The sequence below is a fragment of the Rhizobium sp. 10N427 genome (assembly GCF_056394605.1).
In genome coordinates this window covers 334,379-391,568 of record NZ_JBFTID010000006.1, presented here as the reverse complement: position 1 = coordinate 391,568, position 57,190 = coordinate 334,379, and the positions used below count along the sequence as shown (strand labels likewise).

The 57,190-nt window shown below is 57.2% G+C and carries 56 protein-coding genes and 1 pseudogene (2 of these 57 cut by a window edge); 34 read left to right on the top strand and 23 right to left on the bottom strand.

Translation table 11 applies throughout. The features are described from left to right. Nucleotides 1-349, bottom strand: partial view of an acetate and sugar kinases/Hsc70/actin family protein gene (locus AC1DIJ_RS16230; protein ID WP_112389162.1) — the 5' end (the start) only. The gene continues 1,058 nt to the left of window position 1, outside the view; 349 of the gene's 1,407 nt are visible here — the first part of the coding sequence; it begins with the start codon at nt 347-349; its stop codon lies off the left edge, out of view. Continuing rightward, the gene (locus AC1DIJ_RS16225) at nt 349-1,125 is read right to left on the bottom strand and encodes a DeoR/GlpR family DNA-binding transcription regulator (RefSeq protein ID WP_112389163.1); all 777 of its coding nucleotides are present in this window, start codon (nt 1,123-1,125) and stop codon (nt 349-351) included. The genes AC1DIJ_RS16230 and AC1DIJ_RS16225 overlap by 1 nt, the downstream gene beginning before the upstream one ends. 192 nt (nt 1,126-1,317) lie before the next feature. Here AC1DIJ_RS16225 and AC1DIJ_RS16220 point away from each other — a divergent pair, with 192 nt between their 5' ends. From AC1DIJ_RS16220 to AC1DIJ_RS16210, 3 genes are read left to right on the top strand one after another with little or no spacing between them, the layout of a single operon-like run. After that, a complete protein-coding gene (locus tag AC1DIJ_RS16220; protein WP_112389164.1) occupies nt 1,318-2,400 on the top strand; it encodes a class II aldolase in 1,083 nt (360 codons plus the stop codon). Next, nucleotides 2,397-3,677: a xylulokinase gene (locus tag AC1DIJ_RS16215; RefSeq protein ID WP_112389165.1), complete on the top strand. Its 1,281-nt coding sequence runs from the start codon at nt 2,397-2,399 to the stop codon at nt 3,675-3,677. Before AC1DIJ_RS16220 ends, AC1DIJ_RS16215 begins: the two co-directional genes overlap by 4 nt. Beyond that, nucleotides 3,670-4,518 carry a TIGR01459 family HAD-type hydrolase gene (locus AC1DIJ_RS16210; protein ID WP_112389166.1) on the top strand — a complete coding sequence of 283 codons (849 nt, stop codon included), beginning with the start codon at nt 3,670-3,672 and terminating at the stop codon, nt 4,516-4,518. The genes AC1DIJ_RS16215 and AC1DIJ_RS16210 overlap by 8 nt, the downstream gene beginning before the upstream one ends. Before the next feature lie 52 nt (nt 4,519-4,570). On the opposite strand, the gene AC1DIJ_RS16205 is transcribed toward AC1DIJ_RS16210, so the two are convergent. Next, nucleotides 4,571-5,797: an adenylate/guanylate cyclase domain-containing protein gene (locus tag AC1DIJ_RS16205; RefSeq protein WP_112389167.1), complete on the bottom strand. Its 1,227-nt coding sequence runs from the start codon at nt 5,795-5,797 to the stop codon at nt 4,571-4,573. 599 nt (nt 5,798-6,396) lie between these two features. Here AC1DIJ_RS16205 and ku (AC1DIJ_RS16200) point away from each other — a divergent pair. From ku (AC1DIJ_RS16200) to AC1DIJ_RS16190, 3 genes are read left to right on the top strand one after another with little or no spacing between them, the layout of a single operon-like run. Then, nucleotides 6,397-7,305, top strand: coding sequence for a non-homologous end joining protein Ku (ku, locus tag AC1DIJ_RS16200; protein WP_477831466.1), 909 nt, complete (start codon nt 6,397-6,399; stop codon nt 7,303-7,305). A gap of 10 nt (nt 7,306-7,315) precedes the next feature. Next, nucleotides 7,316-8,128, top strand: coding sequence for a non-homologous end joining protein Ku (gene ku / locus AC1DIJ_RS16195; protein WP_112389169.1), 813 nt, complete (start codon nt 7,316-7,318; stop codon nt 8,126-8,128). Between the two features lie 3 nt (nt 8,129-8,131). Then, on the top strand, nt 8,132-8,473 hold the full coding sequence (locus tag AC1DIJ_RS16190; RefSeq protein ID WP_112389170.1) for a DUF982 domain-containing protein: 342 nt from the start codon (nt 8,132-8,134) through the stop codon (nt 8,471-8,473). 404 nt (nt 8,474-8,877) lie between these two features. Here AC1DIJ_RS16190 and AC1DIJ_RS16185 read toward each other — a convergent pair whose 3' ends face one another. Both AC1DIJ_RS16185 and AC1DIJ_RS16180 read right to left on the bottom strand, forming a co-directional pair. After that, the gene (locus tag AC1DIJ_RS16185) at nt 8,878-9,090 is read right to left on the bottom strand and encodes a hypothetical protein (RefSeq protein WP_477831472.1); all 213 of its coding nucleotides are present in this window, start codon (nt 9,088-9,090) and stop codon (nt 8,878-8,880) included. A gap of 39 nt (nt 9,091-9,129) precedes the next feature. Beyond that, the gene (locus AC1DIJ_RS16180; protein WP_112389171.1) at nt 9,130-9,390 is read right to left on the bottom strand and encodes a DUF982 domain-containing protein; all 261 of its coding nucleotides are present in this window, start codon (nt 9,388-9,390) and stop codon (nt 9,130-9,132) included. A gap of 225 nt (nt 9,391-9,615) precedes the next feature. Here AC1DIJ_RS16180 and AC1DIJ_RS16175 point away from each other — a divergent pair, with 225 nt between their 5' ends. Continuing rightward, nucleotides 9,616-9,852 (top strand): hypothetical protein, encoded by a 237-nt coding sequence (locus AC1DIJ_RS16175; RefSeq protein WP_477831465.1) that lies wholly within the window; start codon nt 9,616-9,618, stop codon nt 9,850-9,852. Between the two features lie 878 nt (nt 9,853-10,730). After that, the gene (locus AC1DIJ_RS16170) at nt 10,731-11,102 is read left to right on the top strand and encodes a response regulator (RefSeq protein ID WP_112389174.1); all 372 of its coding nucleotides are present in this window, start codon (nt 10,731-10,733) and stop codon (nt 11,100-11,102) included. A gap of 1,736 nt (nt 11,103-12,838) precedes the next feature. Here the strand turns inward: AC1DIJ_RS16170 and mctP are convergent. From mctP to mctS, 4 genes are all read right to left on the bottom strand, one after another. Next, nucleotides 12,839-14,317, bottom strand: coding sequence for a monocarboxylate uptake permease MctP (gene mctP / locus AC1DIJ_RS16165; protein WP_112389177.1), 1,479 nt, complete (start codon nt 14,315-14,317; stop codon nt 12,839-12,841). Further along, nucleotides 14,307-14,507, bottom strand: a complete 201-nt coding sequence (locus AC1DIJ_RS16160; RefSeq protein WP_112389178.1) for a DUF3311 domain-containing protein — start codon at nt 14,505-14,507, stop codon at nt 14,307-14,309. The genes mctP and AC1DIJ_RS16160 overlap by 11 nt, the downstream gene beginning before the upstream one ends. A 192-nt stretch (nt 14,508-14,699) precedes the next feature. Next, on the bottom strand, nt 14,700-15,350 hold the full coding sequence (mctR, locus tag AC1DIJ_RS16155) for a two-component system response regulator MctR (protein WP_112517493.1): 651 nt from the start codon (nt 15,348-15,350) through the stop codon (nt 14,700-14,702). Next, on the bottom strand, nt 15,347-16,726 hold the full coding sequence (gene mctS / locus AC1DIJ_RS16150) for a two-component system sensor histidine kinase MctS (protein WP_112389180.1): 1,380 nt from the start codon (nt 16,724-16,726) through the stop codon (nt 15,347-15,349). Before mctS ends, mctR begins: the two co-directional genes overlap by 4 nt. 197 nt (nt 16,727-16,923) lie before the next feature. Between mctS and AC1DIJ_RS16145 the strand changes: the two genes are divergently transcribed. Continuing rightward, on the top strand, nt 16,924-17,289 hold the full coding sequence (locus AC1DIJ_RS16145) for a hypothetical protein (RefSeq protein ID WP_162702853.1): 366 nt from the start codon (nt 16,924-16,926) through the stop codon (nt 17,287-17,289). Nucleotides 17,290-17,858: 569 nt separating this feature from the next. Here the strand turns inward: AC1DIJ_RS16145 and AC1DIJ_RS16140 are convergent. The 3 genes from AC1DIJ_RS16140 to AC1DIJ_RS16130 form a co-directional block, all read right to left on the bottom strand. Then, nucleotides 17,859-18,308, bottom strand: a complete 450-nt coding sequence (locus AC1DIJ_RS16140; protein WP_162706020.1) for a helix-turn-helix domain-containing protein — start codon at nt 18,306-18,308, stop codon at nt 17,859-17,861. Between the two features lie 94 nt (nt 18,309-18,402). Beyond that, nucleotides 18,403-18,774, bottom strand: coding sequence for a hypothetical protein (locus AC1DIJ_RS16135; RefSeq protein WP_112389183.1), 372 nt, complete (start codon nt 18,772-18,774; stop codon nt 18,403-18,405). A 25-nt stretch (nt 18,775-18,799) separates the two neighbouring features. Continuing rightward, nucleotides 18,800-19,150 (bottom strand): cupin domain-containing protein, encoded by a 351-nt coding sequence (locus AC1DIJ_RS16130; RefSeq protein WP_112389514.1) that lies wholly within the window; start codon nt 19,148-19,150, stop codon nt 18,800-18,802. A 151-nt stretch (nt 19,151-19,301) separates the two neighbouring features. Between AC1DIJ_RS16130 and queC the strand changes: the two genes are divergently transcribed. The 9 genes from queC to amyA all read left to right on the top strand — a co-directional run bounded on the left by queC (nt 19,302) and on the right by amyA (nt 26,883). Then, a complete protein-coding gene (gene queC / locus AC1DIJ_RS16125; protein WP_112389184.1) occupies nt 19,302-20,012 on the top strand; it encodes a 7-cyano-7-deazaguanine synthase QueC in 711 nt (236 codons plus the stop codon). Then, nucleotides 20,012-20,368, top strand: coding sequence for a 6-carboxytetrahydropterin synthase QueD (gene queD, locus AC1DIJ_RS16120; protein WP_112389185.1), 357 nt, complete (start codon nt 20,012-20,014; stop codon nt 20,366-20,368). Before queC ends, queD begins: the two co-directional genes overlap by 1 nt. Next, complete coding sequence (queE, locus tag AC1DIJ_RS16115; RefSeq protein WP_112389186.1) at nt 20,365-21,090, top strand: 7-carboxy-7-deazaguanine synthase QueE; 726 nt, start codon at nt 20,365-20,367, stop codon at nt 21,088-21,090. The genes queD and queE overlap by 4 nt, the downstream gene beginning before the upstream one ends. Next, nucleotides 21,066-21,689: an SOS response-associated peptidase family protein gene (locus tag AC1DIJ_RS16110; RefSeq protein WP_477831464.1), complete on the top strand. Its 624-nt coding sequence runs from the start codon at nt 21,066-21,068 to the stop codon at nt 21,687-21,689. The genes queE and AC1DIJ_RS16110 overlap by 25 nt, the downstream gene beginning before the upstream one ends. Before the next feature lie 104 nt (nt 21,690-21,793). Further along, a complete protein-coding gene (locus tag AC1DIJ_RS16105) occupies nt 21,794-21,985 on the top strand; it encodes a CsbD family protein (protein WP_477831463.1) in 192 nt (63 codons plus the stop codon). 129 nt (nt 21,986-22,114) lie between these two features. Then, entirely contained in the window at nt 22,115-22,297 is a 183-nt protein-coding gene (locus AC1DIJ_RS16100) for a hypothetical protein (protein ID WP_112389188.1), read from the top strand. Nucleotides 22,298-23,500: 1,203 nt separating this feature from the next. Further along, nucleotides 23,501-24,538: a non-homologous end-joining DNA ligase gene (gene ligD, locus AC1DIJ_RS16095; RefSeq protein WP_112389191.1), complete on the top strand. Its 1,038-nt coding sequence runs from the start codon at nt 23,501-23,503 to the stop codon at nt 24,536-24,538. A gap of 181 nt (nt 24,539-24,719) precedes the next feature. Further along, entirely contained in the window at nt 24,720-24,869 is a 150-nt protein-coding gene (locus AC1DIJ_RS16090; protein WP_162706021.1) for a hypothetical protein, read from the top strand. A gap of 526 nt (nt 24,870-25,395) precedes the next feature. Then, nucleotides 25,396-26,883, top strand: coding sequence for an alpha-amylase (gene amyA, locus AC1DIJ_RS16085; protein WP_112389193.1), 1,488 nt, complete (start codon nt 25,396-25,398; stop codon nt 26,881-26,883). Nucleotides 26,884-27,198: 315 nt separating this feature from the next. On the opposite strand, the gene AC1DIJ_RS16080 is transcribed toward amyA, so the two are convergent. The 3 genes from AC1DIJ_RS16080 to AC1DIJ_RS16070 form a co-directional block, all read right to left on the bottom strand. After that, complete coding sequence (locus AC1DIJ_RS16080; RefSeq protein WP_112389194.1) at nt 27,199-27,465, bottom strand: hypothetical protein; 267 nt, start codon at nt 27,463-27,465, stop codon at nt 27,199-27,201. A 79-nt stretch (nt 27,466-27,544) separates the two neighbouring features. Beyond that, on the bottom strand, nt 27,545-27,742 hold the full coding sequence (locus tag AC1DIJ_RS16075) for a hypothetical protein (protein ID WP_112389195.1): 198 nt from the start codon (nt 27,740-27,742) through the stop codon (nt 27,545-27,547). Between the two features lie 277 nt (nt 27,743-28,019). After that, nucleotides 28,020-28,271: a hypothetical protein gene (locus AC1DIJ_RS16070; protein ID WP_112389196.1), complete on the bottom strand. Its 252-nt coding sequence runs from the start codon at nt 28,269-28,271 to the stop codon at nt 28,020-28,022. 76 nt (nt 28,272-28,347) lie between these two features. Between AC1DIJ_RS16070 and ku (AC1DIJ_RS16065) the strand changes: the two genes are divergently transcribed. Together ku (AC1DIJ_RS16065) and ku (AC1DIJ_RS16060) are read left to right on the top strand one after the other, a co-directional pair. Next, complete coding sequence (gene ku / locus AC1DIJ_RS16065) at nt 28,348-29,226, top strand: non-homologous end joining protein Ku (RefSeq protein WP_112389197.1); 879 nt, start codon at nt 28,348-28,350, stop codon at nt 29,224-29,226. 14 nt (nt 29,227-29,240) lie between these two features. Continuing rightward, on the top strand, nt 29,241-30,059 hold the full coding sequence (gene ku / locus AC1DIJ_RS16060; protein ID WP_112389198.1) for a non-homologous end joining protein Ku: 819 nt from the start codon (nt 29,241-29,243) through the stop codon (nt 30,057-30,059). Between the two features lie 81 nt (nt 30,060-30,140). On the opposite strand, the gene AC1DIJ_RS16055 is transcribed toward ku (AC1DIJ_RS16060), so the two are convergent. Further along, a complete protein-coding gene (locus AC1DIJ_RS16055; protein WP_310295588.1) occupies nt 30,141-30,329 on the bottom strand; it encodes a response regulator transcription factor in 189 nt (62 codons plus the stop codon). A 155-nt stretch (nt 30,330-30,484) separates the two neighbouring features. Here AC1DIJ_RS16055 and AC1DIJ_RS16050 point away from each other — a divergent pair, with 155 nt between their 5' ends. From AC1DIJ_RS16050 to AC1DIJ_RS16040, 3 genes and pseudogenes are all read left to right on the top strand, one after another. Continuing rightward, complete coding sequence (locus tag AC1DIJ_RS16050) at nt 30,485-30,679, top strand: DUF2254 domain-containing protein (protein WP_148194367.1); 195 nt, start codon at nt 30,485-30,487, stop codon at nt 30,677-30,679. Nucleotides 30,680-32,055: 1,376 nt separating this feature from the next. Next, nucleotides 32,056-33,738 (top strand): adenylate/guanylate cyclase domain-containing protein, encoded by a 1,683-nt coding sequence (locus tag AC1DIJ_RS16045; RefSeq protein WP_477831462.1) that lies wholly within the window; start codon nt 32,056-32,058, stop codon nt 33,736-33,738. 562 nt (nt 33,739-34,300) lie between these two features. Next, nucleotides 34,301-34,467, top strand: a pseudogene (locus tag AC1DIJ_RS16040) (6-pyruvoyl trahydropterin synthase family protein); the annotation flags it as partial. A gap of 58 nt (nt 34,468-34,525) precedes the next feature. Here AC1DIJ_RS16040 and AC1DIJ_RS16035 read toward each other — a convergent pair. The 5 genes from AC1DIJ_RS16035 to AC1DIJ_RS16015 all read right to left on the bottom strand — a co-directional run bounded on the left by AC1DIJ_RS16035 (nt 34,526) and on the right by AC1DIJ_RS16015 (nt 40,385). Then, nucleotides 34,526-34,876, bottom strand: a complete 351-nt coding sequence (locus AC1DIJ_RS16035) for a hypothetical protein (protein WP_112389202.1) — start codon at nt 34,874-34,876, stop codon at nt 34,526-34,528. 66 nt (nt 34,877-34,942) lie between these two features. Further along, complete coding sequence (locus AC1DIJ_RS16030; protein WP_112389203.1) at nt 34,943-35,707, bottom strand: glutamine amidotransferase; 765 nt, start codon at nt 35,705-35,707, stop codon at nt 34,943-34,945. Nucleotides 35,708-35,766: 59 nt separating this feature from the next. After that, a complete protein-coding gene (locus AC1DIJ_RS16025) occupies nt 35,767-36,771 on the bottom strand; it encodes a rhamnose ABC transporter substrate-binding protein (protein ID WP_442208203.1) in 1,005 nt (334 codons plus the stop codon). A gap of 54 nt (nt 36,772-36,825) precedes the next feature. Continuing rightward, nucleotides 36,826-37,836, bottom strand: a complete 1,011-nt coding sequence (locus AC1DIJ_RS16020; protein ID WP_112389205.1) for an ABC transporter permease — start codon at nt 37,834-37,836, stop codon at nt 36,826-36,828. Further along, nucleotides 37,833-40,385: an ATP-binding cassette domain-containing protein gene (locus tag AC1DIJ_RS16015; protein ID WP_162706022.1), complete on the bottom strand. Its 2,553-nt coding sequence runs from the start codon at nt 40,383-40,385 to the stop codon at nt 37,833-37,835. The genes AC1DIJ_RS16020 and AC1DIJ_RS16015 overlap by 4 nt, the downstream gene beginning before the upstream one ends. A 288-nt stretch (nt 40,386-40,673) precedes the next feature. Between AC1DIJ_RS16015 and AC1DIJ_RS16010 the strand changes: the two genes are divergently transcribed. The 3 genes from AC1DIJ_RS16010 to AC1DIJ_RS16000 all read left to right on the top strand — a co-directional run bounded on the left by AC1DIJ_RS16010 (nt 40,674) and on the right by AC1DIJ_RS16000 (nt 44,027). Then, nucleotides 40,674-41,912 (top strand): ROK family protein, encoded by a 1,239-nt coding sequence (locus AC1DIJ_RS16010; protein WP_112389207.1) that lies wholly within the window; start codon nt 40,674-40,676, stop codon nt 41,910-41,912. Nucleotides 41,913-42,143: 231 nt separating this feature from the next. Next, on the top strand, nt 42,144-43,172 hold the full coding sequence (locus tag AC1DIJ_RS16005) for an endonuclease/exonuclease/phosphatase family protein (RefSeq protein ID WP_112389208.1): 1,029 nt from the start codon (nt 42,144-42,146) through the stop codon (nt 43,170-43,172). 546 nt (nt 43,173-43,718) lie between these two features. Beyond that, nucleotides 43,719-44,027: a hypothetical protein gene (locus AC1DIJ_RS16000; RefSeq protein ID WP_112389209.1), complete on the top strand. Its 309-nt coding sequence runs from the start codon at nt 43,719-43,721 to the stop codon at nt 44,025-44,027. A 125-nt stretch (nt 44,028-44,152) separates the two neighbouring features. Here the strand turns inward: AC1DIJ_RS16000 and AC1DIJ_RS15995 are convergent, their stop codons facing one another. Then, on the bottom strand, nt 44,153-44,953 hold the full coding sequence (locus AC1DIJ_RS15995; RefSeq protein ID WP_477831461.1) for a transporter substrate-binding domain-containing protein: 801 nt from the start codon (nt 44,951-44,953) through the stop codon (nt 44,153-44,155). A 168-nt stretch (nt 44,954-45,121) separates the two neighbouring features. Between AC1DIJ_RS15995 and AC1DIJ_RS15990 the strand changes: the two genes are divergently transcribed. The 4 genes from AC1DIJ_RS15990 (at nt 45,122) to AC1DIJ_RS15975 (ending at nt 52,521) form a co-directional block, all read left to right on the top strand. After that, nucleotides 45,122-47,398 carry a GGDEF domain-containing phosphodiesterase gene (locus AC1DIJ_RS15990; RefSeq protein WP_112389210.1) on the top strand — a complete coding sequence of 759 codons (2,277 nt, stop codon included), beginning with the start codon at nt 45,122-45,124 and terminating at the stop codon, nt 47,396-47,398. A 246-nt stretch (nt 47,399-47,644) separates the two neighbouring features. Continuing rightward, the gene (locus tag AC1DIJ_RS15985; RefSeq protein WP_112389211.1) at nt 47,645-47,854 is read left to right on the top strand and encodes a CrpP-related protein; all 210 of its coding nucleotides are present in this window, start codon (nt 47,645-47,647) and stop codon (nt 47,852-47,854) included. 788 nt (nt 47,855-48,642) lie between these two features. Then, on the top strand, nt 48,643-49,107 hold the full coding sequence (locus AC1DIJ_RS15980; protein WP_112389516.1) for a ProQ/FINO family protein: 465 nt from the start codon (nt 48,643-48,645) through the stop codon (nt 49,105-49,107). Nucleotides 49,108-51,321: 2,214 nt separating this feature from the next. After that, the gene (locus tag AC1DIJ_RS15975) at nt 51,322-52,521 is read left to right on the top strand and encodes a DUF3422 domain-containing protein (RefSeq protein ID WP_112389213.1); all 1,200 of its coding nucleotides are present in this window, start codon (nt 51,322-51,324) and stop codon (nt 52,519-52,521) included. Between the two features lie 63 nt (nt 52,522-52,584). Here AC1DIJ_RS15975 and AC1DIJ_RS15970 read toward each other — a convergent pair whose 3' ends face one another. Then, complete coding sequence (locus AC1DIJ_RS15970; protein WP_477831460.1) at nt 52,585-53,505, bottom strand: LysR family transcriptional regulator; 921 nt, start codon at nt 53,503-53,505, stop codon at nt 52,585-52,587. Nucleotides 53,506-53,750: 245 nt separating this feature from the next. Here AC1DIJ_RS15970 and AC1DIJ_RS15965 point away from each other — a divergent pair, with 245 nt between their 5' ends. From AC1DIJ_RS15965 to AC1DIJ_RS15950, 4 genes are all read left to right on the top strand, one after another. Further along, nucleotides 53,751-54,410 carry an ABC transporter permease subunit gene (locus AC1DIJ_RS15965; RefSeq protein WP_112389215.1) on the top strand — a complete coding sequence of 220 codons (660 nt, stop codon included), beginning with the start codon at nt 53,751-53,753 and terminating at the stop codon, nt 54,408-54,410. After that, on the top strand, nt 54,407-55,090 hold the full coding sequence (locus tag AC1DIJ_RS15960; protein ID WP_112389216.1) for an ABC transporter permease subunit: 684 nt from the start codon (nt 54,407-54,409) through the stop codon (nt 55,088-55,090). The genes AC1DIJ_RS15965 and AC1DIJ_RS15960 overlap by 4 nt, the downstream gene beginning before the upstream one ends. A gap of 46 nt (nt 55,091-55,136) precedes the next feature. Continuing rightward, a complete protein-coding gene (locus AC1DIJ_RS15955) occupies nt 55,137-55,973 on the top strand; it encodes a transporter substrate-binding domain-containing protein (protein WP_112389217.1) in 837 nt (278 codons plus the stop codon). Nucleotides 55,974-56,035: 62 nt separating this feature from the next. Further along, on the top strand, nt 56,036-57,190 hold the 5' portion of the coding sequence (locus tag AC1DIJ_RS15950; RefSeq protein WP_112389218.1) for a CapA family protein. It continues 87 nt past the right edge of the window; the window shows 1,155 of its 1,242 coding nt (coding positions 1-1,155); the start codon lies at nt 56,036-56,038; its stop codon lies beyond the right edge, outside the window.

The following is a 57,190-nucleotide window of genomic DNA, read 5'->3' as shown; positions in this document are numbered from 1 at the left end:
CGTTAAATGGTGGGACTAGCATGTCAATGCGACCTGCAAGCGGCTGTGGAGGTTCTTGCTCATAGTCGAGGATCGGGTGAACGAGACGACCCTGTTCCACGAGTGCAAATGTGCACCCGTGGCCCGAGAACATGACGTGCCCGACGCCATGGTCTTCAATCGCCTTCGATAGCGTTATCTTCATCCAGCTGAAAAGAGCATCGTCATCGAGCACGCGAAGGCCTGCATGCTCGATCCAAAGGGGTTTTGTGCGATCTTCCGACAGCACTGACCCATCCTCCCCGAAAATAAAGAGCTTGGAGTTCGTTTTGCCAAGATCGAATACCGCAACTGATCTCGAAGCCGTCATCACTGTCCTCCGAGAGTGGCGATCATGATCGTGACGCCGGCATCTTCAAGCATCTTCGCTCCGGCGTCGGAAAGTCCATCATCGATAACGATCGTACCAATCCTTGAAAGGGGGAGGACGATGTTGCGTGGCTGGATCGAAAGCTTCCTACTGTCGGCCAGAAGCACGATCTCGTCGGCGCAGCTGCTGAGCTCGCCGATGGCCTTGGTCAGGAGGGGATGCGATTCCAGAAGACCTTCGCTGCCAATGCCTTGCGTACCGAGAAAGAACCGGGAGGCAAAGAAGTCAGGCGCTCCAGCCGACGCGTCATGGACAATGCCAGGTTCGCGGTACAGAACTCCGCCCGCCAGTGTCAGATTGCAGGTGCCGTGCTCGCCAAGGTAGGCCGCGAGCGGCATTGAATTGGTATAGAGCCGGACATTTCGGCGCGCCAACTGCAAGCCGAGTTGATAGCAAGTCGATCCCGCATGGACGATGATCGAGTCGCCGTCACGAACGAGGCTCGCAGCCTTCTCCGCAATCGCCCGCTTGGCATCGACTGCGATGTCCCGGTTCTCATCGTAGGGCCGCGCCGACAACCGTGCCGAAGCTGACGATTCATTCGCCGATATCCCACCATAAACTTTTCGAGCGACGCCGGTCTCATCCAGCTTGTCGATGTCACGGCGGATCGTCGCCGGAGAAACGCCAAGGCGCTCCTGCAAATCTCGGACAGACGCAAACGGCCTCTCGCGAAGTAGCTCCGTGATAAGACGATGTCGATCGGAATCGTTCAATTCAATCCTCCGTGACGCTTCTCCCTCAGCGTCAATGAGGAACAATAATCACAGCGTCGCTTACATCGCAATACCGAAGCTTACATTTCTTCACGGTTGACGACGTTCAATCATATAAATAGGATCACGAAAAAGTTTGCTCAAAAAAGCAGATGCCGGAGCGAGCATGTTTCAACTTGGGAGGAAAGAGACGTGTCAAAAACCGACTTGAGGGGTACAGCGCCTTTCAAATCCTTCCTTCGCTTGTCGCGCGAGATTGGAAATGACATCCTCAAAACCCAAGGCGCGGGCGGGAACACGTCCATCAAGCAGGACGGCGTTATGTGGGTGAAGGCCTCCGGCACGTGGCTCTCCAAAGCCGAAGATCAAGACATAATGGTTCCCGTCGTCGTCGATCCGCTGGTGAGAGCCTTGCGCGATAGCGATCCGCGCGCGGAGAAATCCACCGATTTCATCGTTTCCGAGCTGAACTCCACCGGTTTACGACCATCGATTGAAACGAGTTTCCACGCTGCACTCGGCAGTCCGGTGGTCGCGCACTATCACTGCGTGAACGCGATAGCACTTTCTGTTCTAGAGGATCGCGAAGAAGAACTGAGTGCACGAATGAGCCTTCTCACGGACCTCAAATGGGGCATGATACCCTACCGGCGTCCGGGGACGCCGCTCGCACGCGAAATCGAGAAAGCCGCAGCGTCGAAGCCCGATGTTCTCATCCTTTTCAATCATGGCATAATCGTCTGCGGCGACTCGGTCGAAGACGTGGCGGCGAGAATAAAAAGGGTGACGGATGCTCTGACGTCTGAGCCACGTCAATCTGGTGGGTTGGATATCGAAGCGCTGACGACGATGGCGCAAGGATCGAACTTTCACCCTGCTCAAGACATTAGAAGTCACTCGATCGCTCTGTCGGAGACCAACCGATCGGCCGCGCTTGGCGGCTCCCTCTATCCTGATCACGTGATATTTCTCGGCACCGAAATTGGTGTGCTTGAAGACGGGAAAAGCGCGACGGACTATGAGGCCGCGTTGACACGAGAAGGACGCAATATTCCCAAAATGATCCTGGTTCCCGGTAAGGGCGTCCTGCTCTCCAGCGCCCTTACCGCCGGTGGTGAAGTCATGGCCCGGTGCCTCGCCGAAGTCGTCAGCCGAATTCCGGAGGGCAAAGCCGTGGCCTATCTTTCCAAGAGTGACGAGCATGAGCTCACTCATTGGGAGGCCGAGCAGTATCGCCAAGCACTCGACCGCGGCTCCGTGAGGCAGCCTGCGTGACCAAAAACTCGAGCCAGGCCGTTGCACTCGGCATCGACATCGGCACTTCGGGCGCTCGCGCCTCTGCCATCGACGGAGACGGCAATCAAGTAGCCTTCGCTTCATCACCCTTCAGATCGCCAGACGAACTTCGCCAACCACAGGCATGGTGGATCCGGGTGCAGGAGGCGTTACAAGCCTTAGCCCAGAAGGTGGATTTCACCTCTCTAAAAGGTGTGGCCGTCGATGGCACCTCCGGGACCGTGCTGGCACTCGACGCTTCGAACGAGCCCAACGGATCGGTGCTCATGTACAATGAGCCCTGCCCCGACATTGCGGTGGTTGAGCGGATCGCTGCAAACGCACCACCAGGCGCAACCGCGACCGGTGCGAATTCCGGTCTTGCACGCGCCGTCCACCTTTCGAAAGCTCCGGCTGTCGCAACCGTGGTGCACCAAGCCGACTGGATTTTGATGAAGCTCGGGTGCCCCGGTCGGATCAGCGACGAAAACAACGCGCTCAAGACGGGATACGACCTGGACCGAGAATCTTGGCCGGCTTGGCTTGAGGCCGCCGATATGGATATTTGTAAACTCCCCGCCGTTCATCGTGCAGGCAGGCCAATCGCATCGGTCGAAGGCTATCTGCGCCAGCTTGGAGTACGGGAATCGGCCAAGTTTCACGCGGGAACGACGGACGGGTGCGCGTCATATCTAGCGACAGGCGCGTCAAGTATTGGCGACGCCGTGACTGCCCTTGGCTCTACGATTGTACTCAAACTTGCGTCTGACAAACCGATCAACGCCCCGCAATACGGCATCTATTCCCATCGTGTTGGTGACTTCTGGCTGGTTGGCGGCGCGTCGAATAGCGGTGGCAATGTCTTGCGCGCTATGATTGGAGACGAGCGCCTGGACGAGCTGACACGCACGATCGATCCTGAACGATGGTTGGGTCTGGATTTCTATCCGCTTCTGCGCCCCGGTGAGCGATTTCCTTTCAACGACCCGCACTACTTGCCGCGCCTCACTCCTCGACCCGCTGACGAAGGCATGTTCTTTCAGGCTCTCCTGGAGGGGATGACGGAGATCGAACGGCTCGGTTACGAACGGCTGCGCGAACTCGGTTCTCCTATTTTGGCAAGCCTCAGAACCGTTGGCGGCGGGGCGAAAAATCCGGCTTGGACAAGAATGAGGGAAAAAGCGCTGGGCATCGATATATTGCCAGCCAAGTCAGTCGAAGCCGCGACAGGTACCGCCGCGATGGTTCTATCCCACCTGGACGACGAAAATGCGTGAACCGCTACCGATCACCCTGGAACAGCTATCGGACCGATACGATGTCTTTTTTGTCGACCAGTTCGGAGTACTAAGAGACGACACCGGTCCCTACGAAGGAGCTATCGAGGCGTTGTCTCGATTGGCTACCGCAGGCAAGATGATAGTCATCCTTTCTAATTCGGGAAGAAACGGCGAATACAACTCCGAACGCCTGGTCAAGCTAGGTTTTGCGGCGGACAGCTTCGACTTTTTTGTAACCTCGGGCGATGTCGCTTACGAGGTGCTTTCCTCCCCCGGATCGACGATTGTTCGCGGTTCGACCTGCCTCACGATTTCAAGCGGTGGAGATCGAAATCTTGCCGACCGTCTTGGCCTCGTCTCCACCGAACACGCATTGGATGCTCAGCTCATCATAATTTCGGGCAGCGAGTCTGAGCGCATCGCGATGGATGATTACCGCGAAATGCTGCGTCCCGCTGCTGAGAAACACATTCCCTGCGTTTGTACCAATCCCGACATCCACAAGCTCCACAATGGAGCTACCCTCGCAGGAGCAGGGAGCATAGCCCGGCTTTACGAGGCATTGGGCGGAACGGTGACGTGGCTTGGCAAGCCACATCCCGAGATCTACGAGCATGCTGTACGCATCGCCGGCATTAACGATCGACGCCGCGTTGTCTGCATTGGTGACAGCATCGAGCACGACATCCTCGGCGCGAAAACGTCCGGCTTTGATTCCGCGCTTGTCCGTACCGGAATACTCGCGGAGAACACTGACGAGCAACTGGCGCATTTGTTCAATTCGGTTCGCGCGGAAGCAACCTATATAATGCCGGCTTTTAGGAACCTTGGGACATAGTCGGCAGCTAAGCGCTAATCAGGAGGTGCGAGCGCCTGTCCTGAGCAAAATGTCAGGCGGTTGATGGATCGGCAATTCCATACACCCTTACCGGCGACGCGAGGCCCCTAAGGGAATGCGACCCGAGCTCCACAAATGTTTCGTTCAGGCTAGCTGAATGCACGAAATCGGAAGATAGAAGGACGGGCCGCTCGAGCAATTTCGTAAGCTCCTCTAACCGGGAGGCGACATTGACTGCAGGACCAATCGCTGTGAAATCCAGCCGCTTTCGAGAACCGATGTTCCCATACATGACATCGCCAACGTGAACGCCGATTCCATACCTTAGTGGCGTTTTCCCCCTACCTGCTAGCTTGAGGTTTAAGTCGTCCATGCGCCTGCGACCGTCTTCGATGGATTGCAGGAGGTCTGCGCAGGCGTTCGGATTATCCAGTGGAAAGATAGCAAGGAGTCCGTCGCCCATGAATTTCAAGATTTCGCCGCCTCTGGCTTCTATGGGTTCGCATAAGGCATCGAAATAGCCATTGAGAATTTCGATAACTTCATCGCGCGGCCAAAGATCGGATAGCGCCGTGAAATCGCGGAGGTCGCAAATCATGATCGCGGCGCTCACGGTCTTGCCGCTGCCGCGCGTCGTGGCACCCGCAAGAATTTCGGCGCTCGCATGTGGGCCCACGTAAGTCTCCAACAAGGTGCGAGCCATAGCGTTTTTCATCCGGATTTCGCTGACCAAGGCGAGCGCGGGTAACAGATCCCGCAGGTAGTTCACCTCGTGTTCAGAGAACCCGCCAACTTGCCTGGTCGCGAAAGTTATGACATGGCGTTTGCCCAATGTGTGATCGATCGGCCAAGCGACATAGTCGGTGAACCCTTCTCGACGAAGCTCATCGAAGAGTTGAAACTGGCCCATGCCATCGTCATGCCGGTCGAGGCGTTGCCGAACTTCAGATGCTCCATTGTAAATTTCCGTGGCCGGTCTACGAAGGAACATCTCGGTAGTATCAACGTCGTAGTCGAACGTGTCGATATGGGCGTTTTGTACACCCGGCAGCCACAGGATCCTCGCACCTTGCCACTGCGGGTGCTGGATCCTGAGGTGAAGCGAAGACCTAGCGACCGGAACACCGCCAGCAACCAGACGCTCGCACAAATCGACGAGAAGATTGTCAAGAAATCGCTGGGAATAGGTCTCGTTTACGAGCCAGTCGAGAACAGCACGACGCTCTAAGGGCCATTTTCCGTCGGTCGTGCCTGGTGGGAAATGCGAAATATTGTACACCGAAATTCTCCTAAGACCACATTCTAGGCGCGTCACTTGATCGGGGAAAGAAAATTATGCCGGGTGTTTTGCTTCCGATCCTTTGCATACCAGCGTTGGCGCACGACTTTCGATCGGCAGCGCGCAGCTGCTAAGTTCGATACCGGATCGAGGATGGGGGCGCTGCATTGTTCGTTTGTCGGCGACACGAGCGAAGAAGCGCCGATTTCAACTGACGCGTGGATCTCATGCTGCCGCGCGTCAATAAATCCAGGAAAATAGCGCCGGTGGAGGAGGCGCTAAAAGTGATGCTCGGAATTGAGCATAGGAGTGGACAGGAGGACGAAGACGGACCTGCGTCAAAACCAATAGGTTGGTCTCGGCTCCTGGGCGCCTGCAGCGGTACCGGCTCCCTCGCTTACCGGTGGAGCGGCCGTACCTTGCGTACGGGCCAGCAGCTGCTCTTGCCGTCGTTACACGAGACCGACGCCCCAGCATTTCGGCGTGAATCAATTTCCTAAGAAGATTCCATAAGCCATTGAAAAATGATTCGTTTTGAGTCGGAACGAATCACGCTCGCACGTCTTTGAGTCGCGTATTAGTGATTCGGAGTATGGCGTATGGCATCGGGACATAGAGCGCAGTGGAAGGGCTTTCTCAAGTTCGGCGAAGTAAGCTGTGGCGTCGCCCTTTATACCGCGGCCAGCACGTCAGAGCGCATCACCTTCAATTCCATCAACAAGGTTACGGGCAACCGGGTCAACCGCGTCTTCATCGACAGCGAGACCGAAGAACGTGTCGAGCGGGAAGACCAGACTAAGGGGTTTGAGATTGAAAACGGCCAGTACATCGTCATAGACCCGGAGGAAGTTGCCGCAACGATCCCCGAGAGCAACAAGACGCTGGATGTTCAAGCCTTCATCCCGAGTTCGGAAGTCGATGATATCTATTTCGACAAGCCCTACTATCTGACGCCGGACAAGATGGGCGCTGAGGCCTTCGCGGCCCTCAGAGACGGGATGACGAAGTCGAAGGTCGCCGCTATCGCGAGGGCCGTGCTGTTTCGGCGGATGCGAACCGTCCTCATCCGGCCGCAAGGCAACGGTCTAGTGGCAACCACGCTGAACTACCACTACGAGGTCCGATCTTCCAGGAAGGCATTCGAGGAAATGCCGAAGCTGAACATCGAGGGCGAGATGCTAGCGCTCGCCAAGCACATTATTGGCACAAAGCGGGGCGAGTTCGATCCGGCGTCATTCGAAGACCGCTACGAGGCGGCGCTTGCCGAGCTGGTGAAGGCAAAGATCGAAGGTAAGGYGCTGCCGAAGCGCAAGAGCGTCGAGGTTTCCAAGCCGAGCGACCTGCTTGCCGCCCTACGCAAGAGTGCGGGGCTAATGAAGACCGCCTCTCACAAACCGAAACGCACTGCGGCCAATGCCAATGCTGGCACTGGCAGGCAGCGCGCCGCGCGCGGAGCAGCCGAAAAGGCCGCCTCCTCCAAGGCTGTTCCGCAGCGCAAAGCAAGTTAGGAGCTAGAAAATGGCACTTCGCCCCTACTGGAAAGGGTATTTGAAGCTCTCGCTGGTCACCTGCCCGGTGAACATGACCCCGGCGACCTCGGAGTCGGAAAAGGTGCGATTCCACACGCTAAACAGGCTCACCGGAAACAGGGTAGTCTCGCAATATATCGACTCCGTCACTGGCAAGCCGGTCAAGGACGGGAACGATGCCAAAGGATACGCTCGGGGTGAAAATGATTACGTCATACTCACCGACGAAGACCTTGACGCGGTGGCACTCGAGACCGTCAAGACGATCGACATAGAAAAGTTCGTTCCCGCGGACAGCATAGCTTCCGTCTATCTGGAGAAGCCGCATTACCTTATGCCGGACAATTCGGTGGGCAACGAGGCTTTTGCCGTCATCCGCGACGCAATGAAAGCCGACAAGGTCGTCGGAATATCGAAGCTCGTTATCGGGCGGCGTGAGCGGGCCGTGATCCTCGAGCCCCGGGAAGAAGGCATCGTCCTTTGGTCGTTGCGGTTCGGCGATGAAGTTCGCCCGGAAGAATCCTACTTCGAGGACATCGACAACGAGGCCGATCCCGATTTGATCCCACTCGTTCAGCAACTCATCAAGAAGAAATCCGCGCATTGGTCACCCGACATGGCCAGCGACCCCATACAGGATAGCCTTCTCAAGCTTATTGCCGAGAAGAAGAAAGCGATGAAGCCTTCCAACAAGACGGCAAGGGGCAAGCCGGATGCTTCGGCAAAGTCCAACGTCATCAACATCATGGATGCACTTCGCAAATCAGTTGCGGCAGAATTGAAGTCAGGAAAGGCAAGGTGAGCGATGGACGGCATCCTTGTGACGTCGATCAAGGAGATCGCCGTTGCCCTGCCCGGCAACCAGCATTTTGCGACCGCATCCACGATTTCAGGACTTTTGGGCATTCTGACTTCTGAGAAATGGCCGCGTCGAGTCAACGACATGTCATGGCGGCACGCATTCGCCGCCGGCTTGCGATCGCTACAAGGCGAGCTTGAGCCGGCGCAGGCCCGGAGGGCCTTCGTCGCTGCCGCTTGCGATGCACACCTCAAAGTCCTGCCTGACGACGAACAGCTAATCAGAAATCGGAGGGGTGCGAAGAGGAGACGTTCGCCGGTTAGCTGGAGGCATCCTGAGGTAGGATAGGCAAGGCGGACAATTCTCGCCGTGATGAAAGGCGAACGAAAGGTATCTGACGACCTTTCAGGCGGCAGACACCGAGGAGCGCGATCGCGAGCTGGCCAAGGAACCGCAACGCCGTTTCCGCCTCTTCCACCAAAATCATGTGTCCGACGCCCTTCACCACCTTCAAGGTCAAACCCGGCCGCTTCCAGCTGGCGCGCGGCCGATGTCGAGGCGGTGGGTGGAATTGTTCGGTCCGCTGAGCCAGTAAGAGCGCTGAGGTTCCGTGTTCGGAACGACCCAGATGGCGCGAGTGGCAAGTGTCCGGCGAAGCTCACCAAAGCGCCGATCTTCCACCGGCCAGACGCTACCGCATCGAGCGAAGGCGCCAGCGTTGAAGAGAACTCTTTGCAGCTGCGCTGGCCGAACTAGCACCCCACCCGGCTCAACGATCTTGACCCGATGCGGAGAGCCGCGAGTTCGTAGAAATAGCGATTTTGAGAATCCCTCCAAGGCAAACTTTGAAGCGTTTTATAAGTAATCATAGGAAGGCCGACGACGCCAGCGCCGGAGCTTACGTTGATGTAGAGGCCTGAACGGTTTTCGCGAAAATGTGGAAGGGTTTCGCGAACAACGTCCATGACCCCGAACAAGTTGACGTCGAACTGCTCCTTCGCCCATCAATGCACGATCGTGATTACTCCCACGCCGACCTCTTCCGCGGCTTTGATGAGCGCCCGCCTCGCGAGTTCAGGAGCAACCTCACCGAGCTTAGCGTCTAGACACGCCTTGATCGCGATGACGTAGTCTTCACCGTCCTCGTCAGGCCATAGGTTCAGCAGCACTGTGGCCATGTCGTCGAGCGTCCTGATCTTGTACGCCTCGCGATCCTCCAGCACCAACATCAGCGTCGAAAACTCTTGCGAGCTGTACCGGTTCATGACACTAGCGCTCCATCACCTTTACCCAATGGAAACCGTGCAAGAACCGTTCCCGTTTGGATCGACGCTGGACGAGATCGGTTTTGTGCCGGCGGCGAAACGGTGGTCATTCGCTCCCGCCGCAGTTCGAGCCATCGCAACCGGCCCCCGAAATCCTCCCCATTTGACAGCGAGTGTTGCCACTGCGCTATAGTCGATACGGTGACAGAAAGCTGGGGGAATGACATGGCGACGACCGATTGGCCGAGAGAGCCGTTGACTGCAGAAACGATGCTGGTACTGGATCGCATCCCGTCCGATTGGTGCGCGGAGCGTTCTTGTGACAAGGGCAGCGACGAAGGTCAKGTCACAGCGAAGATGCTGGTCGACTGGTTCGAATTCGGCATCCACGATGAGCGGGAGTTGGCGCGGCTTGTTCGTGATACCGCGATGCTGGACCTCAAGACGCCTGAGCGGCCTTGACGATGAGGGGCTTTTCCCTTTCCTTCATTGCCGATCCCGATCACAACGCTGGCGGGACTTCCCGCACAAGCGCAATCGTCTCAACTCCATACCATGCTGGATAGGATCGCGGGCACTCTGGACGTGTCGAGTATACTATATATGAAGGGAGGCAAGCTGTCGGGTTGCCAGCTCGTGTTCGATGCCATGATCCGCGACTACTCCTATCGACAGGACCGCTTTATCAAAGTTTCCGGAGGTGTCGGCTTCATGCACAACGGCAGCTCCGAACCGCCGCTGAGATAGATCGTGAAGGTGGTCGTCACCGAGGTAGCGCAGGTGAATGGGGAAACTGGCAGCCGACCGCTTCGGCGGCGCGGCCGCCAAGGAGGCATTTCGGAGCGGCAACCCGCTTCCTACGGCCCTTAGGAAATATCCTGAGGCCCATATCCGGATGAGAGACGACTTCAGCAAGCTGATGGCCTCAGGCATGTCAACATTCGACGTGCGAAAACGGGTAGATGCCACGTTGGGCGTCGAGTTTCGAAGGAAGGAACCAATTTGAGCAATCGCGCAAACGCCTCTGCGGACCTTTGTAAGCGGCGCGCTACCTTAGAGGCTCTAGCCCCTGTTTTTTGCCATTCTAAAGGCTGCCTGTCCTGATCTACGTCGCGGACTGAGTAGATGGCAGCATCGAGGACACTGGCATGTCTCCGATGTGAGCGCTTGCGATGCGCGGCTTTTACGGTACCGATGCCCGTTTTCGGGCTGAGAAGGATTAAGCTTCGGGCTCTACGCCATTTCTGGGTCGATCCCTGATATCAGGATCGGGGTAACACAAATAGTTAGAGGTTTTCCCCGATTTTGCCACCCTCACCTTCACGCACCCTGGAGACTGAATGACCCTCGCACGCATTTTAACAGTTGACGACTCTGCTAGCATTCGCCTTACGATCAATGTCACACTTTCCAACGCAGGCTACTCCGTCGTCGAGGCCAGCGACGGCGCTGAAGGTCTAGCCGCAGCGCAACAGGACGTCTTCGACCTGATCATCACCGATCTAAACATGCCCGGCATGGATGGCTTGCAGATGATCGAAGCAATCCGGAAACAGCCAATCGGAGCGGGCGTCCCGATAATCTTCCTGTCGACGGAATCCGATGGCGATGTGAAGGCACAGGCCAAGGCGGCCGGAGCGACGGGGTGGTTGACAAAGCCTTTTGATCCCGAAACCCTGATCAAGATCGTGCGCAAGGTTATCGGTCGTTAGCGGCTAGCCGATTTCATCAAGTACGGAGTTAGCGTGCGACGCGTTCAGGTTTCAGGCCGGGCCAGAACTGCTATGATCTCGCCGATCATCGCTTCGTTGCCTTTGCCATCCGGATGGTAACACCACGCGGTTGCTCGACCGGATGCGGCACGGCGGGAGAACGCTACGAAGGGTTCGTTCGCTGGGATGAAAGCTCCTACGTAGCATCCAACAGGTCTTCCGGGCGCGTCGCCAGGAGTGAGACCTGATGTGGCCAGACCGTGAAAGATTTTTGCTGATGTCTGAGACTGCCGCGAGCAGCTTTCGATTGATACTGGTCACCCAGCGACAAATTAGTCCGCCCCTCGCTTCTGCTCTCGTTGAAGTCGGTACTTCCCATCATCGGTCACGAAGCCGTCGGCAACTGGCATCCAGCCGTGAGACGATTCTTCTCCTGCGGAGAAGGACAGATAAATCTCGGAAATCTGCCAAAAGGTAATTTGGTCTTTCGGATAGTGGCGCTGCAATCTTGAGAGAGTTCAAGGACGTTGGCATCGTCATAAGCGTTCAGTGCGCCCCCCCGCCAAGCGTTCCGGGAACTGCACCACTCACTGTGTGGTCATAATGAACCTCTTCAACGCATACATGATGGAGTGGCTAAAACGAAGTTTCGAGATAAGCACGGTGTCAGGTGAACTTTTGGCTATTGGATTTTGTTGTGGAATAGCCAGCGTCGAGCGTCCGTTTTTGATCGGCCTCGCGCCTCACATGGACTTCCCCGGCGTCTGACCGGATAGCAACTGTGAGGCGGGGCCAGAGTCTAGGACTTGGGCAAGTCCGCCGTATTGATCCTAAATCAGTTTTTCTGCTCTGATCCTGCTCGACGTGATCGATTTGTGATATGAGATCGGCGAAGGGGTTGTGATCGGAAGTTTCGGGTCCGTAGAACGAGTAAGGCCGTCGATGAAGTGTTCGTCGCCGGTATGGAGATCGAAACTCGGGCGTGCGGTGATATCGCGCTGAATCATGTTTTTCGCTTTTAGTGATTTGGCCACGAAACGCATCAACCCGAGATAGGTTCTAGTTGTGGGCGTTTCCCTCATGTACCGTCAATTTCCCAAGAATTCCCCGGCGTTGCCAATAGGGTTGCTGCAGGGTCTGTACGGTCAGCCCGGGAGTTCCCCGCTCCGCTGGACTTTCGTTAATCCGATTTCGAGGACGGCGTCCATATCGCGCCTGAGATCGCCGTTAGACGCTTGGTAGCGCGCTATCGACGGCCTGGCCATCATAGCCAAATACTGCAGGCTCTCGACTGCATCGTCTGTTACAGCGTTGATACCAGCAACCCAAGCTGCTCGGAATAGGTCGGTGTCGAGTTGTTCGCGGGGCATTGGCTTTCCTGTTTGGACATTAATCGTCTAGGCACTGATAGGTTCCTCCAGCACCGAATTGCGTATCCCAAAAATCGCCCTGACGGCCGTTGACGACTGAATCTCGCGTGCCTAAAAGGCCGGCGTTGCGCTTCGCTGAGAAGGCGACCACGGGGAGGTTCGGTTTTACGAGGAGACCGAACCTCTGCCGACCTTAGGCCGCCGGGCCACGGTTGCCGACCATCTCGGAACAGTGTCCAAGATAGCAGCGAAGGCCCTATCCAGAATGCTGGGCTAGCAGACACCCGCGCATGCTGGGCGAAGCGGTGGCGATGAAGGCACGCCTTTTACCAGCGCGCCTTCACCATTGTCAGAAATCGCCAAACTTCAGTGCGCGGTCGAGACTGAACGCTTGGCAGTCAAAAGGTTCAGAACGACGGCGATCAGGATATTGGCGGCAAGAGCGAGCAGGCCCGTGTACATCGTAAAGCTGACGTCCCCGATCGCGACCAAGTGGAGAGGCTTCCACCCCGCGTCCCAAACCAGATAAGTCCCCCCGAAGAACCCGACAAACCAACCTGCAAGCAAGGCCGGGGCACGGAACCAGTTCGTATACAGGCCGAAGACCAGCGCCGGGAGGGTCTGCAATATCCAGATGCCGCCGAGCAGTTGCAGGTCGAGAGCAAACTGCGTTGGCAGGAACAAAATGACAAGCAGAGCACCGATCTTGACGACCAGCGAGGTGATCTTGGCGACCTTCGCCTCACCCGCATCGCTGACATGGGGGTTGACGTAGGCCTTCCAGAAATTGCGCGTGAAGAGGTTGGCCGCGCCGATACTCATGACAGCCGCCGGTACGAGTGCGCCGATGGCGATCGCCGCAAAGGCGAAACCGGAGAACCATCCCGAAAAGAGGGTTTTGAACAGAGCCGGGACGACGTCGTTGGCGCTGTCAAGCTTGAGGCCGGCTGCGTGTCCCATATAGCCGAGCAGGGCCAACAGTCCGAGCAGCAGGGTATAGGCGGGCAGCAGCACGGCGTTCTTTCGGATCGTGTTGCCACTGTTGGAGGCGAAGATGCCGGTCAGCGTGTGGGGATACATGAAGGCCGCGAGCGCCGAACCGAGCGCCAGCGTCGCATAGGCTACATATTGGTTGCCACCGAGCAGCAGGTTGCCGGAACCCTTTGCCTGGAAGGCAGCGTCCGCCGAAGCGAAAACATTGGCATAGCCTCCGAGCTTCGAGGGAATGAGCGCCACGGCCGCGATCACCACGATATAGATCATGATGTCCTTGACGAAAGCAATCAACGCCGGAGCACGCAGGCCTGCAGAATATGTATAGAGCGCCAGCACAATGAATGCGATAGCCAGCGGAAGCTCGCCGTGAAGGCCAAGCCCCTTGAGGACAGCGGTCATGCCGACCAGCTGAAGAGCGATGTAAGGCATCGTCGCGATAACGCCAGTGGCTGCGACCGCAAGCTCAAGGCCTCGCGAGCCATACTGGCCATGCACGACGTCACCTGCAGTCACATAGCCGAAGTCCTTGGCACGCTTCCAGAGAACCGGCATGACCATGAAGACGAAGGGGTAGACGATGATCGTGTAAGGCAATGCGAAGAAGCCATAAGCACCGACCGTGTAAACGAGCGCCGGCACCGCGATCACGGTGTAGGCCGTGTAGAAGTCGCCGCCGACCAGGAACCAGGTGATCCACGTTCCGAACGAGCGGCCGCCAAGGCCCCATTCGTCGATATGGGCAAGTGTTTCGGGCTTGCGCCAACGGGCTGCGACGAAGCCCATGACAGTGACCAGAATGAAAAAAAAGATGAAGACGGCCAGCGCCGTGGTGTCGATCTCAGTTGTCATGGCGCACGCTCCGATAGGCGATCCAGATCAGGAAAGCAGTGATCGGCACCCACGCGAGCTGGTACCAGTAAAAGAACGGAAAGCCGAAAAGCGACGGCTCACTGAAATTGTAGAAAGGCACCCATAGGAGCCCAATATACGGAATTACCAGCAGCCAGAGCGCTGCTTTACTGGTGGGTTTAGTGTCCACGACATCGATCCTCTCGAAAACCGGCCCAAAATCAGCTTTGGCCGGAGAGGCACCGATCGTCAGTGTATCGGCCTATGGCCGCACGCAACGCGAGTTCCTCCCCAGGCACAGGTCCTCCCCCATGCGCATGTCATGGGCTAGCCCTTGGAGCGGTCAGATCGCAAGAGGCCGATCTGCCATTCTGGCCGGCATCTACCCACTACTGGGTAGCGTAACAAGGCGCTCGGGATGTTCTAGGACGAAGCGAACCAATTCTGCCGTGGACGAAACCCCGAGTTTACGCTTGAGGTTTTTTCGGTGGGTCTCGACGGTGGCCTCGGAAATCCCGAGCACCCCTGAAATGTCCCGGTTGCTTTTGCCGCTTGCGATAAGAGTGGCAACCTCGTGTTCTCGTTGAGTGATCTTTTCCGGCTGCGCCTCTCTCCCCTGACTAAGCAAGGTTTCGCGAATAGCAGGCGAGAAGTAGGTCTCGCCACGGGCAACGGCTTCTATCGCCTCTACGATCTCTGCCGTTGGGACGTCCTTGAGGACGTAACCGGAGGCTCCGCGGAGGATCGACGACGAGATGTACTCGCGGGTGTCGTGCATCGACAGCATCACGACATGGGCAGCATGGTGGCGAGCCTTCACCATTGAGATGGCATCAATCCCACTAATCGTGGGCATGTTGATGTCCAGCAGAACAACGGTCGGCCGTTTCTCGGCAACCAGGGGCAAGGCCGTCTCAACGTCGAACGCCACGCCAACCACCTCGATCCCGGAGTAAGTGTTCAGCACTCCGCGAAGACCCTCGGCGACGACGGGGTGGTTGTCGATCAGGATAACCGATATTGGCCCAGTCACGCTGCTGCCCCGCTGTCTGCGACCGGCTGGCTGGCGGATCTAGGCAACATAAGAAGCAGGCGCGTCCCATTTGCGTCTCCGTCGATCAGCAGAACGCCGCCGAAGTGACCTATCCGCTCGCGCATGTTTTCCATCCCAAGCCCCCTTGCCTGTGGGGCTCGACTGAAATCGACGCCGCGTCCATCGTCGGATATCTGCATACGGGTCCGTCCACGCTCGTTCCACAAGCGGAGCGACACACGGCTTGCACCGGCGTGTCGTTCGACATTGCTCAACGCTTCCTGGGTCACCCTGAACAGGGCCGTGCGCGCATCGGGAACAAGATCATCGACGAAGCCGTCCGCATCCAGCGAGATCGCGACTCCCGAACGAGCAGAAAACTTCTCGGAAAGGTTTTTGATCGCGGCTACGAGGCCGATGTCGTCCAGGGCGCGAGGCCGAAGGTCGTGGGATATGTTTCTGATCTCACGGATGGTGGTATTGAGCGTCGAGATGGTTTCCTCGATCGCGCGGTTCAGCTCGGGCGAAACGTCGCCAGCACGCCTGCCTGCCAGTTCCATCGCGTACCTGACGCCCAGCAATTCCTGAGAAATGCCATCATGCAGCTCGCGGGCGAGCCTCGACCTCTCCCTTTCCTGGGTCTCGATCACCCGTTGCGTCAACTGCTTTTGCACTGCGTTTGCGAGCTTTCGCTGATCGAAAGTCACGAAAATACAGGTGGAGAAAACGATGAACACCGCAGGCAACGCGAACAAGGCAACAAGGACGAAACTTTGTCGGGTCCGATCCTGGATCGCCAAGTTGGCAGCTCTGGCCTGTGCTGCCACGTCGTCTAGGTAAGCTCCCGTTCCGAGTATCCAATTCCATTTGGGCAACGCGACCACATACGAAATCTTGTCGGACAGCGCGCCCGTCGAAGGTTGTTGCCACTTGTATCGATGATAACCGCCACCGGCCCGTGCTGTCTTTATCAATTCGCTGATGACCCGATCCCCATCGGGATCGACGAGGCTCATCCAGTTCTTGCCGTTTCTAAAGAGCTGTCGGGGATGGACGACGCTGTTGCCATCGAAGTCATAAACAAAGAAATAGCCGTCCTTGCCGTAGTCGAGAGACATGAGTATTTCCGATACGCGTGCCTTGGCTTCAACGTCGTCCGGTGCCGCAGTGGAGTAGATCGAGTTGATCGAGGACAGGGCAACGTTTGTCAGGTTTGCGATCTCAGCTTGCTTTGAGCTCAGCATGCTTTGTTGAAACGCTTCGATGTTCGATTTTGCAAGGCGTGTGGACTGCCAAGTCAGGAACATCGTAACGGCAATCGTCACGACTATCAGCGGGGCAACGGCCAACGTCATCAGCTTCTGTCTAAAGGTCATCTCGCCTCCCGCGGGTCGACTGATGTTACCTCAGGGGCTGAAATCAGGCGAGTAGGATGCCAACCCCTTTTTGCGTCAAGCAGCGACTGAACGTCCGCCGACCTTGTCTCATCTTTTTACGAATGATTGACACTTGGAAGATATCGTCCGCTGGCGCGATAGGTAGTGCGTTCGCGTTTCTCTATCCAAGGTTCAGCATGGCATCCCGTCTGGTTTCCTTGTCCGCTGCGATCGTTGTCCTGACCCTTCAAGTGGCTGCAAACCCCCTTTTGGCCACGGTCTTGCCACTCACAGACGACAGCGAGCATTGGGTCGCGCTGAAACTACCATCTTTGTTGTCCGATATGTCGCACGGCGGCGAAAAACTGTTCGGCTGCCCGAACAAGCAATCATTCGAACTTCGAAGGAATTTGCGCCCGATCCTTAGGGAGTATCGTCTCAAACTTGGTAACGTTGACGGCTCTGCACTTTGGTTTTTCCTGCAGAATCAGGAGCTTACCAGATGTTCGAAATTCTGGAATCTGGGAGTACAAACCGACCGAGACCGCGCACGTATTTCCTAGACACCGCGCACAGGTGACCATATCCCTCCAGCCCAGATCTGGGGATTGGACCGACTCAGAGAAAGGCGTAGCTTCCCCGGACGAACCTGGAGCGAGCGCGATTACATGAACTCGATAACTAGGACCGGCTGCACCCGTGCTCAGGCTGCGCGGAGCGCCATAACTAGCAAACTTGGCTATCTCGGGGTCGCCGCGCTGGCGATGTTGGTGTGGGCAAGCGAAGAAGCCCCGCTGTCTACAAAACACGTAGCCATGAGAGACCCCGCGGTCCATCAGACTTTGCAGTGACGGCATCCCATGGATGTGGCCTCCGGGGCTTGCCTACATCCGTCCGCGCGCTACCATCAAGCTATGCCCCATCTCCGATACCAGGTCTCCAAGAACGCTGACGACCAGTACTGGTCAATCATCGACATATTCACAGGCTGGCCAGTCGATTTTCACGGTGTCTTATTGGACACGCTGGAAGCCGAGGAGGCCGACAGGATGGTGGATGTTGTCAATCTCGGCGACTTCGCCCGGCGAGGCCAACTTCGACCTCTCCGGTAACAAATCAATCCATCCACCAGTCAGTCGTCGCTTTCTCCTTCGTCGCCTCCAGTGGCTTGAAGCAACTTGAAGACCGCGGTCTGAACCTTGTCCGGCGACGCCGCGAAATATCTCAGTAGCCGTTGGCCCCGTTTGGTCATGGCCAAGTCTGTCGACTTTGGCCGCAGCGGCACCTCCGCGGACGCAACTTCCCCCGATTCTTCTTCCAAGAAATAAAGGATCGAAACCCCGAAGAGGGCAGCGACTTTGTTGAGCGTCGTGGCCGCAATGCGGTTTGCACCACGTTCATATTTTTGGACCTGTTGGAATGTAATGCCCAGATGGTCGGCGACGACCGTTTGACTTAATCCAGCGGAAACTCGCGCGACACGAAGACGCATTCCGATGAGGACATCCATGTCGGTCACGCGGCGTGGGTTATGGTCTGCATTGTTGACGCTGGTGATGTCGCTATCCTCCCTGATTGACAAGCGCCGTCTGTATCAATGGGCGTTGACGAAGCGAATGGTTTTAGTCGGCGACAGTCGTTTTTTTGCTTTTCAGACTGCCATCGACTAGTCCCAGTCACCTCAGCCATCGCTCGGCCGCGTCGGCGCTGTTTTCAGGCGACGTATTGAATGCGATGGCGGTGCCCGGCGCAACCCGGATGACTGTGTTGACGACGAGTTCAAATAACTTAAGATTGCTCGGTGGAATGCGGATACCCCCGCCAATCACCACGCAATCCCAGTGCTCGGCGAGTGAGGCTTCGACATCTGCCTGAGCCGTCGCTGGCCGTAGAGCGCAGAAGCCGGCGTCCCAACCCCTACTCTGCATGTCGGAGAGGGTCAGCCTGATGCCCACGGCAATTTTCTCATTGGTAAGCCCAGCCGGCAGGGATGGATCGGAGGTATCGACCGCGTCAGGATGGATGCCGATCAAAAGAACCCGTTTCATTATTAAGCCCTCATGTTGGCCGGCTCTATTCGTGATGTTCGGCCCAATGCGGATAGGTTACATACGCCGTGAGAGCCCCCTCGCCTTCCGTCGTAATCGTAACGGCCTCCCCCTTGGGCATGTAGACAATCTCACCTGGACCGGCCGTGACTGTGCCGGCCCCGGTAGAAACGGCGAGCCGCCCTTCGATGACGATCATGACATCGTCAACCGCCATCGTTTCGGTCAATGTTTGGTTGGGCGCGTAGCGGCCGTATCCGACGGTGATAGGTCCGCCGTGGCGCTCATCGACGAGGTTGCCCACAAAAATATCCGCATCTTGTCCGGGTGACTTGGTAAGGTCTGCATCTGCGAGGCTGAATTTCTGGACCTTCATAATTCTCTCCATTTCTCTGCGAAGCAGGTAGAGCGGGCCAACCGATCGCCAAGACTCAACGCTCCCCCTTCCCACGATGGCTTTTTCCGAATAGAAGCGCTCCGCTAACCGGTCGCAGCCCACCCGGTTCATCAAAACAAGGGATCACAACATGAAAGTACTCGTCGTCTGCTCCGGCGGACTGGACTCCGTTTCGCTTGCACATAGGGTCGCAACGGAAAACCAACTTATCGGCCTCATCTCATTCAATTATGGCCAGCGCCACAACAAGGAGATCGGGTACGCGGCTCGCTGCGCGGAGCGGCTCGGCGTCCCACATCACGTCCTGGACATCCGTTCGATCGGCGCGCACCTGACAGGGTCGGCACTGACTGATGACGTCGAGGTGCCGGATGGCCACTACGCCGAAGAGACCATGAAGTCGACGGTCGTCCCGAACCGGAATGCCATCATGCTTTCGATCGCATTCGGTCTTGCGGCCGCGCAAAAGGCTGACGCTGTCGCAGTGGCCGTCCACGGCGGAGACCATTTCATCTACCCCGACTGCCGGCCCGATTTCATCGACGCATTTCAAACTATGCAGGCGCGCGCGCTGGATGGATACGCAGACGTCAGTCTACTCGCCCCATACGTCAACCTCTCGAAGGCTGCTATCGTCGTTGATGGGGCAAATCACAGCACTCCCTTTGCCGAGACCTGGTCCTGCTACAAAGGGGGCGAACGCCACTGTGGCCGCTGCGGCACCTGTGTCGAGCGGCGCGAGGCGTTCCACCTCGCCGGGCACACCGATCCCACGGATTACGAGGACCCGAACTTCTGGTCCGAAGCCGTGTCGCGCTATTCGGCGGAAGAGGTGCGTTGATGTACCGGATCACCAAGGAATTTCATTTCTCGGCGTCGCATCAGCTGAGCCACCTGCCCGCCGATCACCAGTGTGCCAGGCTCCATGGGCACAATTACATCGTGGTTGTCGAGCTTGCGGCTGCCGAGCTCGACGCCGACGGCTTTGTCCGGGACTACAGCGACCTCTCGATCCTGAAGCGTTACATCGACGACACTTTGGATCACAGGCATCTCAACGATGTCTTCGGGCATGAAAAGGTGACGTCTGAATTTCTGGCCAGACACTTCTTCGAGTGGTGCAGGGAGCGCTTCCCGGAGATTTCCTCGGTCAGGGTGAGCGAGACGCCCAAGACCTGGGCGGAGTATCGCCCGTGACCGCCGATATCCGGGTAAGCGAAATCTTCGGGCCAACCATCCAGGGCGAAGGGGCTCTGATCGGACTGCCCACCGTGTTCGTTCGGACTGGCGGCTGCGACTACCGATGTAGTTGGTGCGACAGCCTTCATGCCGTGGACAGCGAGTTCCGGCACGATTGGCGTCCGATGTCCGCAGCTGACGTTCTGGCAGAGGTCGACGATCTCGCGGGCGGAATACCTCTGACGATTTCGCTCTCCGGCGGCAATCCCGCCATCCAGCCTCTTGGACCGCTCATCGACCTCGGACATGAGCGAGGCTACCGGTTCGCCTTGGAAACGCAGGGCAGTATCGCAAAGGACTGGTTCGGACGGCTTGATGCACTTGTTCTGAGCCCCAAGCCGCCCTCCAGCGGAATGGACCCCGACTGGGAGGCTTTCTCGTCTTGCCTCAGCTTGGCGGCGGACCGTCCGCAGACCGTGATCAAGATGGTGGTGTTCGACGATGCCGACTACGCGTTTGCTCGAGGCGTCGCCAATCGGTTTCCCGCCTACCCCATCTTTCTCCAACCAGGAAACCATACCCCACCGCCCCCGACAGAAGAAGAGGCTGTCGTCGACATCGATGGCGTGATGGACCGAATGCACTGGCTGGTCGGCAAGGTCACCGAAGATCGTTGGTTCGAAGCGAGGGTACTGCCGCAGCTGCATGTCCTCCTGTGGGGGAACAAGCGCGGCGTCTGACCACCTGGAACAACGAAGATCGGCGTGAGCTGGTGGTGCGCTGGGGCCTGCCTTCCTCCAGCAAGGCTCTCCTTGATGCAGCCGGCAAGCGGGCCGACAAGCTCCGGGCCAAGGGCAAGACCTTCGACTTCAACGAACTGCTCAAGATGGAGCCTGACGGCGGCACGACCAACATACGAAATACATCCAGCCAGCACTGGAAGCGATGGCTCGGCGTGCAGAACCGTTGTGTGGTCCCATTCACCCGGTTCGCCGAGCCTGACCCGGCAAGCAAGATCGAGGGAGGCCGGACACCGAATGCGTGGTTCGCCAGTACGGGTGACGATCCACTGATGTTCTTTGCCGGTCTATGGGTCAAGGACTGGACCAGCGTTCGCAAGGTCAAGGATGGTCTGGTGACCATCGATCTATTCGCCTTCTTGACCACCGAGCCGAATGGGGTCGTCGCTTCAATCCATCAGAAGGCAATACCGGTCATCCTGACAGCCAAGGAGGAGGTTGAAACCTGGCTGACAGCACCCTGGGAGAAGGCAAAGGCGCTGCAACGGCCCCTGCCCGACGAGCTCCTGAAGATCGAGCCGGTTATGGATGCAGCATGATTGGACGTCGTAAGCCGGCAGCGAGTGTCCAGGCATGGAACGATCTGGTACGACCGCCGTTGATATCTCACTGAAACAATTCAGTTTCTAAAAGGAGAAATTCGATGGGCAGCACAGCTGACAAGGTTTCCGGTAAGGCAAACGAATTCGCGGGCAAAGCCCGTCAGGGCGTAGGCAAAGCCACCGACGACCGTGAGATGCAGGCCAAGGGCATTGCGCAGGAAGCCAAGGGCGATGCGCAAAAGGCTAAGGGCGAAGCCAAAGAAGCAGTCAAGAAGGTTGTCGACAAAGCGTAAGCTTCTGTTGGCGTGAAGAAGGCCCACCAGAGGTGCTACCCGGTGGGCCTTTTGCGTTGCCATCGTCGCAATTCGTAGTCTCTATGTTCCGATCGTCTTCAGCTGGCCCTTTTTTCTGGCACTGACTGCATGGACATCACCCATTTCATCGCGCATCCGGTTCAGGTCGGCAATCGGCTTCGCGCCCGCGCTATCTCCGCAAGAAAACCGCCAACATTGATGACCGCAGTGAAGCTCCTCAAATATGGTCCAGGAGCCGGCGACGGTGAAGGCTTGGTCATCATGGCCTTTCACCTCGCGACCGCGAGCTAGATCCTTTCAGCCACATGTCAGCATTCACGCCCCGCCCTCGATCTCGCGGGTCAAACCATTCCCCGCCGAACTTCGAAATGAACGCTTCCGCTCCCGCTCGCGTCGCGAAGCAATTCACCTTGTAGGTTTGTCCCTCGAAGGTGATTGAGTTGATCATACTGCAACGGAGTAACCGATTGCAGTAAAGAGCCTGCTCATCCGCAAGGCTCCCTTCAGAATGGACGGCTAGGATGGCAACCTGATATGGCCATCCACGATCTATGGTCGTTTGCGTCAAGCGTTTGCCCATGAACGTTGGTCCCTGTGATCCTTATCAAAAGAGTTGACATTCTAAAGCCATCGGAACAAAAAGGGAACAAATAATCTTGCCCTCTCCCTCAAATAGAGCTTGCCAAATGAGTGACATAGACCGCCCAACGCTCCAGCGCTCACCCGTTCTCGCCGCCCCCAAGTGCGAATGCGGGGATTGGGCAGGGTTCGGTTTTGGCAAAGGTGCGCAGCAAAACTACTGGTGCTGGAAACACTACCCTTACAAGACGTCTGCCAGGTTGGAAGCTGCTGAAATTGCAGAGACGTTGGCCAGCAAGGTTGCTTGAGGGTTCCGATCGCTAGTCGGCCCTGCAATCTAGACTCGGTGGTCGCGTCGGCAACTGCGGTGAGGACATAGATCGCGCCCGAGGCCTGAATCGTCCAGGTCACAGACGTCCAGACGACAATGCCGAGCGGTTCAAACCCACATCCGCCCGAAACGTGATTTAGCAGTTCGTCTCACGCTAGACAGGCTTGAGAGGCGGCCTTCCATTTCGATAAACGCAGAAAAACCCTCACAGCCACTGTGAGGGTTTTCCTTTGCTGATCTAAGGGAGGTCAGCGGTGAACGTTGCGTGCTTGGGTTAAAGCTGGATACGTTCTTCTATGGAACTAGCGGCGCTTTGCGGCGCGTCAAGAAATCCAGGCAAAAAAATAGCGCCGTGGAGGTGGCGCCAAACGTGATGCTCAGGAATGAGCATAGGAGCGGACAGGATGACGAAGAGGATCAGTCATCAAGCCCATTCCCAATTTAACGCACCCGTCTCATAAGCCAATACGTCAGTCATGACTTTCCTTAGACGCAGAATTCCCGAAGAGGAACGAATCGGTTGCGAAACGATTGAGTCCAGAATTGAAGAGGCAATCCCGAGCTTTCGATAAGGGCCCGATCTTATGCGTAGTCGATCCAAACCATTGTTGCGAGACGACCAAATTGCAAAGTCGGCTCCCCGGAAAACGCGAGACCCTGCTCAACCAAATTTGCCATTCGATGCGATCCCCGATCGAATCGAGCCAGCCCTCGCCTTGCTTCGGTCGAAGGCACCCAGCGGCTCTGACTGGACGTTCGAGGTCAAATTCGATGGCTACAGGGTAGCGGTCCATATCGAGCCTAACGGCATTCGCATTCTGACGCGCGGTGGCCATGACTGGACGTCTCGATTTCCCACGATCGCCGAGGCGGCAAGAGACTTGGGTGTCGGGTCGGCGATACTGGATGGCGAGGCCGTCGTGCTCGACAACCGGGGTCGCTCGGACTTCAGCGCATTGCAGCGATCCCTCGGCGGTCGGGGCGGTAAACGGGTCTCGACGGAAGCGGTCTTTTTCGCCTTCGACCTTCTATACTTTGACGGTCACCTGCTGACAAACACCGAGCTGTCGGTTCGTCGTCACTTGCTCACGGATTTCCTCGACGGGGCGACGGGTGCAATACAGCTCTCTGAAGAGGTCGATGGTGATGGCGACACGCTCCTCGAAACGGCCCGCTCACACGGCCTGGAAGGCATCATTGCCAAGAATCGGGAGAGCAAATACCGATCTGGGCGAACTGGCGATTGGCTCAAGATCAAATGTGTCCAGAGCGAAAGCTTCATCGTCGTCGGGTATGAGCAAAGCAGCGTTGCGCGCGGTGGAATTGGCAGCCTCCTCTTAGCGGCGCGCCACGGGAATGAATGGAAGTACGTTGGCTCCGTCGGGACAGGGTTCAAAGAGCGTGATGCCATCGATCTGAAGCGGATGCTCGACAAGCTGGCAACAAAGAGCCCGGCGGTCCCAATGCAAGGAAAACGACTGGTTTTCTCTCAGCCGACACTGATTGCAGAAATTGACTTCAGGGGGTGGACCACAGACGGACATCTTCGACATGCGTCGTACAAAGGCCTGCGTGAGAAACAGGACAATGCTTCGGTCTATGAATTTCTGAACGAGGAATGAGAAAGCCGGCCACTCGGTCAGTCCGCTACGCACTTGTTCTTTACTTCACGTCGTCCCCCAACTAGTCAGCTCGCTCGACTAAAATGTGGACTGAACATGATGATGCAGAGATACCTCTGGACGTCGGATCGAAACGACCGGCAAACCCGTGGCGGTCTTTCCCCGGAAGCCGAACTTATAGATGTCTTGGTCGCCGAAGACCTGCATCATGCCGCCCGACTGGCTCGTTGCGACGATGCAGATGGATATTGATGGAAACGGTATCGCAATCCACGAGTCCACTGCGGCCGCAGGCAACATGTGGAAGCTTGAACTAAGGGTGGTCGCGTGATGGTCGGTGCGGCCCACTTGAGCCGCACCGCTTTGATGACAACTCGCCGTGCATATCGGCCTTCGCCAAACTCTTAAGAATTCGCTCGTCGGACAATGGCTTCCCGATGACCTCGACTGCGCGGTCCAGCCATGACAGACCTCTCAAGAGGGACGTTCACGAAGGTCACTTTATTCCATAGCGTCAATTAGCCGTCAGGCCAAGGCGGCTCCATTCGACCCATCTGCTATTTATCGCGTGGATCCTGGAACAAATGTTCACGATGGGCATTCTTCCCGCGCGATTAGCGAGGGCCTTCATGTGAGCAACCATTTTCAAACAAAATCAATGATAAAGAGCGGAGCCCGACAGGTTTTTCGAGTCGACGATTTTGTTGACCGGTACAATCTGGACGAAAAGCAAAGACGCGATCTTGTGGCCCTTTTCGGGCAATTCGCAACGCTTCACGAGCTGCTGATAAACAGCCGCCTCCCCCGAGACAGCCGATAGTCGGCCTCGTGTCGCAACATCCATTTTCAGGAACCTGATGAGCAAACGTACCCTCTTCCAATTCTTTCATTGGTACTCTCCAGGAGATGGGCACCTCTGGAAAGAGGTAGCTGAAAAGGCTCCTTACCTCTCACAGATCGGAATCACCGACGTGTGGTTGCCGCCCGCCTATAAAGGCGCGTCTGGCGCCTCATCGGTCGGATATGACACCTACGATCTTTTCGACCTCGGGGAATTTGACCAGAAGGGCAGCGTGACCACCAAATATGGTGTCAAGGCAGCCTTTGAGAACGCTTGCAGGGCTCTTGTCGACCATGGCTTGCGGCCGATCCATGATGTCGTGCTGAACCACAAAATGGGAGCGGACGAAAAGGAAAACGTGGTCGTGCGACGCGTGAACTCCGAAGATCGAACGCAGATCGAGGACGACGACCTGAAGGCCCTCGCCTACACCCGGTTCACTTTCCCCGGCAGAGCTGGCAAGTACTCCGAATTCATCTGGGACAAGCAGTGCTTCAGCGGCGTCGACGTGATTGAGCAGCCAGATGAGGCCGGCGTCTTTCGGCTTATGAACGAATATGGCGAAGGTCAATGGAACGATGAGGTCGATGACGAGCTTGGCAATTTCGACTACCTGATGGGAGCCGATGTTGAGTTCCGTAATAACGCGGTCTACGAAGAACTGAAATATTGGGGACGCTGGTTCTCCGAGCAGGTGCCTGTTGCAGGATTTCGCCTGGATGCGGCGAAACACATCCCGGCGTGGTTTTTTAAGGATTGGGTCGGCCATATGCGCGACGCGGTCGGGACCGATCTATTCGTCGTCGCCGAATACTGGCACCCCGATATGACGACGCTTACAAACTATCTGGAACTCGTCGACAAGCAACTGATGCTTTTCGACGTTGCGCTCCACCACCGATTCCATGATGCCTCAAAGGCCGGTGGAGAATTCGACATGCGGACTATCTTCGATGGATCGCTCGTGTCTTCAATTCCAGACCACGCCGTCACTCTCGTCGATAATCACGACACACAGCCCCTGCAATCGCTGGAAGCGACAGTCGAGCCCTGGTTCAAGCCCCTTGCCTACGCCTTGATCCTTTTGCGCGAACACGGCACGCCCTGCGTTTTCTATCCGGATCTGTATGGCGCGGAATACAGTGACAAGGCCGTAGACGGCAGCCAGCAGACGGTGAACATGCCGGCAATCACGTGCTTGTCCAAGCTGGTAGAAGCGCGCAAGCGGTTCGGCAATGGCCCGCAGAGTGAACATTTCGACGACGCGCGTGTGATCGGTTTCGTCCGTCACGGAACCGAGCGCGAGCCGGGTTGCGTGGTTGTTATGTCCAATGGCGGGGAAGGACAAATATCCGTTGATCTTGGCCTAGGCCATTCGAGCACCTCCTTTGTTGACTTTCTGGGTCATCGTGAAGGCGAGATAACAACTGATGACAGCGGTCGCGCCGATTTCCCAACCAACGGAGGAAGTGTCAGCGTTTGGGTTCGACAAGATGCTTTATAGTAAGCGTCAGGAAGACTTTACCCAGCCGATGTCGTCCGTCGCCGAATTCGAAGTACGGCTCTGATCAGATCTTTGATCAGTAAAACGCCCTCACCAATCGGATACGAAAATTCATCAAGTCCTGATCTGGCTGTAATCTTCTCGTCTCGACCCTTGGATGTCCAGTGGGTCGCATTGCTTCGGCGAGATGGCTGCACAAAGCGTGCGGATATTCCGCGACGCTTCAAACCCGGGGTCCGGGAGACTACTGCCAATTTTCACGAGACAGGCTCACCACGCAGGCTCTACAGCGCATCAGGTCAAACCGAGCTGCACCTAGACCACCTCAGTCCGGTCGTCGAGCTCGCCAGCCAACGTGTCGTCGATACTCACTCCTTCGCCTGGAACACTCGGCGAAAGATCGTCCACACCGAATGATGTGATCTGTACCATCATCTCTTTCGCGCGCAATATCGCCGCGCTCTCATCTCCAGCCGCGTCGGAAGCCATACGGACAGAGATCATCTCATTTCCCTCACCGTGAAATTCGACAGTCAGGGTTCCCTCGGTGGTTTTGGCAACATTCGTATTGAGCAACTGCATGTGAATTTCTCCTGTTAAATTGCCGCAGCGGTGGACCCGTGCAGCGAGCGTCTTGTGCAGGGCCGCGACAGCTGCGCCTTTAATCAGACACATCGCGGGGAGCGGTCTCGCGTTCGACCAACGCCTCCCTCGCCTGCCTCAGTCTTTTGGTCTTGATGGCGCGGAGCTGCCGCTCCTCTTCCAGCGTCTGCATTGCAATGCGATCCGTTTGTTCTCGGGCGTCGATACGCGCCTGCTGTGAACTCGCCTGTCGCCGTTTCGATACGTGTTCGTCCATGGAAATCACACTTTCATATGCGCCAGAGGCGCATGTCCAAGTTCTGTTCGGACGCGCTTGGTTGGGATGAAATCGCGCCGGACGGGTGGGGCGCTCGACTGCCGTTTCGTTGGCCATAGGAAGAAATCGGAAAAATTCCCATGTTCACCATCCCCGTCACGTCCGATTGACACGGTCGCGATCTCGGAAGGGTAATGCCGGTCAAACGACGATGTTCCGACGATTGTTGCTACGTCCGGTGCCGTACAGTGCACTTGCGACCACGACGCTCTTTCGTTCAGTGGTATGCCGACGATGACGGAGCGGTTGCCTTCGTCGCCATCGGTCCATTGTAGTTCTGGATCAAATGATCGGTGATCTGCCGTTCGTCAAAACCAAGGGTGTACAGCGCGATAGCGGCTGTACAGAGAACGTCGGCCACCTTGTGGTCGAACGCAACTTGGTGGACGCGAAACCAGGTCACGACCGCGTTCAACAGGATCGGACCGCTTCTGCCAGCTTCGCCATTGTCTTCTTGATGCCGCGACATTTCTTCCCCTCGATCATGGCTAGGAACGAAAGCATGAACAGGGAGTTGAGCAAAAGGTTCCAGAGGGAGTTACGACATGGCCGCTCATCGCGCTCAGTGGAAGGGTCACATCAAGATCGGCGAGCTCAGCTGTGGTGTCGGTCTCTATACGGCGGCTTCCACGTCGGATCGCATCACCTTCCATACCGTGAACGCGGCCACGGGTAACCGGGTCCGCCGGGAGTTCATCGACAGCGAAACCGAAGAAACTGTTGAGCGTGACGAACAGGTCAAGGGTTTCGACGTCGGAGACAACCAGTACATCATGATCGACCCGGAAGAAGTGACGGCTGTCATTCCGGATTCTGACAAGATGCTGGAAATTGAAGCCTTCCTGCCCTGCTCCGACATTGACGATGTCTATTTTGACAAGCCCTATTATCTCGTGCCTACGGATGATGTCTCTGAGGATGTGTTCGCCGGACTTCGTGAAGCGCTCAAGGAAGCGAGCGTCACGGCAATCGCGAGGACTGTTCTGTTCCGTCGGATGCGGACTGTTTTGATCCGAGCCCACGGACGGGGCCTGATCGCCACCACCCTCAATTTCGATTACGAGGTCCGTTCCTCTGAAGAGGCATTCAAAGAAATGCCGTCGATCAAGGTCGACGGTGAAATGCTTGATCTCGCCAAACACATCATCAGCACCAAGAAGGGCGATTTCGACCCTGCCCAGTTCGAGGACCGATATGAGAAAGCGCTCGCAGACCTGGTGAAGGCAAAGGCCGAGGGCAAGACGCTTCCCAAGCCGAAGCCCGTCAAGGTTTCCAAGCCAAACGATCTTCTCAAGGCATTGCGTGAAAGCGCCGGCATGGGAAAAGCCAAGCCTAAGAAGGCTGCCAACGCCAACGCCCGGAGGTCCAAAAAGGCGGTCGCGGACAAATCGAACGGCAAAACCCCACAGAAGAAAGCCAGCTAGGAGGAAGATCACCCATGGCCCCGCGTCGCCCATACTGGAGAGGATATCTCAAACTTTCGCTGGTCACCTGCCCTGTCGCCATGAGCCCCGCGACTTCCGATAGCGAGAAGGTCCGTTTCCATACGCTCAACAAACAGACCGGAAACCGTGTCGTGTCACAATTCGTGGATTCGGTGACCGGAAAGTCCGTCAAGGAGGAGAACGAGGCGAAGGGGTACGAACGCGGCGAGAACGATTATGTTTTGCTCACCGATGACGAGTTGGAATCAGTCGAGCTGGAGACGGTTCGCACAATCGATATCGAGAAGTTCGTTCCCCGTGAAAGCATCGAGTGGGTGTATCTGGAGACGCCGCACTATCTCATGCCGAACGACAAGATCGGGAATGAGGCGTTTGCGGTGATCCGGGATGCCATGGAAGCCGACGACGTCCTCGGTATCTCCAGGGTTGTCATCGGCAGGCGAGAACGCGCCGTCGTTCTGGAGCCTCGCGGCAAGGGCATTGTCGTCTGGACCCTCCGTTTTGGCGACGAGGTCCGTCCTGAGGGAGAGTACTTCCAGGAAATTGAGAAGAAAGCCGATCCTAAGACCGTCGAGGTCATCAAGAAGATGATCAAGCCGCGGATGGAGAGATGGTCGCCCTCGATGGTGACTGATCCAATACAGGAAAGTCTGCTGAAGCTTATCGCCTCGAAGAAGAAAGGGTTGAAACCCACTCGGAAGACCGACAGCAAAAAGGACAAGTCGGAGAAGCCGTCGAATGTCATCAACATCATGGATGCGTTGAAGAAGAGTGTTGAAGCCGACCTGAAAGGTCGCAGGAAAAGTGGATGACGGTCCCGCTGCAGGAGGTGCGCGATAGCCGCTTGAGTGTCGGCATGTGAATGCGACGTCACGCAACCCCACACCCGCTTGTTAGTAGACGATCCCTGCTCGCAGTGCCGCGGCTACGAGCGCCGTATCCTTGTAGACGGAAAAGGTTTCCTTCAACCTGTCGATATGCGTTCGCACGGTGTGGACCGAAATCCCAAGAATGTCGGCGATTTCTTGCGCGCTCTTCCCGTCGCACATCAAGACGAGGACTTCACGTTCACGCGCGGACACAAGGTACTCCATCCAATTGATATGGGAATGGATCCCCAGATTTCATCGTTGTGCCACCAAAAACGACAGCTTGGATCGCCTTAGCATTATATTTGAAACATCTAATTAACTGAATGCGCGCATTCTCATAACACTCGCAACGCATGGCCTTAGTCATGGATGGACAGCCCGAGATACCTAGCGCGGTCAGCCTCGTGATTGGCGCGGTCGCCGGCACGATCGCAGTGAAAATCGCCATCCTCTATAGCCTGACGGGAATTCCTTACGTTTTGGGCGTTCTCGCTCTTATCATCGCCCTGACGCAGTTCGGGTTGCGGTTCCTTAGCCAATTCTGGCGCGATTCGATCTAGAAACTTTTGGGGAACCAACACAGGCGCAGCCGCGTTCACGGTGAGCTGGCATGTTCCTATCCCAGCTATGTCACTCTCGCGACTCGCCCCGTCCTCAAGCGGGGCTTTCTTTTGCTTGGTCATACAAGCAAATCATCGGAGGCTGACCTTAGGAGCACAACGTTAAAGGCTCGCCCCGGCTTGAGAAACGAGCCTTCCACCTTTCGGCGGCTGCGCAACTGGCTGAGCTTTGCAGCGGAACCTAACTTCTATGATCATCGATGGTTCCCCTCGACAGAACGCCACAGCTTCGTCGACGGGGATCAACGTGTCCCCACAAGCGCACCGGAATTGAACCATTCACTGCGCCTGTCGTCACGATCAACTCCTTCAACGCATTGAAGATGGAGCTGCTAAACGAAGTTCCGAGAAAAGCATGGTGTAACGTGAGCTTTAGTTTCGGAGGCACTGGAACGAGTTGCGGGTCGCACCGTTGTCTTCGGAACCTACGGGTTCCGCGCGCCTCGCATGGACTTCCCCGGCGTCTGACCGGATAGCAACTGTGAGGCGCGGCCAGAATTCACGAAAGCTCCGGCAAGTCTGCCGTATCGATTTCTAAATCAGTTTTTCTGCCCCTATCCTCGACACGATCGATTCGTGAGAGAAGATCGGCGAAGGGATCGTGACTGGAATTTTCAGGTCCATACAACGATTGAAGCCGTCGGCGGAGATTTGCATCGCCGGCATGGAGGTCGAAACTCGGGCGTGCGCTGATATGATTGCGCTGAATCATGTGTCTCGCTTCAGTTGATGAGAATTTGAAACGCGTCAACCAGAGATCGGTTCCAGTCGCCGCTCATTTTCCCTCAGCGCCGTCAATCTCCGCAAAAATTACCGAGCCTTGCCAATAGAGTTGCTGCCAATTGAGTCTGATCTCCACGTCAGCCCGGAGTCCGCCGGTCCGCTCGACTGTCCTGATCCGATTCGACGCTTGGTAGCGAGCTATCGACGGCCGAGCCATCATCGGTCACGCTTTCGTTCAAGCTGTCGAGCCGAACCGTGACGAGCAAGGCCGTACAACCTATCCAGTCCGCCGAGAAGCAAATGGGCGGCCGGAAAGGATGGGTCGGAGGTATCGACCGCGTCAGGATGGATGCCGATCAAAGGATCTAGCTCCATTGCCGAGCCCTCATGTGGGTCCGCTCTAGCCTCTGGAGTCTAAGTCAATCTCCCCTAAAATCGCAGTTTCTTGTAATGTCTGATAGTCCGGTAGCTTGTACCTAGACAGGGAGCTGCCTATCGGCCTTAATTGTGCTGAAGGAAGAGCCCGACGCAATGAAAACCGTGCCCATCCTGGAAGGTCGCTCATGACCCCTGCTCCGACGTCGAGAAGATCCATGGCCATATTCGCCGCCGACGTCGTAGGCTACTCACGCATGATGTCCGACGATGAAGTCGGCGCGCTTGCGAGCGTCAGGTTACTGCATACCGAAGTCCTTAGCCCGCGCATCGCATCAGGCGGCGGACGTACGATCAAGCTCATGGGTGACGGACTGCTCGCAACATTTGATGATGCAGGTTCCGCAGTCTCGATCGCTTTGCAGATCCAGCATCTGATCGCGAGTGGGGCAACGCCTCCCGGGATGAAGCCGTTGAAAGTCCGCATAGGCGTCAACTTTGCAGACGTGATGACAGTTGACGACGACGTCTTCGGAGATGGTGTTAACATCGCTGCTCGTCTGGAAGCCGGGGCCATATCTGGGGGAATCTGCATTTCGCATTCGGCCTATTTGGAATCTCCGGCAGACCTGCGCGAGCAGTTCGTCGACGGTGGAGCAATCCAGCTCAAGAATATCCCTAATCCTGTTCGGGTCTGGCACTGGCCGAAAGCGCCGGACCGAGAGCGCTCACTTCGCAGCGTCGTGGCGATCCTGCCCTTCCGGCGCGCGAGCGCCGACACTGAAGAACTCCTAGTCGATGGTTTCACCGAAGATGTCATATCCGGGCTTGCAAGATTCAGAAGTCTTTCTGTGATTGCCGCATCGTCCGCATTTGCCGTTCGCGACGAGCCTCAGGATCTGAAGAATCTTGGGCGCAAACTCGGTGCCAACTATCTTGTTTCCGGAGACATCCGTCGGATCGGCACCGAGCTAGCCGTATCCGTGCGCATCGTCCAATCCGATACCGAACGGCTGGTTTGGTCGGAAAAGTACCGCCAAACGGCTGACGACGTATTCGCCATCCAGGACGACATCGTGAGGATGATCATCGCCAGCCTCGTCGGCCAAATCGAAAGTGCCGACTATCGGGAATCCGCCCGGCGGCCTCCCGATAATCTCGCGGCCTATGAGTTCTACCTGCGTGGCCTTGTGCACCTGAGAGGGTATGAGCCCGACGACAATGAAAAGGCAGTGGAGATGTTCGAAGCGGCGGTTATTGGTGACAGTGGTTTTGCGCTGGCGCATGCTTATCTTGCGCTTGCTCGTATTGCCGTTGGCGGGTACGCGAATGCTCCGGCCGACGTACTTCACGACAGCGTCGCCCTGGCGAGACACGCTATAAAACTGGATGAGGGAGAGTCCGGCGCCCACCGAGTCCTGGGGCTTGCCCATCTGTACCTGAAGGACTTCGAGAACTCAGAACGTGAATTCCGTCTGGCCTGCAAACTCAATCCTAGTGATGCAAGCGCGCTGGTGCAGCTCGGTGGATTGCTCGCGCGCCGCAATCGCATCGAGGAGGCCTTGCCTTGGGTCCAGGAAGGTATGCGTCTCAACCCTTACCCTCCGCATTGGTATCATGCGGTACTCGGCAATCTTTTATATTTCAAAAATGATTATCTCGGCGCGATGTCCGCGTTACACCAACTGCCCAATCCTGGAAAGTATACGAAAGCCAGGATCTTGGCCTGCCTCTCAATGGCGGGTCGGGTAGACGAAGCGTCTTCGTATGCGGCAGGCTTGATCCAAGAGTATCCGGACCTGACAATAAGCGAGTTTCTGAGCCGAGGCCTGGTCGTGGAGACGCCCGAGCAAATTCAGCATTTTCGGCGCGGCTTGGAGGGGACAGGGTTGCCGGGCTGATTTTCGCAATCAGTAGCGAGGCAGTTTCTTTCCGGGAAACTCTGGCAGATTGATTAAACGCTAGATCATAAAATCTAGGGATATCAACCCCTTGGGATCGAACTAACTGAACGTCAGCGGCAGTTGCAGTCGCTAGGGATTGCCTGTCACTCACCCTGAACGGGTCTTCCCAGGGAATCCCGTCACTGCCGCCTGTCGACCAATAGGTTTCACTCACTTGATCTCGGGTTGCTCCGGCGATCGACAAACCGCCAATTGAAGGCATGAACTGCACTCCTGTGATGAACCGATATCGATGGACGCTGGAGCCGCAGGCCTTAGCTAAGTCAATAACCTCGCCAAGTTGGTGTGTCATGATCACTTGTGTCAGGTTTTGTGTCGCGAAGACCCTCTAACTAATTGATTCTCTGTGCACGCTGATGTCAAATCCCGTGAAGCGCGACACTGGCACCTGTGTCGAGCGGCGCGTCATCTCGCCGGGCACATCGACACTATTGAACAAGAAGGACCCGAACTTCTGGTCCGAAGCGGTCAGGCGTTACTCCGTGGAAGAGGTGCGCTGGTGCACCGGATCACCAAGGAGTTCCATTTCTCGGCGTCGCATCAGCTGTGCCACCTGCCGCTGATCACCAGTGTGCCAGGCTCCATGGGCACAGTTACATCGTGGGTGCCGAGCTTGCGGCTGCCGACCTCGACGCCGACGGCTTTGTCCGGGACGTCAGCGACCTCTAGGTCTTGGAGCACCTGACACAGCCTATCCAGGAAAAGTGGCTCTCACTTGCGGCATTTAGCCGGCCGGCCGCAGCCGCGATTTGGTCTGTGCATTCGAGGACTGGATCGAAAGCGCGCGCCAGTCCCCACGAGCGCCCTCGCGCTCGCGAATATGGGCAATGTACTGAGCCCGCGCCTCCCGCATCGTGATGTGACCGGCGATCCACTCCTCAACGAGTTCGGCAAATTTCGGATCGCTGTCAACTGCTATGCCGATGCTGGCAGCCCTCGCCAATGCTTTGGCGGCTGCAGCGCGCCGATGTTCAATCATGTTCGGATCCAAGATTCGCTGAAGCCGGAAGAGGCCAGAAGTGATCGCCTCTTGCAGTAGCAGGATGGCAACACCCGCGATGGTGCTCGACCGCATTGGAAACGGCCAGACAGTGGCGATACTAGATCACACCACTGCCCTGGCGTTTATGAAAGCGCCCCGTCAGATCTGGCGCACAAGCCATCTGACCATGTTCGCCATCAGCACGTCATACCCGTCCCATTCCATAAACTCTGTCGATAGCCAATGAGGACCGATATCGCTCATCCACGCCAGTGATCGGCCTTTGCCAAAGTCCCGGACAGCCAAAAGAGGCAGCCCTTCTCCGCGCCGGTCACAATGAACAAGGGTCGTTGAACCATCTTGCGGGCGTTCTGCCACCCTGTTCATGCCCAAAAGGTAGGGTATCGGCGTTGTGATGCCACGCAGGATTGGGTGTTCTGGCTCCGTGATGCGGGGATCCAAACCCTCAGGCGCCTCGAGGCCATCCGGTCCGGCATAGATCTTGACGGGAAGCGCATCGTCCACGGCCGTATCATGAAACAGAGCTAGTCCGTCGATCCCCTGAAAACTGCAATAGCCTCCCGCCATCATCAACGACCCGCCCTCCAGAACCCACTGGCGCAGCAGCTCGAGGCGATTGACCGAGCGGCGGCCTTTCCTGGTCTCCGGCGTATAGAGCAACGAGAGCGCCCCGACGTCCGAAAGGACGACGGCTGCGTATTCCGAAAGCTGCTCTTTTGTCGTGGGGAACTCGCTTTCGCACCGCTCTCCACCGATCTGGGTCACGTCAAACCCATGTCTTGTCAGGGCTTCGATCCAGCGAAGTCCTCCATTGGAAAAGCGAGCTGACGCGCTGACCTCATAGCCTTTCGACGCAAATGAGGTCACGTGGAAAGTCTCGCCAGCGAGAAGGACCGGCTTCATTTCGTTCTCCGATTTTTGTTGGAGGTGGAGCGCTGGTAGCGCGCTCCACCCGTCAGGCTTCAGAACTTGAATTCATCGACGTTCTTCGGGGTGACGATCTCGGCTGGCCCAAGAAGCACTTCGCCCTTCGCACCGACCTTGTAGGACCCCAGGCGTCCGGCCTCGAAGCTCTCGCCCTCCTTGCCCGTCACCTTGCAAGACGCCACCGCCTGCGCTGCGTAATAGGTCAGGTAGCCGAGATCCTTGACGTTCCACCAGATGTCCTGGACCGATCCGTTCTGGATGTATTTCTTGATGAGCGTCGCCGGTGCCAATCCCGTCAGCTTGACCTTGCCAAGTAGGCCCGCCTGATCCATGGCGCGTGCGGCTGCGGGCAGGCCTATGCCAGCGGGAATGATGATACCTTTCAGGTTGGGAAAGGCCTGTGCAAGCGCTAGCGCCTGTTGCTGGTTGACCTGCTCGCTTTCCTGGCCGTAGGCGACCTGGACCAGCTTCATCTTCTCGTATTTCTTGTCGCCCGCCATGCGCTTCTTCATGAAGTCGATCCAGGCGTTCTGGTTGGTTGCTGTCGGCGTCGATGACAGGATTGCAAACTCTCCGTCGTAGTTGATCATCTGACCCATCGATTCCAGCATCATCTCCGCCAGGCTGTCGCCGGCGGCCTGGTTCAGGAAGAGTGTTCTTGCTGCCTGCGAAACGTCTGAATCGTATGAGACGACCTTGACGCCCTGCTTTTCGGCGCGACGCAATGCCGGTGCGACCGCATTCGCGTCATTGGCAGAGATTGCGATCACACCAACCTTCTGGGAAACCAGATTATTAATGAAGTCGATCTGGGCCTCAGCGGTCGCTTGCGACGGCGCCTGCTTGACCGCCTTGCCACCGATCTCCTTGGCCGCCTCTTCGGCACCGGTCTGGGCGACCTGGAAATAGGGATCTGTATCGAGCTTCGGCAGGAAGCCGACGGTCACTGGCTCCTTGGCGCATTCGGCGGCCTGCGCTGCGGCAAACGGCGCAACCAGGCACGACGCGACAAGAAGCGATCGAATAAGTTGGGATGTCATGCTGTTTCCTCCTCCAATGGATCCGGTACAATGTGGACAGGCCAGTCCCGGAAACTACTTGCCTGGTTTGATGTCGAACTTGCGAAGTCTGGCTCTGGCAAAGACACGTTCGGCCGCGTTGCTGGCAACGAGCGACAGGATCAGAAGCAGGCCGATGACAGTCCCCTGTGCATCCCCGCCGATCTGCAGAAGGCCGAGCACGTTTCTGATGGTGGCGACCAATAAGAGCGCCCACAGCACGCCCGTCAGTTTGCCCCGCCCGCCAAACACACTGATGCCTCCGAGCAGTGCGATGGTGATCACATCGAGCTCGATCCCGAGCGCGTTGTTTGCCCGCGCATTGGCCAGGCGTGCCGTGTAGACCATGCCGGCTGCGGCACAGACGACGCCTGATGTCACAAAAAGACCGAAGACCAACCGTGCGAGGCGAATGCCGGAGTAACGGGCAGCATCCGGGCTGCCGCCGACCGCATAGATGCGTCGTCCAAGCGGCATTTTTTGCAGGATCACGGCAAAGATCGGGGCAAGGATCAGGAATGGGACGATCGTTTCCGGGATCGGCGAGTTGCCAAGCGTGTCTATTCCGAAATCAAGGAAGCTATCCGGAAATTCGTTGATCGATCCTGACCCTAGGAGAATATAGCCGATGCCTCGAAAGAGAGCCATCGTGCCAAGGGTCACCACCAGCGATGGCAGCCCGAGCGCCGTCACCAGAATGCCGTTGAAAGCCCCGCACAGCCCGCCGGCAATCAGTGTCAACGGAATTGCAAAAACGAGAGGCATGCCTGATTGGACCAGAAGGCCGAACAGAACGCTTGTCAGCGCCAGGATGCTTCCGACGGACAGATCGATTTCGCGCGCAATGATCAAAAGTACCATTGGCAAGACGATGAGGGCGCGTTCGGAAATGCCGGCAATCGCTTGCGAAATATTGAATTCGGACGCGAAATTGTCGACGCCCGCTACGGCATAGACAACGACGATCACCGTCAGTACTGCGAGGAAATTATCCCAGTTAGCAAAGCGGCTGATAAAGTCAGGTCCCTGCGTGCGGCTCTCGCTCATTGCCCAACCCCCTGATGTTTCCCGGTTGCCCGGCGTGCCACATAGGCGTCGATGCCGATGGCAATCAGGATGACAAGACCGTAGACACCCTGAAGCCAAAGCGGATCGACACGCACCAGCGTCAATCCATTGTTGATGACCAGAAGCATTAATGCTCCTGCAGCCACGCCTAGGACCGTGCCCGAGCCGCCGCGAACGGCAACCCCGCCAACGACAACGGCGGCAATGACCGTCAGCTCAAATCCATATGCGACGCGCGCATCGACCGTGGCATAGCGCGATGCCCAGAGCGCGCCATCGAAACCGGCAAGCAGACCTGACATGCAAAAGGCAAGGAGCACACGCGATCGCGCCGGAATGCCGATCAGTTTCGCACCATCCGGATTGGATCCAATCGCGTAGAACTCACGCCCGATCGAGGTCGATCTCAGGAAATAGCCGACTGCGCCAAGGGTCAGGACGGCGATGATGAGAACAGCCGGAATGCCGAGAATTTCGGTTGCCGTCATGTCGAGCCATGACTGTGGCACCTGGTCTGCACTGACCTGCGTGCCGGCTGCCCAAAGACTGTTAATACCCCTGAAGATGGACATCGTCCCGAGGGTGACAACGATTGCAGGAACCCGTCCGTAGGTGACGATCAGCCCGTTCAACAGCCCTGCCGCCAGGCCAATCGCGCATGCCAGCAAGACGCCGCCAAAAACACCGATCTCTGGATGGGCATGAAGCGTCGAGGCCGCGCCATAGGCAGCCAGACCGATGATCGCCGCGACCGAAAGGTCAATGCTGCGGGTCACGATCACAAGCATCTGCGCCAGTGCCACGATCATCAGCAGTCCGGCATCCATGGCAAGTGCCGACAGATTGGCTCCGCTCAGCATTCGCACGTTCAGGATCGAGACCGGTATGACAACGGCTGCAATAGCCGCCAGAAGGCCAAGCTCCCGGCGCGCAAGCATGCTCTTGGCGGACGAAGGCTCGCGATGGTCCGGCTGTGAGGTGCTGCCTTGAGACGGACGCGCAACGATGCCGCCATCGACCTTGATGACGACAGCGTCGGTCGCGGCTGCGATAATTTTTTCCTGGCTCGCGTCCTGCGTGGAAAACTCGGCCGTGATGCTGCCTTCCCTGAGGACCACGATCCTGTCAGACATTCCAAGGAGTTCGGGAAGTTCCGACGATATCAGGATGATCGCCATGCCCTGGCTGGCAAGATCTGCCATCATGGCGTGGACGTCTGCCTTCGTCTGGACGTCGATACCCTGGGTCGGCTCGTCGAGAATGAGCAGGCGCGGCTTGGTCGCCAGCCATTTGGACAGCACCACCTTTTGCTGGTTACCGCCAGACAGGGCGCTGACCGGCTGATCGTAGGAGCTGAACCTGAGGCGCAGGCGCGAAAGAAATGGCTCGGCGATCCCGATCTCCTTGCGCCGGGATATCAGGCGTGTCGCGGTGGTTTCGTCCAGAACCGTCAGCGTCGCGTTGGTCAGGATCGGGAAATCCATAACCAGGCTTTGACCGATCCGGTCCTCGGAGACATAGGCAATCCCGCTTTCCATCGCATCCTTCGGCGAGGAAAACTGCCTCGGATGTCCGTCGATCTCGATTGATCCTGCGCTCGGCTGGTCGATACCGAAGAGAACACGGGCGATTTCGGTCCGGCCGCTGCCGACAAGGCCGCCTAGCCCCAGGATTTCGCCTGCCCGGACATCGAACGTCGCGCCGCGAAATGCGCCATCCCTGCCAAGGCCCTTGATGCTGAGGACGACTGCGCCTGGCGCCGTTGCATGGTGAGGGTAAAGACCATCGAGCGACCGGCCGACCATCATCTGTACGGCCCGCTCGCGCGACAAGTCCGATGCCGGTTCTGTACCAACATGCTTGCCGTCGCGCAAAACGGCGATCCTGTCGGCGATCCGGTAGATCTCGTCCATGCGATGGCCAACAAACATCATGGCGACGCCGCGCACCCGCAAGCTGTCGACCACGGAAAACAGCCGCTCGACTTCCCTTTGCGACAGCGCTGCCGTCGGCTCGTCCATGATCAGGACGGACGCGTCCAGAGATAGCGCTCTGGCAATTTCGACCAGTTGCTGTTCCGATGTCCTGAGGCCGGACAGCGGAGCCGTCACATCGACGTTGAGACCAACGATTGCCAGCAACCGGCGGGCGCCTGCCTCAATCTTCCGGCGATCGAGCCTCAAGCGAAGTCCGGTTCGCCCAATAAACAGGTTTTCGGCGATGCTGAGATCGGGAAACAATCCGGGATGCTGGTGCATCACCGCGATGCCGGCTTTCTGCGCCTCCAGCGGCGAAAAAAATGCCTGGGGCTCTCCCCGCACCAGAACGCGGCCATGGTCAGGATGATGCACGCCAGCCAGAAGTTTGACGCAAGTGCTTTTGCCTGCACCGTTCTCGCCCAGAAGCGCCAGCACTTCGCCGGCGCGCAGCTCGATCGAAACGTTGGAGACGGCTGCCGTTCCCCCGAAAACCTTGGTAACGTTTTCGAGCGATGCGACAACCGTCCCAGCGGCTTGGGAAGCAATCATGTTTGCCACGTCAAGCATTGCCGCCGGCCAGTCCGTTCAGAGCATGGATAGGATAGCGATTATGCATCTCGTGGCGTCTCCTCTCAGCCGTCAAAAGAAGTCCCAACTCCCACTGGGAATAATTAAAGCAATTTACTATAATTGTAACTCGAACACGTCAAGGGGCAATCTGTCGGAGGTCTCCCGTGCGGGCTAGCGGTCAGGGCCTTGTGCAAATCAGAGGTGGCGGATAGGGCTTCTTAGATAAAGCAGACTGCATTTTTTGAAGCATCGATACTGGTAGGGAACATGGCGGGCAAAGGCAGCAACTCGGTACAGTTACGGCACTACAACGAGCGTGTTGTTCTGGACGCGGTGCGCCGCTTCGGCCAGGCTTCCAAGGCAGAAATTGCCCGCTTTGCCCATCTGACACCCCCTGCTGTCGCCGGCATCGTCGATGCGCTGGTTCTTGGTGGCTATCTCGTGGAAAACGGGCGGCGCTACGGCGGCAAAGGCCAGCCATCTGCCATGTACGCTCTGGCAAGCGATGGCGCCTATTCAATCGGCTTCCATATCGGCAGGCGGTCGATGGATGCCATCCTGATCGATTTTGCCGGCGAAAGCGTAGCCTATGAGACACATGACTATGACCATCCGGATCCGGACACGGTCAAGCGGCTGGCAGCCAGTGCAGTCAACAGGTTCAAGAAGCAGCTGGGTCCGCAACCAAGCCTCCGCCTCACGGGTATAGGCGTCTCGGCGCCATATTTCATCGGTGGCTGGGATGAAGAACTTGGCTTTCCAGGCGACGTTCAGCTGGCTTGGCGCCAGTTTGACCTGAAGGCGCATTTCGTCGAAACCTATGCACTGCCCGTGATGATCGAGAACGATGCGTCGGCGGCGGCCGTCGCCGAACTCGTCTTCGGGCTCGGAAAGCAGTTCACCGACTTCCTGCATATCTCGCTTAGCACCTTCGTCGGAGCCGGGCTCGTTCTTGACGGTACGCTGCAGACCGGGCCGAACGGCAACACTGCTGCTTTTGGGCCATTTCCGGTAACCCATTCAAACCTGAGTTCCGTTCCAAAGCCCGCTGGTAGGTTTGAGGTGCTCCTCCACCGCGCTTCAATCTACACGCTGATCCATCACCTGAAGACCAATGGCATCGACATCAGCCGCGTCCGTGACCTGGACCCGATGCCGGCACAAGCCCGAAGGTTCGTCGAAGAATGGCAGGACGACTGTGCCGACGCGCTTGCCCAGGCCATCATCGGCAGTATCGCCGTTGTCGATGTCGAAGCCATTGTGATTGACGGGTTACTCCCCTCACCTCTCCTTCTTGATACGGTCAATCGCGTGCGAGGCTGTTTCACCCAGATGCTCCCCCCCGGGCTCATTGCGCCGAAGATTACAGCCGGCAATCTCGGTGCGCGTGGCTCGGCGCTCGGTGCCAGCATCATGCCAATCTATGCCCAATTCGGGCCGGATACCGGGGTGCTGATGAAAAAGGGCCTCGACAAGAAACCGCTGATGATCGGATCGCCGTCATGATGGTCGCAACGGCTTGGTACGAAGACTGCGCCGCGCAGGCGATCCGTCTTCGAGCGGAGAAGACCTGACGAGGTTTGGCGTCAGTGCCTGCGCCCAACGACCTCTTCCATGGCGCCGTCGCGATGACGCCTGCTCCCAGCTTTTTCCTTTACACCACATGTGAGACAGTCAGTTACTTCCTACCGCCTTTCGGATAGCTGATGGGCACGTTCTCAAACCCATGGGACTTGAATGCGCAAGGCACTGACAGTCACGGTACTCGCGTCCGCCATCTTATACGCAGGCATGGTGATTGCCGTCGTTGCGTTTTCCGATCAGTTCTGGCTCCTCGATCTGCTGACATTTGCGTGGCAATATGTCGTGGTGGCAGGACTGGTGCTTCTCGTTGCCGCGTCTTTAACGAGAGCAAAGCCCGCGGTTGCGATAACTCTTTCAGCTCTCCTGATATCGATCTACCCCTATGCTGCTGTCCCGGTCGCCCAAACGGCCGCTCGATGCAGTTTTCGTGTTTTGACGGCCAACCTCTTCATCGAAAACACAAACGATCCGGATCAGTTTCTCGAGTTGATAAGAGAGGAACAACCGGACCTTCTGGTGCTGCAGGAGACGCTGGACACTTGGCAGGACCCAATTCGCAATCTTGGCCTTTTTCCATATGAAACGACCCGGGACCTTATGACCTATGACCGGGTCAAGGTGTTTTCGAGGTTTCCGATCCTGCGTGAGAAAATGGTATCGGACCCCGCGATTGACGAGCAGTTCCACAAGCACCCCGTGCGCCTCGAGCTCGGCGGCTGGAACCGCCCTCTCGTCCTTTACGCGATCCATCCGGACACACCGCGATCTCTTCAGCAATGGCGTGAGCGGAATCTCCATCTGAAAACATTGGCAAGCAGCGTTAGATCAGACCTTCCTGCTTCCGACGTCGTCGTCGCAGGCGACTGGAACACACCACGCGCCTCCGGTTTTTACAGGGATGTCCTGAAGAAGACGGGCCTTGGCGTTGCGGGTGACGGTGATCCCTGGATAACAAGCCGCTTCAGCCTGAAACTGTATCCTTATTTCTACCTCGGTTCGACGATCGACCATGTCGCGGTTTCCGCTGCGTTAGCCGTCAGTGATCGACGGACGGGTCCAATGTATGGATCAAACCATCTTCCGGTCATTGCCGATATTGGACGTTCGGCGCCGGATGGCGCGCAAGATCCGCGTCCCGACGGGGCGACAGATCGATCATCAGCCTGCGCATCGGCGCGCTAAGGACGAAGGCGCTAATGGAAGCCCGGGTGAGGATTTTCTGCAATTCAACTGCCCTGACATCATCGCCACACGCGCAAGCGGGCACATGGACGAGGGAACAACATCTGTGACGCATTTTCGGGCCGTGGCCGTTGCGCACCTTGCCCGGCTCAAGTATCCGCGTTTGATTTGCAGGATCTGCGGAGCGACTGCCGGGATTGTGCTAAAAATAGCGCCAGTGGAGATGGCGCTAAGGTGATGCTCGGGAGTGAGCACTAGGGAACTGAGCATCGAAGAGGTTGTCCCTCCGCTCAACCATAGCGATATTTTTGCCTTGATCAAAGGCTAAGCCCGAAAGCGCACATTTCTCCGAGCCTTGCGCCACGCTTTCCGGTCGCCGTCGGTCGACATCAGCGTATCCATCAGCGGAGGACTTGGCGCGGGGTGTTTCCACCAGCTGGTTTGTCTTGGAAGCGGCGCTCAACGCAGCGTGGCCACAGTCGCATTCGTGCTGCAGGTCCGGAACCCATCTGGAGACCCGTCGTTATCATCGAAAGGAGATCTTTGATGACCGAGAGAACCGAGACAATCGCCGGAATACCTGACAATGCGCCAGCCAGGGAGCAGCCAAGGATTGAGCCTCTTGTCGGAAGCACCGAAACGTCCGAAACCAAAACGGATATTCAGGCTCCACGCCCGCCCGGAGAAATCGACGCGCCTGTAGAGCACGCTAACGAAACCTTCCCTGACGATCACCCGAGCCTTGAAGCACTGCGGGAGGCGTCACGCCAACATACCGACGCCTTTGTCGTCGCAACCGATCTTGAGGATGCTGATCAGCGCGAAGCTGCGCCGGGGACACGCGAGCAACCCTAGTTACGGCCATATACCTGCCGCATAAAAGTCCGGGGCTGCAGGGGCGGCCAGGCTGAGGCTATTCTCCGGCGCGATCCACCATTGACGACGTAGCGGTGTTGGGCAGTCCAAATCGCGGATCGCGTCTACCTGATGCTGAAAGGAAAATACTTCGCATTGATTGTGTCGTAGACATCGCTCGCCTGGATTTTCTCAAGGGCGCCATTCAGCTTTCCAAGCAAATCCTTATCATCGCGACGCACCGCTATCCCCGCACCGTCGCCGAAATACTCAGCATTCTTGATGTCCTCGCCCTTGAACTCGCAGCAGCTTCCTGCCTTGGTGTTGGTCAGCCAGTCATAAACCGCAAGTTTGTCTTCAAAGATGATATCAACACTTCCTTCAGCCAGTTCCTTGTAAAGGTCGGGCGAGGCCTGAACCACGGCCGTCGATACATTGCCATAGTATTTCTTTGCGTATGCCTCCTGCGCCGTTGATGCAGTGACGCCAAGCCTCTTGTCTTTCAGGTCGTCCGGCGACGTACCTGCGATATCGGAGCCTTTGCGCACGATGAACACCGAGGGACTGTCATAATATTTTGCCGAGAACGCCACTTTCTCGCGTCTCTCGGCGCTCATGGACATCGACGAAACGATGGCGTCATACTTGTTTGCGAGCAGGTTGGGGATCATGCCGGTCCACTCCTGGATCACGAATTCGCATTTAAGTGCTGCCGCCTCACACAGGGCTTTGGCGACATCGACGTCAAATCCCTGGAGCTGGTTCTCGGAGTCTAGGTAGTTGAACGGTGGAAAGCCGCCTTCGACCGCCACGCGGACGGTATCGTATTCGGCTGCCAGCAACGGAAACGGCGCCCCTGCGGCCATGGCCATCACCGAACCCAAAACCAGCATCCGTCGCRTAATGAGCATCTTCATTTCTGGCATGTTGCGACCCCACTGTTCGTTGCGCCTATCAGGCTGTTTGACGATGCCAATCAAACCATCAAAGGTTTAAGATGCTTACCCTTTCCAAGCACTAAATTTGCGGATCCTTGACAAGCTTTTCGTAATGAATGCGCGCCAGAATTGAAGGCGCCCCGGGAGAGAAGCGCTTTGTCTGCATATGATCTGCCTCAACGTCTTGCCCAGAAAGCTGCCCGCTCCTCTGGAGCCACACTTGTGCTGCTAGCGATCAGCGGTGTTGCCATTCTCGGCCTCGTGTTCGTCGCGGCACTTTGGGCGGGGAAAGAAAGTGACGCTGCGGCGTTGGACCATCAGCGCAAACTCGTCAACGGCCGCCTTCAGGACCAGGTGGACCGGGTTTCGAAAGACATGCGCTTGATGGCTGCAGGCTTCTCGTCACTCCTGTCGGGAAATGCGGTGGCCGCGGATGGCGGATACGACAGTAGCACCGCCGAAGCTTTCGCCACGGTCGCAAAGACCGTGTTTGGTTACAACGGCACTTATCTGGTCACATCGACCGGCGATCTTGCGCTGGAGGCCGACGCCGAAACCGCCCGCCGGTACAAATGGATCCGCCCGCTCCTTTTGCCGATGATAAAGGAGTCCGATCTCAATGGCCCTGGGCAGAGCGAGACTAACCCAGAAAGGATCCATGTTGCTCTGATGAAACTGGAGGGGCGGCCGTCTATTGCGGGCGTCGCGAAAGTGACAGGGTCAATCGAAGCCAATGGCGTCAAGGTAACACCAGTGCAGCCCTTGTATCTCGCTGCTTTCCGCTTTCTCGATGGGGCCACTCTTGATGCGCTCAGCCGTGAGCAAGGCCTTGCCGGCGCCCGGTACGCGCGGACCGCAGACGCTGATGCAAACGAGGTCGCCTTCCAGATCGAGGCAACTGCTACGAACGAACCCATCGGTTTTATCATATGGACGCCGGATCTTCCCGGCTCACGCGTCGTTGCCCGTCTCGTGCCCCTCCTCTCGGTCGCAGGACTGTTGATCGGCGGTCTGTTCTTCGCTCTGATGGGACGCCTGAGAAAAAGTCTGAAGGAACTCGGCCGCAGCGAGGACCATGCTCGTCATCTATCCTATCATGACGTGTTGACGGGATTGCCCAACAGAGCGCTCTTTGCGGAGCGCTTTCAGCATTGTCTCGGCACCCTGGATGCTTCTGCCGGCGACGCCGTCGTGGCACTCATTGACCTGGATCGCTTTAAAGAGGTTAACGACACCTACGGACACCCGGCTGGAGACGAGCTTCTCCGCAGCGTTGTGATCCGGCTGAGCCCTCTGTTCGGAGAACGGGATATGCTTGCCAGGATGGGCGGCGACGAATTCGCCTTGCTCCTGCCCCCTGGGAGCGCAGCGGGGCGAGCGCTCCCGGAATTATGGGACGAGGTCGTCTCCGAGCTCGCCAAGCCATTCAACCTGCGCAACGGCGATATCGTTGTCAGGATTGGCGGCTCGATTGGTGCTGTTATTGTCAACGACCGGACCTTAGCCCGCAGCGAATACCTTCGCCGCGCTGACGTGGCGCTTTACGAGGCCAAAAGCCATGGAAGGGGTCGGTGTGTCGAGTATCACGAATATCTCGATACTCGAAATGTCGAAAAGGACAACCTGACTCAGGATCTTCGTCTTCTTCTGGGCTCCGCCAGCGATTCCATCACCCAAGAACATAAGGGCGAACTGGAAGTATTCTTCCAATCAGTCCACCTGGCTTCCGAAGAAATGCCGCTGTCGGGTGCAGAGGCTTTGGTACGGTGGAGGCATCCGCATCTAGGGTTGCTCACGCCCGACATGTTTATTCCGATTGCCGAGGAGGCCGGTCTTATCGATCAACTCGGGGAATGGGTGTTGAGAACTGCCGCGCTCAGAGCGGCATCATGGCCTATGGGCATCACGCTGGCCGTCAACGTTTCGCCCACCCAAGTCCGGCGCCGCGGATTTGGCGACCGCGTTCTTTCGATTATCAAGGAGGCTGGCCTCAGCCCCTCGCGTCTCGAACTCGAACTCACCGAGGCTGCGCTTTTCGACCTGGACCACGGCGCTCAGGAGACGCTTGCGATCCTTCGGGCGCACGGAATTCGCATTGCCTTGGATGATTTCGGGACCGGCTTCTCGTCCCTTAGCCATCTAATCCAATTCAATATCGACAGGATCAAGATCGATCGCTCATTTGTCAACTTGCTTGGAAGCCAGGCCGAGGGAGCTGCCATCGTTTCGTCGATCATCGGATTGAGCAGAACGCTCGGAAAAACCACTACAGCTGAAGGTATCGAAACCCAAGGGCAACGCGACTTCCTGATCGCGGCCGGTTGTACCGATCTGCAAGGCTTCTATTTTTCCCGCCCGATGGCGGGCGTAGATTTTGACCGGATCATTGCCAGAAACGAAGATGGCAATACTAGGGCCGCACATACTGGGTGATTCTTCCGACCACTGTGTTTCACCGCACCGTACCCGATAACCGCGCAAGCCAGGCTGTTGTCATAGTGCTCCAGTCGACCGTTCTTACTTCGGGGCGCGAAACCTAGGTTCCCTTGAACAACAGGCCCCACTGCGCTCTTCGGACCAGCTATTCCGATGCAAATCCCTAGCATCTGCAATCCCTCAAGAAAGACAATGCTTGCATTAGCTCCTCCTGTTGGTAGCCTCCGCCTGAGGGGATAACTTATGACGATAGAAGAACTGATGGATCTGCAGGAGGCCGGGGCGAGAGCGTGTGTTTTGGGACTTGCCGGCCACGAGAACCCCTTCCTAAAAGCAGACAAGCTTCCCCCAGAAAACCATGACGGATTGGCCGACTGGCTTTCCTGCCACGATGCGTGGAAGTTTGGGTGGGAGGCGGAGAACGCCAGCCGTGAGGGCGACCTCTTGCGCTAGATGCGAGATCTGCTGCCTCACATCGAACAGAAACCTGGTTAAGAACATTGAAAACACCGGGCATTGGCTTTGAAATACACCAAACGCTTTGTGAAACGAAAGCCAATGCGGTGACCACACCCGATCGTGACCGCTCAGTTCAGAGTTCAGCGCTGACGGGTCAGCGGGCGACAAGCTGGCGCCAAGCTCAAACTCTTGTGTGCCTCATCCGGGGCTTCGTTGGCGCCCCATAAGCTTTAACATCCTGTCGATCGTCTGGCGCTCTAACGCATCATCGGCAAGTGGCGCGAGCTGACCAGGGTCTGCGAACAGATCATCGAGCCGCGTCTCCTTCTCCGAGAGTGCTCCCGGTCCATAATTCGAGTACATCGGTGAGCGCTGTGTGACCGGCACCTTCAGGAGGGGCACGCTTTTCGCCCAGCCAAGTGGCGGAGCCAATGTAGAGGCAGACAGCTATTCAGGCGTGAAAGGCTCGTGATGGGGAGCGAGCCGGCCGCGATAGCAAATCAGTCGCAATTTAATTGTCTCAGATCGACTGGGGCATCGCTCAGTCCTAACGCATGAAACTTGAGGGCTCCGGCGCGCGCGGGACGCGAAGTCTGGTGACACTGCGCGCCAGCGTCAACGCTCCGTCGCGAGCCCGTGCCGTCAATTACATATTCCATCTTCTCGCTCGGCCAGACTTCGTCACAGGCTAGCTAGCCCCTTGCCTTATTGCCGTTTCGCAATTTAATGGCTGCAACAGCAAACCCATATGAACACAATCGCCAGCCCCAAGGCAGATGATCATGAGCGACCCGGAGTTGACGGCAGAGAAACCACGGAGGGAAGATACACATCCCATTCTCGCAACCGAGCTTGAGGTCAGGCGCGCCCAAGCCATCATCGAGCTGCTCGTACGCGCCATCGATATTCTGCCATCCGAAATAGGCGAGCCCGTCCGGCCTTTCGCAATTGGTCTCTTCGACCAGATCAGAGGCTTGCTCAAGCCGGGCATAACCATATCGAAACTTCGCCGGGTCACGTCTGGCTATGTTCACTCGAAGCGATATTACCTTGCCTGCGCCCAGAAGGGCGCAGAGCGTTTTGATCTGACAGGTGTTTCCGTCGGCAAAGTGAGTGAGGCAGACCGTGAAAGTGCACTGCAGAGCCTTATTGCTTTGCAGTCAGCCCATGCAAAGCCTGCCGCAACAGCGCAAAAGGACAGAGCCTCCAGAATTCGTGGGGGTCTCCTGCCACGAAAGCGAGAGTAGCCGATATCGCGCGTCGATCTCCAACGACTTCGGCCAGCGGATCGAAATGAGCCACGAGCAACGTCACGATGTAAGTATTATCGTCGCGTACAATGCGCGCAACGCGGCCTATAAACACGGCCGCCCGTCATTAAGGGCGGGGAAAGGGCTGCAGACGAGGTTTCCTTGCGATGTCTGCCGCAGGCAAACAATATGCGGGGATTGCAGTGATCAGCGGATACAGAGGTAAACGCGCTCTGTGCCGTCGCTCATCAGCCAGAGGGCGCCAGAAACTATCCCGCCCCACATTATCAGCGATACCGAAACGCCAGCATTAGACATTTCAACCGTCTCGTCATGCTACTCAGGCTACCTTTTGCAGGGCCATTCGCATCTTCATGCAACCACGTCCATCGGTTAAGGACGTGGTGAGTTGGATCGATGTTGAATCGTCACGGAATGAGATCCCGTGACACTGTTACGGGCCTGCCTGTTTGCTGGGTAGCAGGCCCCATTCCTCCTAAAATCACCGGAACGACTATCATCCTGTACTCTGTTGCTCATGCTGGCGCCTGGGAAGCGTTCCCGTGCAGGAGCCCTGCCTGCGACAAAAGGGCCCTATGAAATAGCAGTAACAGTATATATTTATGTTTCGCCTACAGGCGCGGAAAGTCTGCATCACCCCTCCCCGGCCAGGCTTTCCGCAAGTGGCATCCGTCCCTGCCTAGTTATATGCTGCATTGCCCGGTGATGATGGCGAACACGACGACGCCCATTTTTTGCCGTGGACCGGTCCGCTCGGACAGCTCGTATCACTGCTTGTCCCCCAGTTGAACAAAACGCTACCGCTTCTGACTGCATTGCCTCCGGCAGACCTTGGATTGAGGATAAGTTGGGCGCTCCGCACGGGGAGGCAAAGCGCGCTGCAAGCTCGGTGGCTCCCTACGCCCCAGGCCAGTCGTCTCTATCTAAGGGAAATGTTTGTTGAAGGCTACACTGGAGGGGTCATCCCGAACGGACGCTTGCATGCTGGCCGATGCCATGACCCAAGTACGGATCCCGTCACAGCGAAACCGGGGGGCCTGTTTACTTGGGCAAATGGTCATCTCCTTCCCAATTCACACCCGCAACATCGCCAGCCTTCAATATGAGCTGGAAAGCAATGTTCTCTAGGCCGTTTATCGCAGCGGAGAGATACGCTCGATCGGCCGCATCGGTCACTCGGCCCATATGGATATTAATGCAAGCTCCCGCTGTTGACATCGGTGTTCATCCGCCATTGCGATCGTTAAAAGGCGACGGCTTAACCTTACCTGATAAGCTTACGCAGCGTTTCGCATTGAACCAAAACCCAAGACCTGCTTTTCATTTTGGTGCGGCTTCTGGGGTTGCCGCCAATTCTTCCCACCCGGCCAATCACTGTACCGCACACGCGCCGGGTGGGAGACTTGCCTTCGACGGGCCACTATGAACATAAAAGGTCACACTGATCGGTATCGGGTGCTTTCTCGCCAGCCTCTGTGGATCAATTGCTATCGCCGTGATGGATCTCAATTGATAGCACGACGTCAAAAGAATCCGCGAGACTGGCCTCGGCGAGCGCGGGCCATCGGCTAACGCGCTGGCTGTGGACGTATGCCCATGCCTGGCACATTGCCGTCCTGGAGGAAGTTTATCCTTCTGTTGCCATAGGTGCGCGCAGAAGCTCGTCGCTAATTAAGTACGATCTTCACCTGCTCAGCCTTCGGTATGCCGGGAAGCTGCGGCCAGATTCACCGCATTCCCATGCGCCGGTCGTTTGCTTCGGACCGCGTCACGGCAAATGATGTGTCACTGCGTCATCCAAGCCAACAAATCAGCGATACGCCCGCAAGCGCAATACCGGCAATGAAACCCACAGTCCCCGCAATAGCCATCGCCACAATTGATGACTTTTCCCGATTGGACCATGATCGCCGTCGTTGGCTTCGGAAGCCAGCGAGGGGACGAGCCAATCGCAAATAGCGCATTACTGAAGGGCGCTGAATTTCATCTATCTACGTCGTAGGTAAGCCGGCCCACCGGGGGTAGAGGCCGAATCTCGGTGAATAGACGAGTGACGATTTCAAAATCCAAACTTAAAATCGATTAGAAGAACCGCCGCCGCGTTGACCTGCCCCGTCGCTGATGATTGAGGTTTCTGGCGGCTTCAAAGCGATGTCGCCGAGCAAGTTTCGATTGCCGGGAGATGGATCCATGACGTCGGATTTCAATGCGGAACTACATGCCCGGCCCTCGATCTATTTCGAGGGGCCCGCCTATGTCGAGCACGTCGCGCTTGTCCCTGTTGAAATGGGCGGCCCGATCGGGAGCCGCCTTCTGTCGAGTGACGACGGCGGTACGGCACCAGTGCAGATCGAAGTCCACACCGAATTTGTCAGTGCGACCAGGGTATCCAGACTGGAACTGGAGCCCCAGAGCTGGCCACGTCCGACATTCTCTTCTGAGGAGATTACTGCACTTTTTGGCCCTTGCGCACCAAAACTGGTCTCGCATGTCGGCATTCTTGTCCTTGGCCCGGCGCCGGCAGAACTTGGACCAACTCTCAGCCAGTTCGGATTTGGAGATAGCGCTGCTTCCGCCGTTGCCGGCGGCGATGCAACCGTGGTCTCCGATTTCAGGGTCCAGGCTGACGGCACCAGCCGAATACTGCTGTTCAACAACGGCCTGAATGCCTATCGTCTTGGCCGTATGGTCCGCCGCATCTACGAGATCGAGATTTACCGGGCCATGGCACTGCTTGGACTTCCTGAAGCACGCAGACTGGCGCCATCGCTCGGGTCCTACGACAGCAGGCTGATGGAACTGTCGAACCGGAACCAGACGACCGCTCAGGCTGAGCACAGGAAACTTCTGGAGGAAATATCGGCCTTCTCGGCCGAGATTATTTCCGCATCCGCAAGGACGCGCAACCGCTTCGGGGCAACCGCCGCCTATGCGCGGATCGTGGAGGAGCGGATCACCGAGCTCAGAGAAACACACTTACCTGGATATCAAAGGTTCGGAATTTTCGTCACCCGCCGCTTCAGGCCTGCTGTCCGCACGTGTGAGGCGACGGCGCTGCGCCTGGATCAGCTTTCGCGCGCAGTGATGCATCTGATTGATCTGCTACAGACGCGCATACAGGTCGAAATCGAGTTCCAGAACACCGTGCAAATTCAGGCGATGGCAGAACGAGCCGCCGTTCAGGTCAAGATCCAGAGAGCGGTGGAAGGCTTTTCGATCATCGCCATCACCTACTATCTCCTGGGCTTGCTCAAAATCACGTTCGAGGCAGCCGATCACGCGGGCCTCCATGTCGATCCGCTCATCATGCTTGGATCGGTCCCAATCGTCATCGGCGCCGTGGTCGTCTGCATTGCCCGCGTCAAGCATGCGCTTGCTGCGCACAGCTGATCAAGAATTGGACTGGCGCGCAATCGCACATCCAATAGGGACCCTGCCGCTTCGGCCTGACAGTCAGGTATCCAGCCGGCCGTTTTCCTCTACCGCCCGTATAAGCGCATCGATAGTTCGCTGGACCGCCCCGTCCGGCCGCCGTTCCTTCTGCCATGCAATCACATAGTGATAGGTGGCGCTTGGCTCGAAGGGGCGAGAAAGTAGCTCGAAGCGCTGATACTCGCGAGCCACCAGGTCATTGGTGATCGAGACGCCGAGGCCAGCGGCAACGAAGCCTGCGTCATGACCGTGGGCGTCATATTCAACCGCGACCTCGGGGGTTTCGCCCATGAACCTCAGTGCATTGACGTTCATTTGATGCGAGGCGAACTGGGGATCGATGTCGACAAGCGGTTCGCCGACAAGATCATCGGGCGTGAGGATGTTGCGCTCGTGGAAACGATGACCTTTGGGAAAGAGGCAGACGTTCGCCGCAGTGCCCAGTGGACGGCAATCGTAGAGGCGGTCATCGAGCGGCAATCGCGTCAGCGCGATGTCCGCGCGCCCGTGATGGACGTGATCGGCGAGTTCGTCATAGGCGCCGGTGCGAATGCTAAATGCCTGGCCAGCCTTATTGCTCCTGACAGCAACCGCAACTGAAGGAAGCAGCCGGAGGCAGAAGGCACTCGGCGCGGCGATCGTCACGATTTTTCTGTCGCTGTTCCGGATACCGTCTATGGCCCGTCCAAGACGGTCAAGGCCGGCAAAGGCGGTGTCGACGCTGCGAAGCAATTCATGGGCCTGCGTGGTCGCCACCAGGCGATTATTCTCCCTGATGAAGAGTGGAAAACCAACAATCGCTTCCAACTGGCGGAGGTTTTGGCTGACTGCCGGCTGGCTGATGCGCAGATTGCGGGCCGCCGATCGCTCTGACCCAGCCTTCATGACCTGGCGCAATACCTGTAGATGACGCAGCTTCAGACCGGAACTCAGTATCTCCACATAGCTGCTCCCATGACGTGAGGTCATCTCGATAAGGTTTACTTATCGGTTTTAATCGCAGCTTATAAATTGACCTCCATTTTGTAAAGTATATTTTCAAACATAAGGTCAGCAATCAAAGGTTATTGCTCGATAAAATGTCGCGCCCCGGTTTACGCAGGCGTTTTAACGAGAAATAATCTTTATAGTTTGCCAATCCTATTTGTATAGAATCAACTGGCGCTTCCTGCCTTGGAGAACTAATCATGCGCTATTCTGATTTCAGTATCGGGATACTTGTGACTTTATCTGTATTTTTCGTCAGCGCTTGCTTTGGAACCTTTATCGGGCTGACCGCCGCTGGCACCTCGCTGTCACGTTCCGCGACGCTTCGTCAACTCGCTGCCGGATATGTTTCCGTCATCCGCGGCGTACCGGAGCTGCTCATCATTCTGGTCGTCTTTTTTGGCGGCACGGCCGGTCTTAGCGCTATCGCTGGACGCTATGTGGAGGTGAATGCCTTTGCGGCCGGCGCGGCTGCGCTGACGATCGTCTTTGGCGGCTACGCCGCCGAGATTTTCAGAGGCGCAATTATGGCTATTCCGCGAGGGCAGACGGAAGCGGCCCTCGCTCTCGGCCTGCCGCGCCTGCACCGCTGGATGCTGGTCATCGTTCCCCAGATGCTTCCTCTCGCATTGCCAGCCTATGGCAATCTTTGCATCTCGCTCATCAAGGATACCGCGCTTGTGTCCATTGTCGGCCTCAGCGACATCATGCGCGTCGCTTATGTCGGCGCCGGATCCAACCGTGCACCCCTGCCCTATTTTCTTGCTGCCTCGGCCATTTATCTGGCGCTGACAAGTATCGCGCTTTTATCCTTCACGATCCTGGAAAGAAAGTTCGACTACCGGGGCAGGCAGCGATGAATCTCGATGCGTTTCGCGAGGCAATCATGCTGCTTCCGACCGGTCTGGTCCTGACGGCAGGGCTGACGATCGTGCCGCTCCTTGTAGCGTTCATCGTCTCGCTTCCTCTTGCACTCGTGCGCACTGCCAAGGGCACCCTGAGTTCGTCAATCGTGCTCGGCTATACCTATATATTCCGGGGCACACCACTGATGGTCCAGCTCTTCCTGATCTATTACGGCCTCGGGCAGCTTGCTCTAGTCCGCGATAGCTTTCTCTGGCCAGTCTTCCGTGAACCCCTCTGGTGCGCTCTGATAGCGTTCACGCTGAACAGTGCCGCCCACACGACCGAGATTTTCCGCGGTGGCTTCCTGGCAGTTCCGAAAGGTCCCATCGAGGCCGCCAAGGCACTCGGCCTTACGCGTCTGCAGACGCTCTGTTTCGTGACCTACCCACTGATGATCCGCACAGTATTTCCCGCCTATACCAACGAGGTGATCGGAATGCTGAAAGCAACCTCGGTTGCGAGCACCATCACCATTCTTGAGGTTACCGGCCTCTCACGGCAACTCGTCTCTGCAACCTTCGCACCCTACGAGGTCTTCGTCGTCGCCGGTGCGATCTACCTTGCCACAACCCTCAGCATCACCTGGCTTGCTCGAGCCATAGAGCGCGGCCTCAACCCAATCGTGCGCCACTGATCCGGCAACCGGTAAGACCATCGACCAACCAAAGGAAGGGAACTGTATGAGAAAGCTTACACTCACCAGCATCGCCCTGGTGCTTAACGTCACCGTCGCGCTCGCCGCCAATGCCGCAACCCTAGCCATCGGCTCGGAGGGTGCATCGCCGCCCTGGAACTCGATCAGCGCCAATGGCGAGCTGGTCGGCTTTGATATCGATGTCGGCAAGGATCTGTGCCGCCGTGTGAAACTCGAATGCCGCTTCGTCGCCCAGGACTGGGACGGGATCATCCCGGCACTCACCGTCGGCAAGTTCGACGCGATCATGTCCGGCATGGCGATAACCGAGAAGAGAAAAAAGTCGATCGCCTTCTCGCAGCCCTATGCTGGAGGCTTCAATCAGATCGTCATGCGGAGCGAGATCGGGCTCCCGGCAACTGACATCACCCAAAAGCTTGATCTAACGGAGATCACCGCCAACAAGCAGCGCGTCCTTGATGGGTTGAAACTGGCTCTGAAAGGCAAGACGCTCGGCGTGCTGCGCTCGTCCAATTCCGAGATCGTGCTCAAGGAACTGGTCGGCTCCAGTGCAGAGATACGCAGTTACGACTCACAGGACAATCTCCAGCTCGACCTTGCTGCCGGACGCATCGATGGCGGGCTCGCGGACTATTTCACGTGGAAGGCGTTTCTGGACAGCGATGGCGGCAGGCAAGCCGCATTCTACGGACCGGAACTGTCGGGTGGGCCGTGGGGCCCGGGTGTCGGCATCGGCCTTCGCAAGGCGGATACCGATCTTGCCGCACGTCTCGATCGGGCGATTACCGAGGCCAAGGCCGACGGCACGTTGAAGCGACTCAGCCTGCAATGGTTCGGAATGGATGTCTCCCCCACCCCCTGAATCCGGACATCCTTCCGGCCGCTTCGTCGAAAGGCGAAGCGGCACTTTCTCAAGGAGTTACTATGACCTCTCCGTTTTCCGTCGTGGCCACCGGCCAATCTCTCATCCACCAGGATCTTCGCGGCGTGGCCGACAGCCGCCTCGACGCCGTCATAGCTTTGATCCGGCGTGCCGATCTTGCCTTCACCAATTTCGAGATGACAGTCCTTGGAAGCCACGGTGGCTGGCCGCTGAAAGGCTCCTATTTCGGCTATGCCGAACCCGTGGTGCTCGACTGCCTGAAGAGCATGGGATTCTCGGTCCTGTCACTGGCAAACAATCACGCCTTCGATCTTGGGCCACCCGGTATTCTTTCGACTATCGAGGAGGCAAGACGTCTTGGGTTCATTTACGCAGGCACCGGCCAGGATCTGCAGTCTGCCGAAGCACCCGGGAAGGGCAAAGCCGCGGGCCGCGGAATCGGGCTGGTCGCCATGGACGCTGGACCAGGCCCCGCATTCATGTATGCCGCCGACGCCAAAGGCACTCGTCCGGCGCGTCCAGGCGTGAACGAGCTTAAGGTAGAGCGCCGGTTCGACGTCGACGAACCCGCCTTTGCGGTGCTTCAGCACCTGCAGCGCCAAGTCGGAACGACGCAGCTGGAGCTTGCCAACTATGCCCAGCCTAACGATCCTCCGCAAACCGACGGCACAAATGAAACCGACTTCTTCGGAACAGTCTTCAGACAGGGCCGAGTTACGCATCGTCGGGTCACTGTCGATCCGAAAAGCGCGATCCGCCAGCTCTCTGCGATCCGCAAGGCGACGGCAGAAGGCCTGTTTGTCATTGCCTATATGCATCACCATCATTGGGAGCCGGACTGGTTGCGAACGCCGGGATGGGTTCAGGATTTCGCACGGATCTGTGTCGACGCCGGTGCGCGCATGTTCGTCAGCCACGGCGCGCCGGTTCTCCAGGGGGTCGAGATCTATAAGAACGCGCCGATCTTCTATGGGCTCGGCAATTTCCTGTTCCATACGTCGCATGATGATGACGAGTGGAGCCCGCGCGACGTCTGGAAGAGCGTGATTGCAACCTGCCATTTTGACGGCGAAGGAAACCTTGAGGGCATCGATCTCGACCCAATCGCGGTCGGCGGGCCGGATGCGCTAGATGACAGAACAGCAGCGCGTCTTCCCTATCCCGTGCTTGCCGAAGGCTGGCTCGCCGGCGAAATC

Coding starts and splice junctions, on each gene's coding strand:
- AC1DIJ_RS16210 (WP_112389166.1), top strand. CDS start 3,670: ATGCGTGAACCGCTACCGATCACCCTGGAACAGCTATCGGACCGATAC.
- ku (WP_112389169.1), top strand. CDS start 7,316: ATGGCACTTCGCCCCTACTGGAAAGGGTATTTGAAGCTCTCGCTGGTC.
- AC1DIJ_RS16190 (WP_112389170.1), top strand. CDS start 8,132: ATGGACGGCATCCTTGTGACGTCGATCAAGGAGATCGCCGTTGCCCTG.
- AC1DIJ_RS16185 (WP_477831472.1), bottom strand. CDS start 9,090: ATGGACGTTGTTCGCGAAACCCTTCCACATTTTCGCGAAAACCGTTCA.
- AC1DIJ_RS16180 (WP_112389171.1), bottom strand. CDS start 9,390: ATGAACCGGTACAGCTCGCAAGAGTTTTCGACGCTGATGTTGGTGCTG.
- AC1DIJ_RS16170 (WP_112389174.1), top strand. CDS start 10,731: ATGACCCTCGCACGCATTTTAACAGTTGACGACTCTGCTAGCATTCGC.
- mctP (WP_112389177.1), bottom strand. CDS start 14,317: ATGACAACTGAGATCGACACCACGGCGCTGGCCGTCTTCATCTTTTTT.
- mctS (WP_112389180.1), bottom strand. CDS start 16,726: ATGACCTTTAGACAGAAGCTGATGACGTTGGCCGTTGCCCCGCTGATA.
- AC1DIJ_RS16145 (WP_162702853.1), top strand. CDS start 16,924: ATGGCATCCCGTCTGGTTTCCTTGTCCGCTGCGATCGTTGTCCTGACC.
- AC1DIJ_RS16135 (WP_112389183.1), bottom strand. CDS start 18,774: ATGAAACGGGTTCTTTTGATCGGCATCCATCCTGACGCGGTCGATACC.
- AC1DIJ_RS16130 (WP_112389514.1), bottom strand. CDS start 19,150: ATGAAGGTCCAGAAATTCAGCCTCGCAGATGCAGACCTTACCAAGTCA.
- queC (WP_112389184.1), top strand. CDS start 19,302: ATGAAAGTACTCGTCGTCTGCTCCGGCGGACTGGACTCCGTTTCGCTT.
- queD (WP_112389185.1), top strand. CDS start 20,012: ATGTACCGGATCACCAAGGAATTTCATTTCTCGGCGTCGCATCAGCTG.
- AC1DIJ_RS16105 (WP_477831463.1), top strand. CDS start 21,794: ATGGGCAGCACAGCTGACAAGGTTTCCGGTAAGGCAAACGAATTCGCG.
- AC1DIJ_RS16100 (WP_112389188.1), top strand. CDS start 22,115: ATGGACATCACCCATTTCATCGCGCATCCGGTTCAGGTCGGCAATCGG.
- ligD (WP_112389191.1), top strand. CDS start 23,501: ATGCGTAGTCGATCCAAACCATTGTTGCGAGACGACCAAATTGCAAAG.
- AC1DIJ_RS16090 (WP_162706021.1), top strand. CDS start 24,720: ATGTCTTGGTCGCCGAAGACCTGCATCATGCCGCCCGACTGGCTCGTT.
- amyA (WP_112389193.1), top strand. CDS start 25,396: ATGAGCAAACGTACCCTCTTCCAATTCTTTCATTGGTACTCTCCAGGA.
- AC1DIJ_RS16080 (WP_112389194.1), bottom strand. CDS start 27,465: ATGCAGTTGCTCAATACGAATGTTGCCAAAACCACCGAGGGAACCCTG.
- AC1DIJ_RS16075 (WP_112389195.1), bottom strand. CDS start 27,742: ATGGACGAACACGTATCGAAACGGCGACAGGCGAGTTCACAGCAGGCG.
- AC1DIJ_RS16070 (WP_112389196.1), bottom strand. CDS start 28,271: ATGTCGCGGCATCAAGAAGACAATGGCGAAGCTGGCAGAAGCGGTCCG.
- ku (WP_112389197.1), top strand. CDS start 28,348: ATGGCCGCTCATCGCGCTCAGTGGAAGGGTCACATCAAGATCGGCGAG.
- ku (WP_112389198.1), top strand. CDS start 29,241: ATGGCCCCGCGTCGCCCATACTGGAGAGGATATCTCAAACTTTCGCTG.
- AC1DIJ_RS16050 (WP_148194367.1), top strand. CDS start 30,485: ATGGATGGACAGCCCGAGATACCTAGCGCGGTCAGCCTCGTGATTGGC.
- AC1DIJ_RS16045 (WP_477831462.1), top strand. CDS start 32,056: ATGGCCATATTCGCCGCCGACGTCGTAGGCTACTCACGCATGATGTCC.
- AC1DIJ_RS16035 (WP_112389202.1), bottom strand. CDS start 34,876: ATGCGGTCGAGCACCATCGCGGGTGTTGCCATCCTGCTACTGCAAGAG.
- AC1DIJ_RS16030 (WP_112389203.1), bottom strand. CDS start 35,707: ATGAAGCCGGTCCTTCTCGCTGGCGAGACTTTCCACGTGACCTCATTT.
- AC1DIJ_RS16025 (WP_442208203.1), bottom strand. CDS start 36,771: ATGACATCCCAACTTATTCGATCGCTTCTTGTCGCGTCGTGCCTGGTT.
- AC1DIJ_RS16020 (WP_112389205.1), bottom strand. CDS start 37,836: ATGAGCGAGAGCCGCACGCAGGGACCTGACTTTATCAGCCGCTTTGCT.
- AC1DIJ_RS16015 (WP_162706022.1), bottom strand. CDS start 40,385: ATGATTGCTTCCCAAGCCGCTGGGACGGTTGTCGCATCGCTCGAAAAC.
- AC1DIJ_RS16010 (WP_112389207.1), top strand. CDS start 40,674: ATGGCGGGCAAAGGCAGCAACTCGGTACAGTTACGGCACTACAACGAG.
- AC1DIJ_RS16005 (WP_112389208.1), top strand. CDS start 42,144: ATGCGCAAGGCACTGACAGTCACGGTACTCGCGTCCGCCATCTTATAC.
- AC1DIJ_RS16000 (WP_112389209.1), top strand. CDS start 43,719: ATGACCGAGAGAACCGAGACAATCGCCGGAATACCTGACAATGCGCCA.
- AC1DIJ_RS15985 (WP_112389211.1), top strand. CDS start 47,645: ATGACGATAGAAGAACTGATGGATCTGCAGGAGGCCGGGGCGAGAGCG.
- AC1DIJ_RS15980 (WP_112389516.1), top strand. CDS start 48,643: ATGAGCGACCCGGAGTTGACGGCAGAGAAACCACGGAGGGAAGATACA.
- AC1DIJ_RS15975 (WP_112389213.1), top strand. CDS start 51,322: ATGACGTCGGATTTCAATGCGGAACTACATGCCCGGCCCTCGATCTAT.
- AC1DIJ_RS15965 (WP_112389215.1), top strand. CDS start 53,751: ATGCGCTATTCTGATTTCAGTATCGGGATACTTGTGACTTTATCTGTA.
- AC1DIJ_RS15960 (WP_112389216.1), top strand. CDS start 54,407: ATGAATCTCGATGCGTTTCGCGAGGCAATCATGCTGCTTCCGACCGGT.
- AC1DIJ_RS15955 (WP_112389217.1), top strand. CDS start 55,137: ATGAGAAAGCTTACACTCACCAGCATCGCCCTGGTGCTTAACGTCACC.